Origin of the sequence: Rhizorhabdus histidinilytica (assembly GCF_900167915.1) — a bacterium.
Lineage (GTDB): Bacteria > Pseudomonadota > Alphaproteobacteria > Sphingomonadales > Sphingomonadaceae > Rhizorhabdus > Rhizorhabdus histidinilytica.
On record NZ_FUYM01000020.1, the window covers coordinates 1 to 47,722 of the forward strand.

At 63.6% G+C, this 47,722-nt stretch carries 41 protein-coding genes; 15 read left to right on the plus strand and 26 right to left on the minus strand.

Features of this window, described 5'->3' with window-relative positions; translation table 11 throughout:
* The first annotated feature begins 94 nt into the window (after window positions 1-94).
* The 3 genes from B5X82_RS24350 (at window position 95) to B5X82_RS24360 (ending at window position 2,546) form a co-directional block, all read left to right on the plus strand.
* The gene (locus tag B5X82_RS24350; RefSeq protein WP_079650909.1) at window positions 95-892 is read left to right on the plus strand and encodes an enoyl-CoA hydratase/isomerase family protein; all 798 of its coding nucleotides are present in this window, start codon (window positions 95-97) and stop codon (window positions 890-892) included.
* 191 nt (window positions 893-1,083) lie between these two features.
* On the plus strand, window positions 1,084-1,716 hold the full coding sequence (locus B5X82_RS24355) for a VOC family protein (RefSeq protein WP_217699587.1): 633 nt from the start codon (window positions 1,084-1,086) through the stop codon (window positions 1,714-1,716).
* A gap of 71 nt (window positions 1,717-1,787) precedes the next feature.
* The gene (locus tag B5X82_RS24360) at window positions 1,788-2,546 is read left to right on the plus strand and encodes an SDR family NAD(P)-dependent oxidoreductase (protein ID WP_079650910.1); all 759 of its coding nucleotides are present in this window, start codon (window positions 1,788-1,790) and stop codon (window positions 2,544-2,546) included.
* Between the two features lie 60 nt (window positions 2,547-2,606).
* Here the strand turns inward: B5X82_RS24360 and B5X82_RS24365 are convergent, their stop codons facing one another.
* From B5X82_RS24365 to B5X82_RS24420, 12 genes are all read right to left on the minus strand, one after another.
* Window positions 2,607-3,290, minus strand: coding sequence for an EthD domain-containing protein (locus B5X82_RS24365; protein WP_079650912.1), 684 nt, complete (start codon window positions 3,288-3,290; stop codon window positions 2,607-2,609).
* A gap of 76 nt (window positions 3,291-3,366) precedes the next feature.
* Window positions 3,367-5,673: a TonB-dependent receptor gene (locus B5X82_RS24370; RefSeq protein ID WP_235862794.1), complete on the minus strand. Its 2,307-nt coding sequence runs from the start codon at window positions 5,671-5,673 to the stop codon at window positions 3,367-3,369.
* A gap of 317 nt (window positions 5,674-5,990) precedes the next feature.
* A complete protein-coding gene (locus tag B5X82_RS24375) occupies window positions 5,991-6,719 on the minus strand; it encodes a glutathione binding-like protein (protein WP_079650915.1) in 729 nt (242 codons plus the stop codon).
* A gap of 11 nt (window positions 6,720-6,730) precedes the next feature.
* Window positions 6,731-7,048 (minus strand): 2Fe-2S iron-sulfur cluster-binding protein, encoded by a 318-nt coding sequence (locus tag B5X82_RS24380; protein WP_079650916.1) that lies wholly within the window; start codon window positions 7,046-7,048, stop codon window positions 6,731-6,733.
* A gap of 120 nt (window positions 7,049-7,168) precedes the next feature.
* Window positions 7,169-8,416 (minus strand): cytochrome P450, encoded by a 1,248-nt coding sequence (locus tag B5X82_RS24385; protein ID WP_079650918.1) that lies wholly within the window; start codon window positions 8,414-8,416, stop codon window positions 7,169-7,171.
* Window positions 8,417-8,564: 148 nt separating this feature from the next.
* Window positions 8,565-10,280: an FAD-dependent oxidoreductase gene (locus B5X82_RS24390; RefSeq protein ID WP_176152692.1), complete on the minus strand. Its 1,716-nt coding sequence runs from the start codon at window positions 10,278-10,280 to the stop codon at window positions 8,565-8,567.
* Window position 10,281: 1 nt separating this feature from the next.
* Window positions 10,282-11,079 carry an alpha/beta fold hydrolase gene (locus B5X82_RS24395; protein WP_079650922.1) on the minus strand — a complete coding sequence of 266 codons (798 nt, stop codon included), beginning with the start codon at window positions 11,077-11,079 and terminating at the stop codon, window positions 10,282-10,284.
* Window positions 11,080-11,110: 31 nt separating this feature from the next.
* Window positions 11,111-11,887, minus strand: coding sequence for an enoyl-CoA hydratase/isomerase family protein (locus tag B5X82_RS24400; protein ID WP_176152693.1), 777 nt, complete (start codon window positions 11,885-11,887; stop codon window positions 11,111-11,113).
* Window positions 11,884-13,437, minus strand: a complete 1,554-nt coding sequence (locus B5X82_RS24405) for a long-chain-fatty-acid--CoA ligase (RefSeq protein WP_176152694.1) — start codon at window positions 13,435-13,437, stop codon at window positions 11,884-11,886. Before B5X82_RS24405 ends, B5X82_RS24400 begins: the two co-directional genes overlap by 4 nt.
* Window positions 13,438-13,445: 8 nt before the next feature.
* Complete coding sequence (locus tag B5X82_RS24410) at window positions 13,446-14,204, minus strand: SDR family oxidoreductase (protein WP_139385160.1); 759 nt, start codon at window positions 14,202-14,204, stop codon at window positions 13,446-13,448.
* 51 nt (window positions 14,205-14,255) lie between these two features.
* Window positions 14,256-15,941, minus strand: coding sequence for an FAD-dependent oxidoreductase (locus B5X82_RS24415; RefSeq protein WP_176152695.1), 1,686 nt, complete (start codon window positions 15,939-15,941; stop codon window positions 14,256-14,258).
* Between the two features lie 95 nt (window positions 15,942-16,036).
* Window positions 16,037-16,570, minus strand: a complete 534-nt coding sequence (locus B5X82_RS24420) for a MarR family winged helix-turn-helix transcriptional regulator (RefSeq protein WP_079650932.1) — start codon at window positions 16,568-16,570, stop codon at window positions 16,037-16,039.
* 267 nt (window positions 16,571-16,837) lie between these two features.
* On the opposite strand from B5X82_RS24420, the gene B5X82_RS24425 reads away from it, so the two are divergent.
* Together B5X82_RS24425 and B5X82_RS24430 are read left to right on the plus strand one after the other, a co-directional pair.
* Complete coding sequence (locus tag B5X82_RS24425) at window positions 16,838-17,560, plus strand: helix-turn-helix transcriptional regulator (RefSeq protein ID WP_139385163.1); 723 nt, start codon at window positions 16,838-16,840, stop codon at window positions 17,558-17,560.
* 126 nt (window positions 17,561-17,686) lie between these two features.
* Complete coding sequence (locus tag B5X82_RS24430) at window positions 17,687-18,271, plus strand: VOC family protein (protein ID WP_217699588.1); 585 nt, start codon at window positions 17,687-17,689, stop codon at window positions 18,269-18,271.
* Window positions 18,272-18,287: 16 nt separating this feature from the next.
* Here B5X82_RS24430 and B5X82_RS24435 read toward each other — a convergent pair whose 3' ends face one another.
* The gene (locus tag B5X82_RS24435; protein ID WP_079650938.1) at window positions 18,288-19,514 is read right to left on the minus strand and encodes an MFS transporter; all 1,227 of its coding nucleotides are present in this window, start codon (window positions 19,512-19,514) and stop codon (window positions 18,288-18,290) included.
* Window positions 19,515-19,558: 44 nt separating this feature from the next.
* Window positions 19,559-21,649 carry a PQQ-dependent dehydrogenase, methanol/ethanol family gene (locus B5X82_RS24440; protein WP_079650976.1) on the minus strand — a complete coding sequence of 697 codons (2,091 nt, stop codon included), beginning with the start codon at window positions 21,647-21,649 and terminating at the stop codon, window positions 19,559-19,561.
* 206 nt (window positions 21,650-21,855) lie between these two features.
* On the opposite strand from B5X82_RS24440, the gene B5X82_RS24445 reads away from it, so the two are divergent.
* Window positions 21,856-23,127 (plus strand): cytochrome P450, encoded by a 1,272-nt coding sequence (locus B5X82_RS24445; RefSeq protein WP_079650940.1) that lies wholly within the window; start codon window positions 21,856-21,858, stop codon window positions 23,125-23,127.
* 39 nt (window positions 23,128-23,166) lie between these two features.
* On the opposite strand, the gene B5X82_RS24450 is transcribed toward B5X82_RS24445, so the two are convergent.
* The 5 genes from B5X82_RS24450 to B5X82_RS24470 all read right to left on the minus strand — a co-directional run bounded on the left by B5X82_RS24450 (window position 23,167) and on the right by B5X82_RS24470 (window position 28,655).
* Window positions 23,167-24,345 carry an alpha/beta hydrolase gene (locus tag B5X82_RS24450; protein WP_079650942.1) on the minus strand — a complete coding sequence of 393 codons (1,179 nt, stop codon included), beginning with the start codon at window positions 24,343-24,345 and terminating at the stop codon, window positions 23,167-23,169.
* A 122-nt stretch (window positions 24,346-24,467) separates the two neighbouring features.
* The gene (leuD, locus tag B5X82_RS24455; RefSeq protein ID WP_079650944.1) at window positions 24,468-25,094 is read right to left on the minus strand and encodes a 3-isopropylmalate dehydratase small subunit; all 627 of its coding nucleotides are present in this window, start codon (window positions 25,092-25,094) and stop codon (window positions 24,468-24,470) included.
* Window positions 25,094-26,503: a 3-isopropylmalate dehydratase large subunit gene (leuC, locus tag B5X82_RS24460; RefSeq protein WP_079650946.1), complete on the minus strand. Its 1,410-nt coding sequence runs from the start codon at window positions 26,501-26,503 to the stop codon at window positions 25,094-25,096. The genes leuD and leuC overlap by 1 nt, the downstream gene beginning before the upstream one ends.
* Entirely contained in the window at window positions 26,503-27,426 is a 924-nt protein-coding gene (locus tag B5X82_RS24465) for a hydroxymethylglutaryl-CoA lyase (RefSeq protein WP_079650948.1), read from the minus strand. The genes leuC and B5X82_RS24465 overlap by 1 nt, the downstream gene beginning before the upstream one ends.
* Window positions 27,423-28,655 (minus strand): CaiB/BaiF CoA transferase family protein, encoded by a 1,233-nt coding sequence (locus B5X82_RS24470; protein ID WP_079650949.1) that lies wholly within the window; start codon window positions 28,653-28,655, stop codon window positions 27,423-27,425. Before B5X82_RS24470 ends, B5X82_RS24465 begins: the two co-directional genes overlap by 4 nt.
* 153 nt (window positions 28,656-28,808) lie before the next feature.
* On the opposite strand from B5X82_RS24470, the gene B5X82_RS24475 reads away from it, so the two are divergent.
* The 6 genes from B5X82_RS24475 to B5X82_RS24500 are packed head-to-tail and all read left to right on the plus strand — an operon-like array spanning window position 28,809 to window position 36,207.
* Complete coding sequence (locus tag B5X82_RS24475) at window positions 28,809-30,542, plus strand: FAD-dependent oxidoreductase (RefSeq protein WP_176152696.1); 1,734 nt, start codon at window positions 28,809-28,811, stop codon at window positions 30,540-30,542.
* Window positions 30,539-32,152, plus strand: coding sequence for a GMC family oxidoreductase (locus tag B5X82_RS24480; protein ID WP_079650953.1), 1,614 nt, complete (start codon window positions 30,539-30,541; stop codon window positions 32,150-32,152). The genes B5X82_RS24475 and B5X82_RS24480 overlap by 4 nt, the downstream gene beginning before the upstream one ends.
* A 27-nt stretch (window positions 32,153-32,179) precedes the next feature.
* Complete coding sequence (locus B5X82_RS24485) at window positions 32,180-32,917, plus strand: DUF2889 domain-containing protein (RefSeq protein ID WP_176152697.1); 738 nt, start codon at window positions 32,180-32,182, stop codon at window positions 32,915-32,917.
* Entirely contained in the window at window positions 32,865-34,304 is a 1,440-nt protein-coding gene (locus B5X82_RS24490) for an NADH:flavin oxidoreductase/NADH oxidase family protein (protein ID WP_209047674.1), read from the plus strand. The genes B5X82_RS24485 and B5X82_RS24490 overlap by 53 nt, the downstream gene beginning before the upstream one ends.
* Window positions 34,305-34,338: 34 nt before the next feature.
* The gene (locus tag B5X82_RS24495) at window positions 34,339-34,719 is read left to right on the plus strand and encodes a nuclear transport factor 2 family protein (protein ID WP_079650958.1); all 381 of its coding nucleotides are present in this window, start codon (window positions 34,339-34,341) and stop codon (window positions 34,717-34,719) included.
* 30 nt (window positions 34,720-34,749) lie between these two features.
* The gene (locus B5X82_RS24500; RefSeq protein WP_079650960.1) at window positions 34,750-36,207 is read left to right on the plus strand and encodes an FAD-dependent oxidoreductase; all 1,458 of its coding nucleotides are present in this window, start codon (window positions 34,750-34,752) and stop codon (window positions 36,205-36,207) included.
* 4 nt (window positions 36,208-36,211) lie between these two features.
* On the opposite strand, the gene B5X82_RS24505 is transcribed toward B5X82_RS24500, so the two are convergent.
* The 3 genes from B5X82_RS24505 to B5X82_RS24515 all read right to left on the minus strand — a co-directional run bounded on the left by B5X82_RS24505 (window position 36,212) and on the right by B5X82_RS24515 (window position 40,606).
* The gene (locus B5X82_RS24505; RefSeq protein WP_079650962.1) at window positions 36,212-36,586 is read right to left on the minus strand and encodes an EthD domain-containing protein; all 375 of its coding nucleotides are present in this window, start codon (window positions 36,584-36,586) and stop codon (window positions 36,212-36,214) included.
* 85 nt (window positions 36,587-36,671) lie between these two features.
* Entirely contained in the window at window positions 36,672-38,168 is a 1,497-nt protein-coding gene (locus B5X82_RS24510) for an aldehyde dehydrogenase (protein WP_079650963.1), read from the minus strand.
* A 65-nt stretch (window positions 38,169-38,233) separates the two neighbouring features.
* The gene (locus B5X82_RS24515) at window positions 38,234-40,606 is read right to left on the minus strand and encodes a TonB-dependent receptor (RefSeq protein WP_079650965.1); all 2,373 of its coding nucleotides are present in this window, start codon (window positions 40,604-40,606) and stop codon (window positions 38,234-38,236) included.
* A 256-nt stretch (window positions 40,607-40,862) separates the two neighbouring features.
* Here B5X82_RS24515 and B5X82_RS24520 point away from each other — a divergent pair, with 256 nt between their 5' ends.
* Window positions 40,863-41,246, plus strand: a complete 384-nt coding sequence (locus tag B5X82_RS24520; protein WP_139385161.1) for a hypothetical protein — start codon at window positions 40,863-40,865, stop codon at window positions 41,244-41,246.
* Window positions 41,247-41,306: 60 nt separating this feature from the next.
* On the plus strand, window positions 41,307-43,391 hold the full coding sequence (locus B5X82_RS24525; protein ID WP_209047672.1) for a PQQ-dependent dehydrogenase, methanol/ethanol family: 2,085 nt from the start codon (window positions 41,307-41,309) through the stop codon (window positions 43,389-43,391).
* Window positions 43,392-43,427: 36 nt separating this feature from the next.
* Here the strand turns inward: B5X82_RS24525 and B5X82_RS24530 are convergent, their stop codons facing one another.
* Genes B5X82_RS24530 through B5X82_RS24540 form a run of 3 tightly spaced genes read right to left on the minus strand, consistent with a single transcriptional unit; the run spans window position 43,428 to window position 45,944 of the window.
* On the minus strand, window positions 43,428-44,063 hold the full coding sequence (locus B5X82_RS24530) for a CoA transferase subunit B (protein ID WP_079650970.1): 636 nt from the start codon (window positions 44,061-44,063) through the stop codon (window positions 43,428-43,430).
* A 2-nt stretch (window positions 44,064-44,065) separates the two neighbouring features.
* Entirely contained in the window at window positions 44,066-44,770 is a 705-nt protein-coding gene (locus tag B5X82_RS24535; RefSeq protein ID WP_079650971.1) for a CoA transferase subunit A, read from the minus strand.
* A gap of 7 nt (window positions 44,771-44,777) precedes the next feature.
* The gene (locus B5X82_RS24540) at window positions 44,778-45,944 is read right to left on the minus strand and encodes a thiolase domain-containing protein (RefSeq protein WP_139385162.1); all 1,167 of its coding nucleotides are present in this window, start codon (window positions 45,942-45,944) and stop codon (window positions 44,778-44,780) included.
* A gap of 145 nt (window positions 45,945-46,089) precedes the next feature.
* On the opposite strand from B5X82_RS24540, the gene B5X82_RS24545 reads away from it, so the two are divergent.
* Window positions 46,090-46,632, plus strand: coding sequence for a cupin domain-containing protein (locus B5X82_RS24545; protein ID WP_176152698.1), 543 nt, complete (start codon window positions 46,090-46,092; stop codon window positions 46,630-46,632).
* 184 nt (window positions 46,633-46,816) lie between these two features.
* On the opposite strand, the gene B5X82_RS24550 is transcribed toward B5X82_RS24545, so the two are convergent.
* Window positions 46,817-47,722: IS701 family transposase (locus B5X82_RS24550; protein ID WP_079650979.1), on the minus strand; the 906-nt coding region annotated here is incomplete at its 5' end.

Sequence of the window (47,722 nt, forward strand, 5' to 3'; positions counted from 1 at the left end):
ACCGCCCGTCGGCGCGACGAACGTAGCCGCTGACGACTCACCGACCGGTGTCCGGCCGGATCGGCGCGATTACCGGCGGCTCTGGAGATTATGCATGAAGAACGCCTATGATTATGCCGAGGTAAAGGTCGCGAAGGACGGCGCCATCCTTCGCGTCTCGCTCAATCGACCCGCGCAACTCAACTCCACGACGCACCGCATGAATGCAGAAGTGCTCGACATGCTGCGCACCGTGGACAGCGACGAAGAGATCAAGGTCGTCGTCCTGACCGGCGAAGGCCGGGCCTTCTGCGCCGGCGGCGACCTGTTCGAACATGACGAGTTCGTCGGCGACCAGTTCGAACGCGAAATGCGCGTACACACCGAAATCATTTTCGCGATGCTCAACAACGCCAAGCCGATCGTCTGCCAGTTGAACGGTGCGGCGGTAGGCTGGGGCGCAACCTTCGCACTGTTCTCGGACATCATCATCGCCAGCGAGACCGCGACCATCAGCGATCCGCATGTCCATCTGGGCCTGTCGACCGGCGACGGCGCGGCGATCATCTTTCCGCAGCTGATCGGCTATCCACGCGCGCGGCAGATGCTGATGACCGGCCAGCCGATCAATGGCCGCCAGGCAAGCGAGTTCGGCCTCGTCGGCGAGGCGGTTCCCCCGGCGGAACTCGCCGCCCGCGTCACCGAGATCGCGCGCACCATCGCGGCGATGCCGGCCCAGGCGATCCGCAACACCAAGGCTTCGATCAACATACCGCTGAAGAACCTGGTGCAGCAGATGATGGACACCTGCATCGCGCTCGAGGTCGTGACGCAAAAGAGCGACGACCACAAGGCGGCGCTCAAGGATTTCGTCGAAAGCCGGGTCGCGCGCAAAAAGATATCCGCGGCCTAGAGCGCACCACCGAACCAGACGTCTGTCAAAAGCGTACGTGATCGGCCGTCCCGCGCACCGTGGCGGCTCTGCGCGCCCGTGCGCGACGAAATCCGTAACCGCCAGTCCCCGGTCATAGGGACAGGTCATTCGCATTCGATCGCGGTAACCTGCCCGCATATCCTGCATGCTGAGAATTTGGGAGCTTTCCTATGATATCGACCACGCCGACCGAGGGCAAAACCGCGGCTGCGGCCAAGAGAAGCGCGAAGCTGACGCCGGTGATGCTCAACCACGCGGCCTGGGTCACCCACGACGTGGAGGCGACAGCCGACTTCTTCATGCGCATCATGGGCATGGAATTGGCCAGCACGGTCTATGACGACCGGGTGCCGTCGACCGGCGACGATTTTCCCTATTTCCACATCTTCTTCCGGATGCAGGACGGATCGACCATCGCCTTTTTCGAATGCATCGGCTTGCCCGAGCGGCCCGAGGCCAGCCACGCCGCCTACACCGTTTTCGACCATATAGCGCTCGAAGCGAAGGACCGTGACGAAGTCGATCAGTGGGCCGAGTGGCTGAAGGAGAACGGGATTGATATCGTTGGGCCGGTCGACCACAAGGGATTGATATATAGCATCTATTTCTTCGATCCCAACGGTATCCGGATGGAGATCACCACGCCGCTCGATGCCGACTGGAACCGGCATACCGAACAGGGCCTGGCCGATCTTCGCGCGTGGATCTCCACCAAGAACGAAGCTGCGGCGAATAATGCCGATGTCGGCGAGGCGCTGCTCAGGCTCATCCGTGGGCAGCGAAAGCGATACGACAAGGCCTAACGGACCGAGGGCCGCGCGCCATCCAGGCCCCGGCGGGACCGATCGGCACCAGGGATTTCAAGGAGAAGATGATGCGTGGACTGAGTGGCAAATCCTATATCGTGACCGGCGGCGGCAGCGGCGTCGGCAGGGCGACGGCGCGCCGGCTGGCGGAGTTCGGCTGCAAGGTTACCATCGCCGATCGTTCGGAGGACACCGCGCGGGAGGCGGTCGAGATGATCACCAAGGCGGGCGGCGTGGCGCACGCCATTCGCACCGACCTGTCGCTGGAGAACGAGGTCAAGGCGATGGTCGACAGCGCGGTGAACAGCTATGGGCGGCTCGATGGCGCGGTCAACGCGGCCGGCACGCCCCAGCGCGGCAAGGCCACCCACGAACTGTCGACCGAGGAATGGGATTTCTGCCACGGCGTGAACCTGCGGGGCCTGTTCTTCTGCAACAAATATGAAATTCTCGCGATGCTGCAGACCGGGGGCGGCGCCATCGTCAACATCGCCTCGACGCTGTCGTCGGTCGCGGTCGCCAACAGCGCGGAATATAGTGCGAGCAAAGCCGGCGTCATGGGCCTCGTGCGCGGCGCGGCGCTCGACTACGGCACCAAGGGCATTCGTGTGAACGCGGTTTTGCCGGGCCTGATCGACACGCCGATGCTGCAGACCGCGCTCAACGGCGATCCCAATCTCGAAGAGGCGCTGTACGCCGCCTGCCCGATGAAGCGGATGTCCCAGCCCGAGGAACAGGCGTCGGCCGCCTGCTTCCTTCTGTCCGACGAGGCCAGCTTCATCACGGGTGCGGGCCTGCCGGTAGACGGTGGAATGCTGGCCATTTGATCGACCGAAACCGGAGGTCGGGGCGGCGCATGCCACTGCCCCGGCCTTCACGGCGTCGCGTCAGATGAATCGCTCGGCTGTCGCGACGAGGGCGGTCGATCCCTCGCGGTCCACCAACGCATTCCAAGCGGCGCGATCGGCTTCTATGCCGCTCCGCATATCCGACAGCGTGGGCCACCAGAGCTCGCGCACCCCGGAGACGAATGCGCCGTCGGGATGAAGCGACGCGATCGGCCGACACTGAACCTGGCGCAAGGCACCGATGCGGCGTCCCAGCTCGTAATCCTCGGGCCGCCAGGGTTGTTCGACCCCTGCCCCGATGAGCTGGATCAATTTGACGCTGAGCGCGCGATCATCGGCGCACCAGGCGCCATCCATGCTACCGAGCAATTCGGCGTTGCGATCGCCGGTCGACAGCATCTCTTCCTGCGTGAAGACATATTCCAACCGCGGCATATCGATGAACAACAGTTCGTCGGGCTTGATGTTGGCCACATAGTAAGGCTCGTCGGCGAAATTGAGGGCGTCCTGGGCATTGTCGAACCAGACTTCGGCGCAGCCGTCGAAGCTGGCCTGGCTATCGTCGAGAAAATCCGAATGGATCCTGTGGCTCTGGATATACCGCCGCAGCGTCGGCACCAGCCGCCCCATCGTGCCGTGCGGATGCCGCCAGTGATCGTGAAAATAGTCCGTCGACACGCCGAGTTTACGGGGGATCGCGGCAAACATCTTTACCCGTGCCATGGTTCATCCTTGCTTGGTTGGGACCGGTGTCAGGAGGCTCGCCGGCCGCCCGGGGAGAGGGCGGCCGGCAAGTTCATCAATATCGAACGCTGACCGACGCGCCGTAGGTTGCCGGCCGGCCGGCATAGCGGCCGATCGTGTCGAACGACGCCACGACATTGCTCCAATAATATTGGTTGAGGACATTCTTGCCGAAGACCATGAAGCGCCACTGGCCGTCGGCCGATGCGACGCCCGCGCGCAGATCGACCAGCGCATAGCCGTGGATCAGCAGCGGATTGGCCAATGCCGATCGCGTGACCGGCGGCGGAATGTCGCCGCCGATCACGGCGACCGTTCCCGACCGATAGGTGACGGTCGTACCCACGAAGGCGTTCAGCCTCTCGGAGACCGGCAGCGTGTAATCGCCATTATAGGCGATCTGGTATTTCGGCGTGTACGGAACGCGCGCGCCGGCGAAATCGGCGCCCACACCTGCGGCGTTGATGCCCACGAAGCGATCGATCTTCGCGTCGATATAGGTGAACGCCGCCGAGATATTCAGCCCGGTGAGCGGTGTCGCCGAAGCATCCAGCTCGAAGCCTTTGACGGTCGACTTGGGGATATTCTGCAGAACGTCGAGAATGCCGAATGGCGGCGCGTTGAGCTTCGAACGGAGCTGCTTGTCCTTATAGTCGTAATAGAAGGCCGCGCCGTTGAGATGGGCCTTGCGATCGAACAAATCGACCTTGAAGCCGGCCTCGTAGGTGAGGACCGACTCCTGCCGGACGGGCAGGAACTGGGTGAAAGCCGAAGCTGAGACCGCCGGGAAGCTGCCCGCCTTATAGCCCCTGGCAACATTTGCGTAGAGCAGCAGTTCGGGCTGCGGTTTCCAGTCCGCGCCCACGCGCCACGAAATGTTGTTCTGGTGCAGCTTCCCAGCATATTCGCCGGGCGTTCCGGGGGCGACGCCATTGATGGTGACACCCTGATCGTTGTTCACATAGCATTGGCCGGACGGATAGGCGCCAAACGCGCCGCCATAGACGACCTCATAGAAGAAATCGCCGATACCGTCGGGAATGCCGGTCGCGTCGCGGCTGCACAGGCGGGCGTCACGGTTCGACTGGGTGTAGCGGATCCCCCCTTTCAGCGTGACATGATCGACCAGATCATATTCGACATTCCCGAAGAAGGCGTAATTCTCCATCTTCTGGTCGCTGTAATAATCGAGAGTCGCGAAATTCGGATAGCCGATGCCGCCGAACAGATAGCCGGTCGACGAGTCCTGCGTGCGAACGAAAATGTCCTGATAGACCTTGCTCTTCTCATAATTGGCGCCGGCAACCCAGCGGAGCGGATGATCGCCGCCGTTCGACAGGCGGAGCTCCTGGGCGAAGCTGTCGATCTTGCCGGTCGACGGCGTCAGATCCAGCGAGATGGCGGGCAAGCCTTCTCCGTCGTCGCCCTGATTCTGCTTGAAATGCACATAGGATGTCAGCGACGTCAGCGTGACCTCGTCGGTGATGCCGACATCGGTCCGCAAGGCGGCCTGGACCATGTGGTTGTTCTTGTAGGGCGTGCCCGGAGTCCAGTCCGCCGCGCGCGGCTTGAGCGGGGAAAAGGGCGAAGCATCGACCGGCGGCGATGGCGCATGCTGCGCGATCAGCGCGACATATTGCGGCGCCTGGGTTTCACCCTTCTCCTTCCAGCCATTGAGATTGAGCTGGAATCGAAGCCCATCGGCGGGCTGGAGATCGAACAGCATCCGGCCGGCGAACACCTCCTTCTTGCCATTATGGTCGCCCGGACGGGAATTGCTCGTCTGCCAACCGTCGGCGCGCTCGTAGCGCCCCGCAAAACGCGCCGTCAGATTCTGGGCCAGCGGGCCGCTGACGAAGCCCTCGGCCTCGACCGCATTGAAGCGTCCATAGCCGACATCGACGCCGGCCTTGAACGTGCTCGTAGGCTTGGCCGCGATATAGTTGATCGCGCCACCAGTGGCGTTCTGGCCGAACAGCGTGCCTTGCGGCCCTTTCAGCACCTCGACCTGCTCGAGATCGAACGCCGAATGGCTGGTCGTCCCCGGGAAGGACAGCGGAAATTCGTCAATATAGACCGGCACCGTTGGATAGGCGCCGAGCGACGTCTCGTAGAAGCCGATGCCCCGCAACGTATAGACTGGGGTGCTGTTGGGGGTCGGCGTGAACGACAGGCCCGGAACCGACTGGGCGATATCGGCCAGCGACGATATGCGCTGGTTCCGCAGGGCCTGCCCGCCGACCACCGCGACCGCCAGGCCGACATCGTTCAATTTCTGTTCGCGCTTGTTCGCCGTGACGACGATGTCGCCATCGCTGGCGGCCGACCCGCTCGCGTCTCCCGCGGAAGACGTCTGCGCCAAGGCCGACGATGCCAACAGCAGCGCTACCATCGAGCCGGCGCGGCCGACTATCTTCCCTGACGACGCACGCCTTACAGCGCCCCGCGAATTGCCCATCCTCTTCCTCCTGCTTGTCGTTATTTCGCTCCGGCATGGGTCGGTCGGACCGAAGTTCGGAGCGATCGGCAGAGCTTTAAGGACGGGTCCCCACGCCGCACTCCCCGCCGACGGGGACCAGGAATTCGCAGTGGGGGTGATTTACTTTTGGTTCGGGTTTCGGGCCGGCGCGCGCAGGATTCGCGGCGCTTCGACGCCGGGGACGGTCGCTTCCGGAACTTCTACGGATCCGGCGACGCGACGGCGTCCAGCAACTTGTCGCCGAACAGGTTCGACCACTGCGCCGGCGTAAGCGACATCCGCCGCTGGACATAGGCGGTGGGTACTTCGGTGGTCGACGAGCGTACGACACGCTGCACCGCCGGACGTGCGGCGATGCCGTCCCACCAGCGCTGGATGGCCGGAAATTCGGCCCGGTCGATGTCGAGATTGCCGACATTCTGAAGCCAGGGCCAGCAGGCGATGTCGGCGATGGAATATTCGCCGGCGAGGAAGGGCTGGTCCGATAGCCGGTAGTTCAGGACACCCAATAGGCGCCTTGCCTCGCGGGTGTAGCGGGCGATTCCGTAATCCTGCCCCTCGGGCGCATAGCGCGCGAAATGATAGCCCTGGCCGAGCATCGGTCCGAGACCCGAAATCTGCCAGGCGAGCCATTGCAGCGCCTCCATGCGCCGACGCGGCGCCGACGGGATCAGCCGGCCCGACTTCTCGGCCAGATAGAGCAGGATCGCGCCCGTCTCGAAGATCGGCATCGCGCCTTCGCCGTCTTCAGGCGCGTGATCGACGATCGCGGGGAGCTTGTGGTTGGGATTGATCGCCTTGAACTGAGGCTTCAGATGATCGCCCGCGAAGATGTCATATTCGATGATTCGATAATCGAGCTCGATCTCTTCGAGCATGATCGCGATCTTCAGCCCGTTGGAGGTGCGAACATAATGAAGATCGATCACCGCGCGTCCATTCAGTCAGAGGGGGCCACGGTGACCTTGATGCCGTCGAGCGCATCGACGCAGAAGATCTGGCACGAAAGCCGCGATTCCGGGGTGCGGTGATCCGAACTATCGAGCAGGTCGTCCTCCTCGGCCAGCATCGGCGGCAGGCGGTCCGCATAAGCGGGATCGACATAGACGTGGCAGGTCGCGCACGACAGCTGCCCGCCGCACAGCGCCCGGATTTCCTCGATATTCTTGTCGCGAAGGATTTCCATCACGGACTGGCTCTCGTCCGCTTCGGCGTAAAGGTCGTCCCCGTCCGTCGTGACGATATGGAGCTTGATCATGCGATGAATTTCCTGGCGTTAGATCGGGAAGAGGTCACCCGATCAGCAAAAGAGGTTATCTGCCCGTCCACAGAACGGACGGGCGGAGAAACAGAAGGATGTTGCGGTCCTATCGGCCGATCAGGCGACGTCCCACTCCAGAGGCACGTTCTCTACCATCGCAACCATGCCCGATGAGAAAATCGGGTTGGCATCCTTGGTGACCCGAAAGCTCGGGATCCGCGCGAGCCATTCCTGCAGCGTGATCGTGATTTCCATCCGCGCCAGATGCAGGCCGGCACAGCGGTGAGGGCCGCCCCCGAACGTCGAATGCTCGAGCTTTTTGCGATTGAAGATCACTTTCCAGGGATCTTCGTTCATCTCCTCGTCGAGGCCGGCAAGCGCTGTGGGCACCTGAACCATGTCCCCACGCTTGAGCATCACGCCGTCATATTCGAAATCGTCCGTCACCATTCGGGCGTCCGACACGATCGGGAATCGACGGAGCAGCTCTTCTACGCTTTGCGGAATCGACGCGGGATTGTCGGCCAGCTGCTTGAGATGTTCGGGGTTGCGGCCCAGGAACAGCATCATGAAGCTCAGGAAGCTGACGACCGTATCGAGGCCGGCGAGCAGCAGGTTGGCAATCAGGCTCAGCGCATCGGCCTGTGAGATCGGCGCGCCATCGATCTCGCTGTTAATAACGATAGAGACCATATCGGTGCCGTCATTGCCCCGGCGCTCGTTGATGACCGGCTCAAGATAAGCATAGAAGCCTTGGACCGCGTTTTCGACAGAGATGGCCATTTCGGCGCTGTTCGCGCCATCGGGCCGCAGAATCTGCGTCGCATAATGCTTGAGCAGCGGCGCGTCGGTCATCGGCAGGTCGACCATCTTCATAAAGACGCGGATGGGGAATTGCTGCGCGAAATCGAGCGAGAAGTCGCACCGGCCCTTGGCGACGAGTGGCTCTATCAGGTCGATGGCGATCTGGCGGACCGAAGATTCGATGCGGCGCATCTCGCGCGGGTTCAGCGTCTTGTTGATCACCGCGCGATGTCCGCCGTGCTGCGGCGGATCGAGGCGGGTGGGCAGGAGATCGTATTTCTCGCCGGCTTCCTTCGGCAGCACGATGACCTGCGAGGAAAAGCGGTCGGGGCTGTTCAGCACATCGCGGACCAGCTTACCGCGCGTTACGATCCAGTGACCGCCGTTGCGCGGCGTCCAGATCATGTTGGGCATGCCGGGTGCCTGCAAGCGCTTGCAAGCTTCCTGATAACCTTCTTCGATGCCCGCCAAGTTGAAGCAGTCGACGTCAAAGACACGATCGATGGGGACATTGTCCGGGATGTCGCCAGCCGGAACGGCGCCTGCAGTGTAAGAGTTCATGACCATCTCCCAGTCAAATGCACGTCAGCCGCCACATTATTGTAGCCGCCTAAAAGCCGTAAATTCCGCTCTTGCCGAAGCGACTATGCCGGCTGCGATAGCATCGCCGGGCCGTTGGCAAAGTCCCCATTCTCAGGGACACTTCTACTTAAACCTCCTTTGATCCGGGGCATTTTCCAGCCAGGTCGCAGGCGGCCAGATAACTGCTGGTGAGCGCGGGTCCGAGTGACGCGCCCGGTCCCGGATAGGCTCCCTGAAAAACCGCGTCGGCGTCGTTGCCTACTGCGTAGAGTCCGGCAACCGGTCGGCCGTCGCGATCGATCACGCGCGCATGTGCGTCGGTCCGCAGGCCGCGACTGGTGCCGAGGCTGCCCGCGAAGATTTGCACCGCATAGAAAGGGGGCTTCGACACGGGTGCAAGGCAGGGATTTGGTTGCCGAAGCGGATCACCCATGGAGCGATCATAGACCGTCGCTCCCTTGCCCTGTTCCCGATCCACTCCTCGCGCGGCATCCGCATTATAGCGCTCGACGGTCGTTCGCAGTGCCGCCGGTTCGATCGCCAGCCGCATCGCCAGCGCCTCGATCGATCGGCTGCGGATCAGATAGCCGTCGGCAAGCAACCGGTGCTTGGGAAAGGGCCAAGGGCGGGCATGGCCGAGACCATAGGCCCTGAGCGCGGTGGCGTCACAGATCAGCCAACATGGATTGCGCACCGATTGCCGAGCGGGATCGTGCATTGCGCGGACGAAATCATGATAGGTTGTGGCTTCATCGACAAAGCGATTGCCTTGCTGATCGACGGCGATTACGCCCGGCTTGGCCCGGTCGCTGACCAGATGGGGGAAGGTTCGTTGCGACCCATCGGCTTTCGTCCACCGCGATACCGGCGACCAATAGGCGCTGTCCCGGCCATCGGTCCTCGACAGCAACCCACGGACGGACAAGCCCAGTCGTATGCCGTCCCCGGTCGTCTCGGGCACGCCCACTGCAAGATGGTGCTCCGGGGAGGGAATCCATGTGTTGATCATGTCGCGATCATGCCCAAAACCGCCAGCCGCCAGGACGATGCCCCGAGTTGCCGCAATCCGCACCGATTTCCCTCCGCGACGGATCTCCACGCCGCGAATGCTCTCCGCCTCTTCGATCAGTCGCTCTGCGGGCGCGTCGACGATGATCCGCACGCCCAGGGTGCGGAGTGATTTCAGCATCCGGCCGATCATGGCCTGGCCCAGCACCAGTCTCGTATCGCGGCCGTAGCGCAGCCGCCGGACACCATAAGCGAGCAGCTTGCCCGCGGTAAGGAGGAAGTCGGTCGGCGACCGAAAACTATTGCGCAATTGTGCGACGTCGGCGCCGCTGACCGCCATTCCGCCAAACAGGAGGGACTCTGGCCGCGGCGGGCGGATCAAGGCAAGGTCTTCGCCGAGCAGGCGCCCGTCATATTCTACGGTGTCGAGCGCACGGCTGCTGCGCGTGGCTTCGGGTTCTTCCGAATAATAATCGGGCGAGAAGGTGCGGGTCGAAAAGGCCAGGTCCGAATGGTCGCGGAGATAATCGATCGCTTCGGGTGCATGCGCCAGGAAGTTGGCGATCGCGGCCCGATCGCACTGCGGACCGATGATGGCGCACAGATAAGCCATGGCGCTGTCGACGGAATCGTCGAAACCCGCCGCCCGCATCAAGCTGTTTGCGGGAACCCATATTCCGCCGCCAGAGAGGGCCGTCGTTCCGCCGAGCAGAGGCGCCTTTTCGACCAATATGACCCGAAGGCCCTTCGAGGCCGCCACGATCGCCGCCGCCATGCCCGCCGCACCGGATCCGACGACCGCAACGTCGCAGTCGATTAGGGTCGGCGCGCCCATGTCAGGCCGACGGCTTCGCCGCCGAGCGATGCGCGTCGGAGAAGAGGCGCCAGACATCTGCTGGCGCTTCGACGGGAACCTGATGACCGGCGCCGCCGATAATCGTCACTGGCACGCCGAGCTCCGCGAAATCCGCTGATGGGGCCAGAGGATCGGCTTCTCCGGTCGCGAAAGCCACTGGGCAGCGCGCGGCATCGACGATCGTCCTGACGCCGAGCGATGCCGTCCCGAAGACCCTGCCGTCCATCGCTAGACGGTAACTGCCGTCCCGCTCGACGATCCCGGCGTCGGCCGACCGACGTATCCTCGCGGCGGAGGCGTCAAGCCCCGATACGCGCAGGTAGCGACCGAGCGCCTCATCGCGGCTGGGCAGCCACTTGACCGGATTGCGCGCCACGGCCCGACCCTTTTCGATCTCCTCGGGGCTCCACTTCATCTTGACTGACAAGGCGAGCACGTCATCGACCTCTACGCCAAACCATCCGGAGCCGAGAAACGCGCCTAGCAGCCCCCCAAGCGAATGGCCGATGATGCTGACCCGCGCGCCGGGCGCGATCAGTCCTGCAAGATCCGCCGCCATTGTGCCGAACGAATAATTGTCGCGATGATCGGAGCGCCCATGTCCGCGCAGGTCGGGAACGACGATCTTGCCGGGCCAGCTTTGGATGGCCAGTTCGAGCAATGGATCCCAGACGGCACCATTGGCGCCAAGCCCGTGGACGAGCAGCAACACCGCGTCGCCGCCGCCATGCTGCTCCGACCAGATGCCATCCGCCGATTTGCTGCCGTCCATCTTCATGTCTCTCCCGTGAATCTGGCGTGCACGTCGTTTATTTTCTGCGGCTGTTCAGGAACGCGTCGACCGCTTTCAGATGATCCGGGTGCTGCTGCGTCGCGAGTTCATAGGCGATATAGGTGTCCATGCTCGACTGGACGAGCTTCTTCAGCGCTATGTTGACCGAGGCTTTGGTCATCGCGACCGCAAGCTGCGGCTTGGACGCGATCTTCCCCGCGAGCTGGCCGATCCGCTCGTCGAGCGTGGCAGCGGCGACAACTTCGTTGACCAGCCCGTAGCGTTCGGCCTGGACCGCTCCCATCAATTCGCCGCTAAGCAGGAACTGCTTTGCACGGGCATAGCCCGCCAGTTGCGGCCAGATCACCGACGCGCCATCGCCGGTCGACAGCCCCACAGTGACATGTGGATCGCCGATCCGCGCCGGTTCGCTGGCGATCACCATGTCGCAATATAAGGCGATGGTGGCGCCCCAGCCCACCGCGTCGCCATGCAGCCGGCAGATGATGGGCTTGGGGCAGGACAGGATGGCGAGGACGGTTTCCGCGAACAGTTCGAGTTCACGTTGGAAGGTCAGCGCGGTGAAGGATTCCTCAAGGGACAAGTCGCCGCCGACGCAGAAGGCCCGGCCTTGCCCGGCCAATATCGCGACGCGGCTGTCGGCATCATCGGAAAGCGCGCGCAACAGCCGCAGGAATTCGCGCGACATCTCGGCGGTAAGCGCATTGAGCTTGTCGGGCCGATTGAACGCTATAGTGACGATCGGGCCGTCCGTCCGGACGAGAATATCCTCGCAGGCCGATTCGATGGTCACGCAATCCTCCGCTGCATGGCCTGCCAATAGGGCTCACGCAGGACCGCCTTTAGCAGCTTGCCGGTCGGATTGCGTGGCAGTGCCGGCAGAAAGTCGACCGAGGTCGGCCGCTTGTAACCCGCCAGCAGCGTCGCCGAGTATCCAATCAGTTCCTCGGCGGTCGCCTGCTGGCCCGGCTTCAACGCGACGATCGCCTTGACCGTCTCGCCCCAGCGCTCGCTCGGCACGCCGATCACCGCGACTTCGGCCACGGCGGGATGCGATGCGAGGACATTCTCCACCTCGGTCGGATAGACATTCTCCCCGCCCGAGATGATCACGTCCTTGAGCCGGTCGGTGAGGAAGATATAGCCCTCGGCATCGATATACCCGCCGTCGCCGGTTTTCAGCCAGCCGTCCGCGGTGATCGTCCGCGCGGTTGCCTCGGGCATATTGTAATAGCCGAGCATATTCTGGCCCGATCGGGTCCAGAGTTCACCGAACGCGCCGGGCGCCTGCTCCTCGCCGGTTTCCGGATCGACCACCTTGAGCTCGATGCCGGGATAGGCCTTGCCCACCGAGCGCAGCAGCGCCGCGCGCGGACCATTGGGGTCGTGGTCCTCGGGATCGAGCTGAGCAAAGCCGCCGGTCGTCTCGGCCAGGCCGTAATTCTGGATGAAGGCCGCATCGAATACCGCCATCGAGTCCAGCAGATTCTTCTCGGTGATCGGCGAGCCGGTATAGTTGATCTGGCGGACGCTGGCCGTCTTGTCTCGCGCGCCAGGCACCGCGCAGATTGCCGCCAGCATCGCCGGCACGAACATGCTGACCGTCACCCCCTCGCGCGCGATCGTGTCGAGCACCGACCGTGCCTCGAACTGCCGCACCGTGACCGACTTACAGCCGTTAATCATGCCGCAGAGCGACCAGCCCGTGCCGCCGCTGTGGAACAGCGGCATCGTGAGCAGGCTCACATCGTCGCGAACGATCCCATAATAGCGGCTGGTGTCGCGCAGCAGGAATTCGGCGTTGGCCGCACTCCACAAAATGCCCTTGGGCCGGCCGGTGGTGCCGCTGGAATAGAAATGGATAGCAACATCGTCAGGCTTAGGATGGACCATCGGATCGGCCGGATCACCTGTGCCGCACCAGTCGAGATAGCCCCGCCACCGCCCATGGTCGCCGATGGCGATCATCTCGACTGCAGGAAGGTCCGCCTCGATCGAGGCGATCGTCGGGTGGAACTCCTCGCCCACGATCAGCAACCGCGAACCAGCGTCGCGCAGCGTTTCCAGGATTTCGGCGGCCGACAGGCGCCAGTTGATTGGCACGGGAATGACGTTCAGCAGCGCGCAGCCGAAAATGAACTCGAAATATTCGATGCAGTTGCGATCGATGAAGGATACCCGCTCCTGGGGCCGGATCCCGCTGCGCTGCAGCCCGTCGGCCACGCGGCGTGCATTGCGATACAGCTCGGTCCAGTCGAGCGCCTTGTCCTCCGACGACACGGCCAGCCGCTGAGGATCCTCGGCGGCGCGGACGCGGACGACATCCGCCACGGTATATTGCATCGTCATTCTCAACCAATTTGACCGGTCGGCCTGATCAACATCTCGTTGATCTGGACGTGGCTCGGCGTTGACAGAAGATAGGCCACCGCATCGGCGACATCATCGGGGGTCAGCCGCTGGAACGGCAGCGCTTCGGTCGGATCTTCGCCCGTACGGACGAACAATTTGTGGAATTCGGTGGCGACGGTGCCTGGCGATATGTTGGCCACCTTTGTTGGGCTGCGGATTTCCGCAAGTTCGAGGCGCAGCGCTTCCATGATCGCGCGAACCGCATGCTTGGACGCGGCGTACATGCCATAACCGCCGGCCGGTATGCGGTGCGCGGCCATCGACGAGATGGTGACGATCGCCGTATCCAGCCGATTGTCGAAAAATGGCAACGCCTCGCGAATGCACAGCGCGGTACCCAGCACGTTGATGTCGAGCACCTGTCGCAGCTCGGTGGTGTCGAACGTCCCAATCGCGCTCTGATAGCCGACCCCGGCGTTGTTTATCAGCACGTCCAGGCCGCCTACGCGGTTTCGCACTTCGTCGAACAGAGCCGAGATCGCAGCGGGATCGCCGATGTCGCAGTTGATCGGCGTGGCCTTGCCCCCGCGCGCGCGGACATTCTCGGCGACGGCTTCGAGTCGGTCCGCGCGGCGGCCAACCAGAACGACCGACAGACCCATCTCGGCGACCTGATAGGCGACGGCCTCGCCGATACCGGTCGTGGCCCCCGTCACCATCGCAACCTTGCCCTTCCAGCGGGATTTATCGTTCGTCACAGCCTGTCGGATCGCTTTCTATCGGCATGGGCCTCACCCATATTGAGCATGCTATACCCGTATGTCCCGCGCCATGGGGACAGGTTCCCGGCGGGCTTCGACGAACCTGATCGACACCGCGTCGCGGGCGGCGAGATAGCCGAAGACCAGGCTTCGGCCGATCGCCATGCCGCTGTTATAGCCGCAACCCATCTCGATCCGCGCGGCGGCGTTACCGATCGCGTAGAGCCCCGGAACGGCTCGATCGGCCATGTCGATCACCTGTCCCGCCGCGCCGGTCTTCAACCCCGCCGACGCCAGCCCCGTTCCAACCCGACCGAGCCGGATAGCGTAGTAAGGCGGCGCCGTGAGCGGCCCCAGATTGGGATTGGGCAACCGGCTGTCGCCCCATCCGTTGCTCCACGGTTTCGATCCTCGCGCGAAGTCCGGATCGACGCCCTCGGCCGCATTCGCGTTGAAACGCCCGATCGTCGCCGCCAATCCCGCGGCATCGATGCCGGCCAGCGCAGCCAGTTCCTCGATCGAATCGGCGACCATTGCCATGCCCTCGGGCAGCGGATCCTCGGGTGCGATGGTGCCGATCGAATATTTGCTCTTGTAGGTCTGGTCGAAGACGAACCAGGCTGGCCAGTTCGGAAAGCGCTGACGATGGCCGTCGAACGCATAGGCGGTGCTGCTGTAGGTGTGGAAAAAGGACTCGTCGCCGAAACGCCGCCCCTCGGCATTGACCATAACGCAATGCGGCAGCCCCATGATCATCATGCGGTACAGCGGACGACCGCCCCAGCTTTCCCCGGGAATGTGGATACCGACATGCCGCGAGCAGCCCTGCGGCAAGGTCGTCGCGGTCTTGGCGCGAAACTGCGACGCCAGCCGGAAATGATCGCCGGTAATCGTGGGCGGGGTGAGGCTGTACATGTCCCTGATGAACTCGTGCGCCTCGACGAGTTCGGGCGACCAGTCATAGGCCCCGGTCGCGAGGATCACGGCGTCGGCGCGAACCCGCCGCTCGCGATCGGGGCCGCCGACGATCAGGCCCTCGACCCGATCTTCGCCGATCAGGCGCAGCGCGGGCGAGGCGGTCCACATATCGACGCCGCGTTCGGCCGCCATGTGGACGAGATTGGCGATCAGCCCCGATCCCATGCACCGTTCGCCACGCCCGGCCCTGTCCGCTTTCCGACGCGCGATCCCGTCGGGATCGACCGCCGCGCGGGTCAATTCGGCATTGGTCAGCAGGCTGCCGCCATGCTGGGTCGTCATCGTGCCCTGGCCGACCGTCGTCCGCTCGGCCCAGGCCCCGAGCAGCGTCGCCGGGAACGGCAAGGGTTCGAGATATCGCCCATCGGCTTTCGAGCCGGGCGCGTCGGGGAAATAATAATCGGCGAAGCCGTCGATCGGGCTCAGCCCGAGACCGAGACCGATCAGATACGCGATCGCCTCGCTGCCGCGCTCGACATAGGCGCGGCGATTCTCGACGCTGCCCATCCCCGCTGAAAGAAAATCCATATAGGCCAGGGCGTCCGCGACCGAATCGGCGGCGTCGCCCTGCGGCTGAAGCGGATTGGGCGCGACCCAGATCTGGCCCCCGGTGAGCGCCGTGACGCCGCCGAGCTTGTCGTCCTTTTCAACAACCAGGACGCGCGCGCCACGCTCCGCGGCGACCACCGCTGCGGCAAGTCCCCCAGCGCCCGATCCGACGCAGACGATGTCGTAGCTATCGTCCCAATCCGGCATCATCCGCTCCCATTGCGCATCACTTTGGACGCACGTGCCGTTCTAGAGATGTCGACGGCTGCCAATGTCCCCTGAAGGCGGGACCCGCCTGAAGGTTACGCCTCGTCGGCGATCGAGCGCCAGTCCTTGTCGGATCCGAACAGCTCGTTCGATCGGTCCACGAGCAGGTCCATGATCCTGCGCAAAGCCGCGCCGTCCTCGGGCGAAAGCTCCGACAACAGCATCCGCTCGCTCGCATATAGCAGCGGCACGACCTGATTATAGATATCATGTCCGCGCTTGCTGAGGCTGAGCGCCACGCGTCGGCGGTCCGCGGTGTCGATCCGCCGGAGGACGAGCTTCTTGTTGCTCAGCTGATCGATCGCGCGACTGACGCTGACCTGATCCATCGCGGTCAGCTCCGCCAGCGCCTTGGCCGACAGCGGATAATGGGTTCCGAGGATCGCGACGATTCGCCAGTCAGCGACCGACAGGCCGAACAGTTCGCCATACATGCGCTCGAGCATGCGGCTGATCCGGTTCGCCACGACGCTGAACGCGTGCGGCAGCGAATGCTCTGGCGCGAAGCACGCTGGCGGGCGCGGATCGTGCGGCGCGTCGTCGCTTTCCTTGGCGCCCAGTCGGCTCATCGAAGAATTAGCTCGCTCCACAGGTGATTCACCCGCCCTTTGTCTCAGTCGCAACGCAAGAGTCGTGATGCGCAGAAGCGCACCGATCCCCTTAGCGTATCAGGCTTCGCACATCTCGCAACCGTCCCGACAAATTAATTACATATTGCAATAGATACGTTTTGTAATCATATTGCCGACTAACAAGACAACAAGCGAGGAGGGTGTGGAATGGCTACCGTGCTGGCTTACAGGGCTGCGGAGGCTGACGATTATGCGGAGGCATGGATGCCCGGCCTGTCCGATCTCGTCGAAGTCATAGGCCTCGAAGAATTCGGCAATCAGATGCTCGCTTTTCTCGATCGCGTCGTGGGCGCCGATCACTGCACCATCTATCAGCTCAGCAATTATGATCTGGTCGAAGTCGGCTCGGCGGGCATCGCCACGATTCCCGAAGCCTATTTGAGCTCCTATGAGGTCAAGCGCCGCTTTCGTCAGCTCGGGACGTCCGGATCGCGAGTCGACACCTACCGGCTTTCGAGCGCGCTCGATTGCAGCATCCTGCCGGCCGTCCAGCACCAGGGCATCATGGTTCTCGGCAGCAAGCTCGGCTCGCCTTACTGCATCCGCATATTGCGCACGTCGCAGCGCCACGAAGCGACCGAGGCCCAGTTGGGCCGCCTGCGCGAAGCCGCCGACGTCCTCATCTCGCTGGCGGCGCGGCATCAGAATCTCTTCCTGTCGAAGCCGACCTCGTCTTCGGCGCTGACGTCGCTCGTCCAGATCCAGGAGCGCATTCTCAGCACCAAGAGCCTGTCGCGCCGCGAAGGCGAGGTCTGTGCGCGCATCCTGTACGGCTATTCGTCCTGCGGCATCGCGCTCGATCTCGGGATCGGCAAGGAAAGCGTGATGACCTACCGCAAGCGCGCTTACCAGCATCTCGGGATCGGCAGCCAGCGCGAACTGCTGCTCTGGTATCTCGAGCAGGTGCCCGAGACGTTGAATAGCTGACCGCCTCCAGATTTCGAACCGGTTCGAACGGTAAATATCGAAGTCCCGTTGTTCGGGGACATTAACGACCGGCTGCCGCGCCTACACCGCGATCTAGATCGAGAATCTGAATCTCCGGAGTTGTAAATGTCCGAGTTTGCCGACACGAAATTGACGCCCCTGATGCTCAATCATGCGGCATGGGTAACACACGATGTCGAAAAGACCGCGGATTTCTATACGCGGATCATGGGCATGGATCTGGCGAGCACCGTCTACGACGACAGCGTTCCGTCGACCGGGGATCAGTTCCCTTATTTCCATATCTTCTTCAAGATGCAGGACGGCTCGACCCTGGCCTTCTTCGAGGCGCCAGGCCTGCCCCCTCGCTCCGAAGTCGCGCATCCGGCCTATGACATCTTCGACCATATCGCGCTTCAGGCGAAAGACCGTGAAGAGGTCGATCGCTGGGCGGCCTGGCTTCGTTCCAACGGTGTCGATATCGTCGGCCCGACCGATCATGACGGCCTGATCTACAGCATCTATTTTCACGACCCCAACGAGATCCGGCTCGAAATCACGACGCCGCTCGATCTCGAGTGGAACCAGCATGCCAAGCGGGCCGAAAACGACCTGAAGATGTGGTGCGATACCAAGAAGAGCGCGGAAGCCGAAGGCCGGGATGTCGGAACCGCGCTGGTGGAGTTCATCCGGAGCCAGCGGCAAGCCTGATCCGGTGACCCGCGCGTCAGTCGGTCGCGTGGGCGAATCCCTTGGGATAGCGGCCCAAGGTCAGCACCAGCAGCGAACCCACGGCATATAGCCCTGCGGCCACGTGGAATGCGGGCGTATAGCTCCCGAAATGATCGTAGAATTTCGCGAAGGCGAGGGGAGCGATTCCGCCGGCGATCGCCAGTGCTGCGTATATAACCGCATAGATCGTCGCATAGTCGCGTGATCCGAAATAGCGGGCGGTCAGGAACGCCAGGAAATCGAGCTCGGCACCGGTTGCGAGGCCCAGCAGGATGGTTGACAGCAGGATCGGCAGATAGCCAGTGCTTCCGGGAATCATCAGGCAGGCGACAACCGGCAGCGACGTCACTACGGCGGCGACTGCCGGCGCCCAGATCCTGTCGAGCAGCAGGCCAATGCCGATCCGCCCGACGATGATCGAAATGCCCAGCACGCCCTGGAAGTTGGCGGCATCCTGTGGCGAGAAACCGCGATCGCCAATCGCGGGAATGAGGTTGGTGATAATGCCTGCCTGGGCCAGATAGATGCAAGCGACCGAGGTGAATAACGCCCAGAAGCGATAAGTGCCCCGTGCTTCGGCCAAGCTCAGGCCGCTCCGCACAACGATCGGCTCGTCCGGTCGCTCCGCACCCGGCTGGACCGGATGGAAGAACAGCAAGACAAGCGGCAGCGCGATAATCAAAGGGATGAGGCCGAGCCCGGCAATAGCTGCCTGGACGCCGAAGCGGGCGATCATCCACGTGGTGAACTGCGGCGCGAGGATCGCGCAGATGCCGGTGCCGGTAAGCGTAAGGCCCAGCGCAAGTCCGAGTTCGCGCTGGAAGCTTGTGGCGATGCCGCGCGTCCAACTGACCGGACTCGATCCAGCGCCGAGGATCGCCATCATGACGAAAGCGGCGTGGAAGATCAGTATCGACGATCCGGCAGCCGCCGCAACCAGGAAGGAGGCGGACACACCGATCAGCCCGCCGATCGCGATCCGGCGCGGCCCGTAGCGTTCGACGAGCCGGCCGACCAGGGGCGCAACCGCGGCACCAATTCCGACGCTCAGCAGGATCGCTGTCTGTACATCGGAACGGCTCCAGCCGTTGACTTCGGTCAGCGGCTTGGTGAGCGAACCTACGGCGTAGAAGGGCAGCGCCATGGCGCTGCACGCGAGGCCTACGCCCGCCGCCAGGATGAGAGGCGCGCGGCGGACAACCTCCAACTGTTTCAACCCCATATTATCCGGTCCTTACTCTTTATGCCCGGTCCTAGCATGCCGGATCAAAACCGTCCCGCGCCCTGCAGCTTCTCGGTCGGCTTGCGCAGTCCAAGTGCCTCGCGAGCACCAGCCCGGATATACATGTGCAGCCCGCGTATCTGCTCTGGCGAAAATTCTTCAAAGCGCGGCATGCCGCTCGGCGAAGCCGCGCCCGATGGTAAGAACACCGCCAGGTCTTCGCGCTTCAGTGCGATCGCCGATTCGCGAAGATCGGGCGCCGGCGCACCGGAACTCTGCAAGGCCATGCCGTGGCACATGGCGCAGTTCGAACCGTAGAGCGCCGCGCCCTCGGCAACCTCCGCTTCATTGAGCTTCAGCGCCGGATCGTCAAGCGCGGCGACCTTGAGGTCCCGGGGAGCCGTCCCGGGCAGCCTGGCCTTGCCGCCGAGCTTGAAGGTCAGCAAGCGGCGCGGCTGCTGTCCATATTTCCACCCGCGATTGACGAACTTGCTGTTCAAGCCGGCGGCGCCGCCATAGCCTACTAGGATCGAGACGAATTGCACGCCGCGCACCGTATAGGTGATCGGGGCGGCGATGATGCCGAGCTTGGCATCGTAGTGCCACGCCTCGGCACCGGTCGACGCGTCATAGCCATGAAAAATCCCATCCGCATCGCCTTGGAAGACGAGGCCACCCGCGGTTGCTAGCACGCCGCCATTCCACATTGAGGGATAGGCCACCTTCCAGCGAATCTTCTGAGCGACGGGATCCCAAGCGACCAGCGCCCCTTTGCCGTCGTCGCCATCGACGACGAGTGTCTCGAACTGGGCGCCGCCCCCGAAGGCCGTCTCCCGTGCCCCGCCTTTTTTCAGGCGCGCCATATATTCGGCGTCCTCCGAATAGCGGGCGGCGAGTTGCATATAGGGAATATAGGCAAGACCAGTGCGCGGACTGAATGCCATGGGCTGCCAATTGTGCGCGCCATAAGGGCTCGGCCAGAAGGTCACCGGCCCTTTTTCGTACCGGATGCCGGGCTCCTCGATCGGCCGTCCCGTCTTTAGGTCGACGCCCTTGGCCCAGGTCACCTTGCCATATTTCTCGGCACCCAGCAGCTTTCCGTTCTCGCGGTCGACCACATAGAAGAAGCCGTTGGTCGGCGCCTGCATCAACACCTTATGCTGCTGTCCACCGATCTCCATATCGGCGAGCGAGATGTTTGCGGTGGCCTTGTAATCCCAGGCTTCCTGCGGATTGACCTGATAGTGCCAGATATAGCGGCCGGTATCGGCGTCGAGCGCGACGATCGAGGCCAGGAACAGATTGTCGCCGACGCCCTCAGTCCGCACCCGCGGGTTATAGGGTCCCGAATTGCCGGTCCCGATATACAGGCGGTTGAGCTCGGGATCGTAGGTCATGCTATCCCAGACGGTTCCACCGGTGCCGGTCTTCCACCATTGGCCACGCCAGGTGTCGGCGGCCATCTTCATCGCCGGCTGCTCGAAACCATCGGCCGGGTTTCCTGGCACCGTGTAGAAGCGCCAGACCTCGTGACCCGTCTCAGTATCATAAGCGGTGACATAGCCGCGCGCGCCGAAATCGCCACCGCCATTGCCAATCACGACCTTGTCGTTGAACACGCGCGGTGCGCCGGTGATCGTCTGGCGCGAATCCTCGGCCAAGGTCTGGACGCTCCAGGCGGGCTTGCCCGTCCGCGCATCGAGGGCGATCAGCCGCCCGTCTAAGGTGCCGACGAAGACCTTGCCGTTCCAATAAGCGACACCGCGGTTGACCGGCATGACATAGCGTTGGTGCAGCGGCCGCCGCAGATAGGTCTCGGGATCGTAGTGCCACAGCAGCTTGCCCGAGACGGCATCGACCGCATAGACCGCCGACATCTGTCCCGTGAAATAGAGGACGCCGTCAACCGCCAGCGGCACAGCTTCGAGCGAATGCTCGCCCGGCAGGTCGAGCGACCAGGCCAGCCCGAGCTTCGCGACATTTCCGCTGTTGATCGCGGAGAGCTGGCTGAAATGGGTTTCCCCGGCTGGACCGCCAGTGCCGGCCCAGTTGGCATCTCCGACGGGGGTGGCCTGTGTCGCACCCAGACTGGCCAGCATGGCGAGAGCGAGAACCGCGCCTTCGCCCAATCGCATCGTCCGAACATGAAGCATTGAGCTCTCCCGAGCGTTATCTATGCTTCCGCGATAGCGGGCTCACTCCCCCGCCTCGTCCCTCCACCGGGGGACGCCGGCCGCGCGGAGCCGATGTCCCCGCTCGTTGGGACCGACATTGGACGTGGTGTCTCTAAGGCTGAGGAGACAAGGCTTGCGCACAGCGTGCGAGACAAGGAAGGATCGCCATGCGTCTTCTAGCATCCGAACAGGTCGGTTCTCCCCCGCCCGAGGTTACCGAAGCCGGCCGGCGGTTCGATCCCTTCCACCCCGATTTCGTGGTCGATCCCTATCCGACACTGGCGGAGTTTCAACGGTCCGAGCCGATCTTCTACTCGCCCGTCCTCGATAGCTGGATAGTGACCCGCTATGCGACGGTGCGGGCCGTGCTGCGCGATACCGACCGGTTCTCGCCGCGCATCGTATCGGACCCGCTGACGCCCTTATGCCCGCACGCACGTGACATCATCGTCAATTCGGAATTCGACGTTCCGGGCTTGCTGGTGAACAACGACAGCCCGAGCCATCCGCATTGCCGCAAGTTCTTCGGCGAGCCGCTCAAGCCGCAGCGCCTCGCCAGCCTTCGCCCGTTCATCGAGAAGACGGTGTCGGCGCAGATTGACCGGATGATCGAAACCGGTTCGCCGGCCGATCTCGCGATGGGGCTGACCTGGGACGTCCCCGCGCTGGTGCTGTTCCGCCTGCTGGGCATTCCGGACGAGGACGTGCCCCAAGTGAAGGAATATGCCGACAGCCGCGTGGTCCTGCTGTGGGGCCGTCCGACCGAGGAAGAGCAGATCCGCCTGACCAGCGGCGCGCTCGCCTTCTTCCGATATACCACCAAGCTGGTGCATTCGCGGCTGGAAAATCCCGGCGACGACTATCCCAGCGACGTGATCCGGCAGCGTGCCGGCGATGATTCGCAGGCGACGATCCGCGATATCATTGCCGTCACCTTCAACCTGCTGTTCGCTGGCCATGAGACGACATCGAGCGCGTCGGCGAACATCCTGTCGGCAGTGCTGTCCCGGCCGGAGATCTGGGCGGGCGTCGTCGACGGCTCGATCAACATCTCCAAGCTGGTCGAGGAAGGGCTGCGGTTCGATCCGCCGGTGCAGGCCTGGCGACGACTCGTCAAGGAAGACGCTGTCCTCGATGGCGTGGAGATCCCCGCTGGCAGCCGCCTTTTGCTGCACTTTGCTGCAGCCAACCGAGACCCGGAGCGGTTCGAGGAGCCGGAGCTGTTCAATCCCGAACGCGGCAACGCAGGGCAGCACACCAGTTTCGGAATCGGCGCGCATTTCTGCCTCGGCGCGACGCTGGCGCGCATCGAGATCGAGACGATGATCCGGCAGCTTGCCGAGCGGCTTCCCGGCATCAAGCTGGTGCCCGGACAGCAGCCCGACTATCTCCCCAACACCTCGTTCCGCGGGCTGCGCCGACTGCAGGTCAGCTGGTAATCGGGCTCGGCCATCCGGATCATGAACCGGGCTTCCCGTTCACACCTCGATCAGGCCGCGCTCGACCAGCCATGCCTGGGTGAGCGCACTCACCTCACGCAGATGCTCGGGCTGCCCGGCATAATAATGGGTGGCGCCCTTCATGATCTTGAAAGTCTTGTCAGCGCTGGCCGCCGCGTCGAAGATCCGGCGGGCATGGGGTTGGGGTACCGCGTCGTCGGCTGTATTCTCGATCGCGAGCAGCGGGACACTGATCCGCGCAGCGCATTTGATGCCGTCGGCATTGCTGTCCTCGACCGACCATTGTGACAGCCAGGCGCGCAGCGTCGAAAAGCGCCCAAGCCCGACCGGACCGCTGTTCACGGTTTCGGGATTGCCGAGATAGCACCAACCGATTTTGCGATCGTTGGGATCCAGCGCGCCGTCCAGGAAGCGCGGATCGGCGAGCGTGCGGTGCGTAATGAAGCCGCGCTCCACCTCGCCCGTGCCCTTTGCTCGCAGCATGGCCAGAGTCTCCTTCGCGGTCGCGGTGATCTTGCGCATCCGCGCCAGTTGGGCCGCACGATAGCGCGTGATGAACTCCGCCGAATATGGCGGCTTATTGGGATTTGCAGGGTCGTAGATGTCGAGTTCAGGATCGCGATCGTCGGGATTGAGCTCGTCGCGCACCGAGGGATCGATGATGTCGAGCAACAGCTGCGCGCGCGAAATATGCGCCGCCTGGAAGATCACCGCATCCGCCGGGATCAGCCCGGCTCCTACGATGTCGACCGGGTCGCCCGCGGGGGTCTGCGTGATGGTCGGCCGTTCGGCCTGCGATTGGTAGAACAACGAGAGCGAGCCGCCGCCCGACCAGCCGACGAGGACGATCTTCTCATATCCCCAGATCTCCTTGGCGTGGCGGATATAGGCGCCGAGATCCAGCAGGACATTTTCCAGGATCCCGGCGGTGTCGTTGCGGGCGTAGCGGCTGCCGGCGCACAGCACATGCGCGCCCAATCGCGCCGCTTCGCGCGGCACGGGCAGCAGCTGCAAGGTCGACGCCGGGTGCATGAACACCAGCAGCGTCTTGGACGGCCGGCCCCGCGGACGGATCAGTACGCCCTCGAGATTGATGACGCCCTGATTTCCCGAAAAGCCATAGGTCTCGACGAATTTAGTCGTCTCGCGATAGCCGATATGCACCCATTCGAAGTCGAGATCCGGATCATATTGCATGGCGAGACTCGGCCTTTCATGTGCTTCGAAACGGTGCGCCGGGTGGCGCGTCAGCAGCCTTTTCGGGAAGGCGAAGGTGGTTGCCTGTCCCCACCGGCTGGGACGGTGCGGCCGAACCCCGCCTAGGAAGACGGAACATCGAGCGGGATATCTGGCGCTATGAGCTGGCTTGCCCGTTCCCAACGCTCGATCTGCGGGAGGAAGGCGAGGCTGCCGCCGATCTCGTCAATGCCGTTAAGCAATGCATCCTTCTGCTGGGCGTCGATCTCGAAATCGACGATCTCGCCATTCGCGCGAGCGATGGTCTGCGTCGGCAGGTCGACCCGCATCCGGCACCGCGACGGGTCAGCCGCATCGTCGAGCAGTTGATCGACGAGCGCGCGGTCTAGCACGATCGGCAGGATGAAATTCTTGAAGCAATTATTGTGGAAGATATCGGCGAAGCTCGGCGCGATCACGCAGGTGATGCCGAAATCGCGCAACGCCCATGGCGCATGCTCCCGGCTGGAGCCGCTGCCGAAATTGTCGAGCGCGATGAGGATGCCGGCGCGGCGCCACGGGTCGCGATTGAGAATGAAGTCCGGCCGCTCGGCCCCCTGCTCGTCATAGCGCAATCCGGAGAACAGCTTCGCTCCAAGACCGCTGCGGCTGATCGTCTTGAGATGCTCGCCCGCCAGAATTTTGTCAGTGTCGACATTCGCCAGCGGCAGCGGCGCGGCCGGCGCAGTTATCGATGTGAAGCCGGCCATCAGCCGAAACGCCTGACATCGACGATGTGCCCGGCCACGGCGGCGGCGGCGGCCATTGCCGGCGACATAAGATGCGTCCGACCGCCCGGCCCCTGCCGGCTCTCGAAATTACGGTTCGAGGTGGAGGCGCAGCGTTCGCCCGGCTTCAGCCGATCGGGGTTCATCCCCAAGCACATCGAGCAACCGGCGTCCCGCCATTCGAAGCCGGCCGCCTTGAATATCAGGTCCAATCCTTCGGCTTCCGCCTGCGCCTTGATCGCGCCCGAGCCCGGCACGACCAGCGCGCGCACACCGCTTGCCACATGCCCATCGCCTATGGTCGCCGCCGCCGCGCGGAGATCCTCGATGCGGCTGTTGGTGCAGCTGCCGATGAACACCACATCGATCGGCAGACCCGCGAGGGGGGTTCCGGGTTCCAGCGCCATGTATTTCAACATCTGGCGCGCCTGGCCCGCCGCGGCGGAATCCGGCATCGCTTCGGGATCGGGCACCCGATCGGCGATGGTCACGACCGCTTCGGGGTTTGTGCCCCAGGTTACCATCGGCGCGATCCCGGTCGCATCGATATCGATGACCTTGTCGTAGCTGGCGCCCGGATCGGACCGCAATGCGCGCCAGCTCGCCTTCGCGGTCTCGAACGCCTCTCCAGCGGGAACCAGCGGGCGCCCCTGCAGGTAGGCGAACGTGGTGTCGTCCGGCGCTATCAGTCCGGCGCGCGCGCCCGCCTCGATCGACATATTACACACCGTCATGCGCCCGGCCATGTCGAGCGCCTCAATACCCTCGCCGGCATATTCGATGACATATCCGGTCGCGCCCGCAGTCCCGATCCGGCCGATGATTGCAAGGATCAGATCCTTGGCGGTTATTCCGGCGGGCAACCTGCCATTGACGCGCACCAGCATGTTCCGCGCCTGCTTCTGGATCAGCGTCTGAGTCGCCAGCACATGCTCGACCTCCGACGTACCGATCCCGAAGGCCAGCGCGCCGAACGCGCCATGGGTCGAGGTATGGCTATCGCCGCAGACGATCGTCAGGCCGGGAAGGGTTAACCCCAGATCGGGTCCGATGACATGGACGATGCCCTGCGCACGGCCTCGCAGCGGCACATAGGGTATGCCGAATTCCGCGACGTTACGCTCCAGGGTCTCAACCTGGATGCGGCTGTCGGCATCGGCGATCGGCAGGTGTCTGTTTTCGGTCGGCACATTGTGATCGGCGACCGCGATCGTGCCGCCCGGACGGTGGACACGTCGCCCGGCAAGGCGCAACCCTTCGAATGCCTGCGGGCTCGTGACCTCGTTCAGCAGGTGCCGATCGATATAGAGCAGCGCGTTGCCGCCGGCGAGCGTAGCGACGACATGGGCGTCCCAGATCTTCTGGAAGATGGTGCGCGGCGCATCGGCCATCAGCAGTGACCGGCCCGCTGCTCGGCTGCCGTGATCGCATCGCGAACGCGCCCACCCGACAATGCACCCGGCAAAGCCGCACCGTCGCGCGCGATCGGGATCAGCGCATCGACATCGACGCCGGTGGAGATCCCCATCGCCTCGAACATCCAGACCACGTCCTCGGTCGAAACGTTGCCGGTCGCGCCGGGCGCGAACGGGCAGCCGCCCAGGCCCGCGAAGGAGGCATCGATCGTGGCGACGCCAGCCTGCCAGGCCGCCATTACGTTGGCAAGACCCAGGCCATAGGTATCGTGCCCGTGATAGGCCCATGCGCCGGTCTGCGGATAGCGCTGCTGCGCGGTCTGCAGAAGCGCGAACACCCGGTCGGGCGTCACCCGGCCAGTCGTGTCGCAGGGGCAGATCTCGGCGTCGGGCTTGATGTCGACCAGCGCGTCGAGCAGCGCGAAGGTCGCCGCGGAATCTACCGGACCATCGAACGGGCAATCGAATGCCGTGGCAAGGTTGAGGCGTATCTTCGTGCCGGTGGGCAGCGACGATATGATACGGCCATATTCCGCGACTGACTCCATCGGCGTCCGGCGCACATTGTTGAAATTATGCTTTTCCGACACCGACAGCACGAACGCCAGATGGCGCGCGCCAGCCGCGAGCGCGCGTTCGGCATGCTTCAGATTGGGCACCAGCACCTGCGCATCCATGCCCGGCAGAGCCTGCGCGGCCGCGAGCACGGTGCCGGCGTCGGCAAGCTGCGGGACGGCGATATCGCTGACGAACGCGGTGACTTCCATCCGTCGCAGCCCGGCGGCGTAGAGTCGCTCGACGAAGGCGATCTTGGTGGCGGTCGGGATGTCGGGCCCGATCGGCTGGAAGCCGTCGCGCGGCCCGACCTCCACGATCGATGCGCGGCGCCGTTCGCTCACTTTACCACTCCATGTTGCTTCAAGGCTGCAATGTCCTCGGGAGCGAAGCCGGCCATGGCCAGAAGCTCCTCGCTATGCTGGCCGATGTCCGGCCCGGTCCAACGGATTGTGCCTGGCGCCTCGGGCATATGCGGTACAACACCGGTATGCAGCACGGTCCCCAAGGCCGGATCCTCGACCTCACGGACCATGCCGCGAAAACGATATTGCGCGTCGTCGGCAGCATCGGCGGCAGTATAGGCCTTGGAGCTCGGAATGTCCGCCTGCTCCAGCTTCTCCTGCAACTCTGCCGCGCTATATTGCCGCGTCCAGCGAGCGATCAGCTCGTCGAGCTCGGCGCTGTTGGCGACCCGCTGCCGGTTGCCGATATATTTGGGATCGCGGGCGAGTTCAGGCTGGCCGAGCAATTCGGCCAGCCTGGCGAACAACGGCTCGGAATTGGCCGCGATCAGCATGAAACCGCCATCGGCGGTGGGATAGGCATTCGAGGGGGCCGCGGTGGCAATCCCGCCCCCGGTGGGCTGCTTGATCTTGCCGAGCTTGCCGTATTCAGGGAGCATCGCCTCCATCATGCTGAAGACGCTCTCGGTCAGCGCGACATCTATGCTCCGCCCCTTGCGGTCGCCCGCCACACGGTCGCGCTGCCACAAAGCGCTCATGATGCCGAAGGCTGCATAGAGCCCGGCGATCGAATCCCCGATGCTGACGCCAACCCGGACGGGCGGCAGATCATAGGTGCCCGGCGGATGATTGGTGAGGTGGCGCAGGCCGCCGATCGCCTCGCCGATCACGCCGAAAGCTGCCTTGTCCTTCCAGGGGCCGGTCTGGCCGTAACCCGAGACGTGGGCGATGACGAGATCCGGTTTTGCTTCGCGCAGTACGGCATCGCCCAGGCCCATTTTTTCAAGCTGGCCCGGGCGGAAGTTCTCGACCAGGACGTCGCACTGCGCAATCAGGCGCAACACGATGTCGCGCGCTTCCTTCGCCTTGAGATCGAGCGCCAGGCTACGCTTGTTGCGGCCATGAATCGACCACCACAGCGACCGGCCATCGATCTGCTCCCCCCATTGCCGTACCGGATCTCCGGCCAGCGGCTCGATCTTGATGATGTCTGCGCCTAAATCGCCCAAAATCCGGGTACAGAAGGGCGCTGCAACGAAATGGCCGATTTCCATCACCCGGAGCCCGTCAAGCGTGGCGCAAAATAACTGACTTTCAGGTATCGACATATATTCGCCAAGGCCGCGCGATAAGGATGAGGAGCCGGTACATACCGGAGGCTAACCCCGGCCTTGGTCCCCTGGACCGGGGACATAAATGCTGCCTGAAAAATGGTTGCGGTTCTACTGCTGCATATAATTGAAAAGGCGAGGTTGCGGAGAGTGGCGGAAGCTATCCCTGTCAGGGACTATGATGTCGTTGTCGTCGGCTCCGGCGCGGGCGGGCTGACGGCCGCTATCGTCGCCGCGCAGCAGGGCCTCGCTACGCTGGTGGCCGAAAAAACCGAATATTTCGGCGGTACTTCGGCGATCTCCGGTGGCGGCCTGTGGATTCCTGGCAACGACCATATGGCCGGGCTGGGCCTGTCCGACAGCCGCGAGGACGCGATCCGCTATCTCAGCGCCATCACCGGGAATTATTTCGATCAGCCCAAGGCCGAGGCGTTTGTGAGAGCCGGGCCAGAAATGGTCCGATATTTGGAAGACCGCACCGAGGTGCGTTTCATGGGCGGGCTGATCCCCGATTACGAGGCCGCCCTGCCCGGCGCGTCGACTGGACGGACGCTGCTGACGCAGAGTTTCGACGGCAAGGCGCTCGGGCCCGACTTCGAGCATCTCCGGCCCGCGCTCGACCAGCTTGGCGTCTTCGGGGGGATGCAGATCGGCTTCGAGGATGCCGGTCACTTCATGGCGGTACTGCGATCGCCGAAATCCTTCTTCTATTCCGCTGGCAAATTCCTTCGCTACGCGTGGGATCGGATCCGGTATGGGCGCGCGACGCGGTTGGTGAACGGCAATGCGCTCGTCGCGCGCCTGCTGCTATCGGCACGCCGCGCTGGCGTCGAACTGTGGCGCGAAACCGGCGTTGCCGGACTGATCAACGAGAGCGGCCGGATCGCCGGCGTCCGGTTGACAAGGGGCGGCGAGACGATCGAAGTCCGGGCCCGGCGTGCCGTCATCCTGGCCAGCGGCGGCTATGGCGCGAACCAGCACATGCGCCGGGAAAATATGCCGATGGCCGATGCCGGCTGGTCGCTTCAGCCGACGGGCAATTGCGGCGACGGCATCCGGCTCGGCGAGCGGGAAGGCGGCGTCTTCATCCGCGAGAATATCGACAATGGCATATGGGCGCCGATGTCGTCGATGCTGGACGCAGACGGCCGGCGGGTCATCTTCTCGCATATCATGCTCGATCGTCATCGCCCCGGCTTCATCGTGGTCGACGGTACAGGCAAGCGCTTCGTCAACGAGGGTGCCTCCTACCAGGCGTTCTGCAAGGCAATGCATGCGCGCGGTATCGAGCGCGCCTGGCTTATCGGCACCCATGCCGCGATCCGTAAACATTCGATGGGCCTAGCGAAGGCTGCGCCCCTTCCCATCGGTCGCTATCTCGCCAACGGCTATCTGAAGAAAGCCGACACGATCACGGCATTGGCGGATGTGCTCGGCCTTCCGGCCGCGACGCTGACCGCGACCGTCGGGACCTTCAACCACTATGCCGACAGCGGCGTCGATGCCGATTTCCATCGCGGCGAGGATGTATATTCGTCGGTCCAAGGCGATCCCGCCAATAAGCCGAACCCGTCCCTCGGGCCTTTGCGAGACGGTCCGTTCTACGCGATCGAATTGCGGCCCGGTGAATTGAGCAGCCTCAACGGCCTCGAAACCGATGCCCGGGCGCAGGTCATCCGACAGGACGGTTCGGTCATCGACGGGCTTTACGCCGTCGGCGTCGATGCCAACCCGGCGTTTCGCGGCGCCTATCCGGGCGGTGGCGCCAGCCTCGGCCCGACCATGACTTTCGCCTATCTTGCGGCGCGCCACATCGCCGCCCAGCACCCCGTCGACGCCGCAGCAGGCGCGGCGGCTCCCTTACGTGAAAGGCCCGCAGCATGACCGACTATATCATCGTAGGCGCCGGATCGGCCGGATGTATCCTGGCCAACCGGCTTAGCGCGGATCCGTCCGCGCAGGTCACCCTGCTCGAAGCAGGCGGATCGGACCGGCATATCTTTTACCGCATGCCGGCCGGCTTCCTCGGCCTCATGAAGACCGGCATGGGCGACTGGGGCTATGAATGCGTTCCCCAGCCCGGTCTCAACGGCCGGACCATGCACTTTCCACGCGGCAAGGTGCTGGGCGGATCGAGCTCGATCAACGGGCAAGTGATCGTGCGCGGCAATGCCGGCGACTTTGACGGATGGGCGCAATCCGGGGCGACCGGTTGGTCCTACGAGGATTGCCTGCCCTATTTCCGCAAGTTCGAACGCCATCCCGGCGGCGACACCGATCTGCGCGGTGGCTCAGGCCCGATCGGCATTACCGTTGCTCCGCCCGCCGAACAGATGACCCCGATGGGCCAGGCTTGGTTCAAGGCCGCCGAGCAGGCCGGTTATCCGATCAACCCCGATCTCAACGGCAGCACGCAGGAAGGCTTCGGCCGCGCCGACGCCAATTTCTCGGGCACCCGCCGCCAGAGCACGTCGGCCACCTATCTGGCCGAAGCGATCGGACGCCCCAACCTGCGCGTGATCAGCCAAGCGCAGGCCACCCGAATCCTGTTCCGCAACAGCCGCGCGATCGGGGTCGAATATGCCAGCAACGGCAAGCGCCGCACCATCGAGACCGATGGCGAGGTGATCCTCGCCGGCGGCACCGTCAATTCGCCGCAGCTGCTCCAGCTGTCGGGCGTAGGCCCGGCCGAGCTCCTGCGCAGGCACGGCATTGCGGTCGTGCAGGAGCTGGCGGGCGTCGGCGAGAACCTACAGGACCATATCTGCCAGATGGTCAAGCAGGAGATGACCAAGCCCTATTCGGCGCTGGCCTATACCCGGCCGCTCAAGGCGGCGATCTCGCTCGCTCAATATGCGCTGTTCAAGTCGGGGCCGACGCTCTCCAACGGGCTGGAGGTGCTGGCCTTCGTGAAGACCCGCGCGGGTCTCGAATATCCCGACATCCAGTACCACTTCCTCAACCTGCTCTACGAGGACCATGGTCGGAAGATCATCCAGCGCGAGGGCTTCATGGCGTCGGCCAATGTGTCCCGCCCGCAGAGCCGCGGCAACGTCGTCATCGCGTCGAGCGATCCGCTGCAGGCGCCGCTGATCGATCCGCGCTATTTCAGCGATCCCGAGGACATGCGGACGGCGCGCGCATCGCTGCGGATCGCACGCGAACTGATCGCCCAGCCGGCGTTCGACGAGTTCCGCGGCGTCGAATATGCGCCGGGCACCAACGTTCAGTCGGATGCCGACCTCGACGACTATATCCGCAGCACCGCGAACAGCATCTATCACCCGGTAGGAACCTGCCGGATCGGCACCGATCCAATGGCGGTCGTCGATCCGCAGCTCCGGGTTCACGGCATAGACAATCTGCGCATCGTCGATGCGTCGGTCATGCCGACCATCGTGAGCGGCAATACCAATGCCGCTGTGATGATGATCGCGGAAAAGGCGTCTGACATCATCGTCCGCAAGGCGATGGGCCGGGCGATCGCGGCCTAGCACGGCATGCGCTTGTCCGGCCCCAGCATGCCGTTCGTCCCCAATCCCGACTACGGAAAGGGAGAGGCACGGCGGACGATCAGCCTGGCAAAGCGCGGACCAAGCCGGGTTGACGCCTACCTCGTGGACAATTACCACGAGATGCGCTGCACGATCGATCATGACGGATCGGTCGTCACCTCGGTTAAAGGCGAAATGATTCGCTATCCGACCACGGCCTGCCCGGGCGCACCCGACGCGCTGCAGGAGGTGGTCGGGCTACCGCTCGATATTGCCACGACCGGCTTCTACGATCCCGCAAGGTTGCGCCGGAACTGCACCCATCTGTTCGATAGCGCCCTTCTTGCGATGCGCCATGCACGTCGGACCGAGCAAAGGAGGATCTATGAGGCGGTGGTGCCCGACGCCGCCGACGGCCCGATCTGGATCGAAGCGCGCTGTGACGGCCATCTGGTCCATCGCTGGCGGATCGACGGCGACGTCATCGTCGCGCCCGCGGCACTAGCCGGGCGGCCCATGCTTAAGGGATTCGGGCACTGGTCGGCCGAAACCTTCGACAGCGACGCGCTGGAAGCCGCGTCCGTCCTCGGCAAGACTTGTTTCATCGCGACCATCCGCCCCTATTCGCCGGCCGCCAGCGTCGGCCAGCCGATCGTGGAAAACCGGCTGCTCCTCGGCGCTTGCTACGCATATGCACCCGAACGGATCGAGGGTGCGGTCCTTCGCGCCGAAGCGGCCGGAATACACAAGTCGGTGGGCCGTTAGCGCGTCACCCCTTCGCTCGTCCCTCCCGAGCGGGACATACTCAGCATCGCACCAACGCGCATCCTGGCGGTTCGAACGCAGATGGGCCATCGCAGCCCCCCGGAGAGCGCGCATGTCCAAGGAACTGGGGAAGTCTCTCGCCCTACCCTGCGGCGCCATCCTTCGGAACCGCCTGGCGAAATCGGCGACGCAGGAGGGGCTAGCGGACAACGAATACCGCGTCTCGGATGCGCTGTGCCGGCTCTATCGCCGCTGGTCGCACGGCGGCGCCGGCCTCCTCGTCACCGGCGACGTCATGGTCGATGGCGCGCACATGGAGCGGTTCGGCAATGTCGTGCTGGAGACGCCGGACGATCTGCCCGCGCTAAGGAGATGGGCAGCGGCCGGCCAGGCCGCGGACAATCATTTCTGGATGCAGATCAACCACCCCGGTCGGCAGACTCCCATCAGGTTCAATCCGCACCCTTTCGCGCCGTCGGCTTCGACCGCCGGACTGCCACCGCGCGAATTCGGCATGCCTCGCGCGATGTCGGAGGACGATATCACCGACGTTATTACGCGCTTCGCGCGCACCGCCGCGATCTCGCGCGAAGCGGGCTTCACCGGCGTCCAATTGCACGGCGCACACGGCTTCCTGATCTCGCAATTTCTCAGCCCGCTCGCCAATCATCGCAACGACGCCTGGGGCGGATCGCTCGAAAACCGCGCGCGACTCCTGCTCGAATCGGTCAAGGCGATCCGCGCAGCGGTCGGCAGCGATTATCCGATCTCGGTGAAGCTCAACTCCGCTGACTTCCAGCGTGGCGGTTTCGACATCGAGGACAGCGTCGCGGTCGTCGGCATGCTGAACGGCAGCGGGATCGATCTGCTTGAGATTTCGGGCGGCAACATCTCCAGCCTCGCGATGATGGGGTCCGCTTCCGATGAACCTGCCGCGCCCAAGGCACACAGCACGGTGAAGCGTGAAGCCTATTTTGCGGGCTATGCGGAACGTATCCGGCCGGTGGCAGGCATGCCGCTGATGATAACCGGCGGCTTCCGACACGCCGCCGACATGACCGCAATGCTCGTCGAGGATCGGGTCGACATGATCGGCATGGCGCGCCCGCTTTGCGTCGATCCCGAGATCTGCGCCAAGCTGCTCGACGGGCGAGCGACGAGCGCGCCAACGCTGCAAGAAGATCTTATCCTCGATCGCGGGACTTTGCCGGCCGATCTCGACGACAGCGCATTCGCCTACGCCGTCTCGGTTGCCCAGCTTTGCTGGCTCTACCTCCAGCTTGCCCGGATCGCCCAAGGCGACGATCCGGATTTCGGGCTACCGCTGGCCACCGCGATCGCCGAATTGGGCCGGATCGAGGAGCAACGCGCTTCGGTCTCCGTCTGAGCACACCACTCCCCCAGCATGAAAGACTGTCGTCATGTCGATCGAAGAAAATAGCAGCATCGCGCGCCGGTTCATCGAGACGATGCACGAGGGCCATTTCGACCTGCTGGCGGAAGATGGGACCTTCTGGGTGTCGGGCTCGACGCCCTTCTCCGGCACCAAGACCAAGCCCGAGATGGTCGCCCTGTTCGAAGCGCTCAAGACAATATCGGACGACCGGCTCGTCATGCGCATCACTTCGATGACCGCCCAGGACGACCGCGTTGCTCTGGAGGCCGAAGCCGGCATGACTCTGCACAATGGCCGCCGCTACGCCAACCAGTACAATACTCTGCTCGTGATCCGCGACGGCCTCGTTCGCTCGGTCAAAGAGTATAGCGATACGGCGCATATGCTTGAGATCTTCGGCGCCTAACCCTTCCCTTCGCATTCCGGGATCGAGATCATGAACACACCTTTGCCACTGAACCAGATCGGCCAGTTCGACGACGAAGCCGATGTCGTCATCCTCGGCTACGGTATCGCGGGTGCCTGCGCCGCGCTGGAAGCACGTGGCGCCGGCGGGGACGTGCTGGTGGTCGAGCGGGCGAGCGGCGGCGGCGGCGCCAGCGCGTTGTCGTCTGGCATCTTCTATATCGGCGCCGGCACCGAAGTGCAGAAGGCGGCGGGCTATGACGACACGCCCGACAATATGTACCGCTCGATGATCGCCAGCATGGGACCCGATCAGGCCGAGCTGATCCGCCCCTATTGCGACGGCAATGTCGAGCATTTCCGGTGGCTGGAGGCGCAGGGCATACCGTTCGAGCGCAGCTATTATCCCGAAAAGACGGTGTTCCTGATGACGACCCATGGCCTGATGTGGTCGGGCAACGAGAAGGTCTGGCCCTTCCGCGATGCCGCAACACCGGCGCCACGCGGCCATCAGGTGGCGATGGAAGGCGATACGTCGGGCGCTGCCGCGATGTTCGCGCTGCTGGCGCGCTGCGACGAGGCCGGGGTGCGCGCCAGTTTCGATTCGATCGCGCAATCGCTGATCGTCGACGGGGAAGGCCGCGTGTGCGGCGTGACGGTGCGTCAGTTCGGCCAGGAACGCCATTATCGCGCCCGCCGTGGCGTGATCGTCGCCACCGGCGGCTTCGGTCGCAACGAGCAGATGCTCGCGCGCTATTTCCCCGGACTGCCGGACACGGCCGAGCCGATGGGCATCCCCCACACCGACGGCTCGGGCATCACCATGGCGGTCGCCGCCGGCGGAGACGTCCGGGGCATGGATGGGCTGATCGCGACCGCCTCCATCTATCCGCCTCCGCAGCTGGTGAAGGGCATTATCGTCAACCGCCTTGGCAAGCGCTTCGTGGCGGAAGACGCCTATCACGGCAGGACGGCCTCCTTCATTATGGAACAGCCCGACCAGCGCGCGTTCCTGATCGTCGATTCCGAAATTTTCGCCTATCCCGAGATCATCGGCGCGAACCACTCGCTCGTCGACGGCTATGAATCGATCGAGGCGATGGAGAGCGGGCTGGAGCTGCCGCCCGGGTCTCTGGCCGACACGCTGGCGGTCTACAACCAACAGGCCGCGCAAGGCCGCGATCCGCTGTTCGAGAAGCACACCGACTGGCTCAAGCCGCTGACCGACGGCCCATGGGCGGCGTTCGACATCTCGTTCAACCGATCGACCTATTATTATATCACCCTCGGGGGCCTGCGGATCGGACCCGATGCGCGCGTGCGTCGCGCCGATGGCGGCGTCGTGGCGGGTCTCTATGCTGCGGGCGCCTGCACCGCGCATCTGTCGCCGGACGGCAAGAGCTATGCGAGCGGCATGAGCCTCGGGCCGGGCTCCTTCTTCGGCCGTGTCGCCGGACGCGAGGCGATGCGCGGATCGGCCGCTAGCTGATCGATCAGGACGATGTCGGGATGAGCGTATCGGTCATGATATGCTCATCGCCGATAAACGACAGACAGCGCGACGCATCGAAGAATTTCTTCTCGTCGGGCCGGATTACCTCCAGATAGCGCGGCTCCTCGAACGCAGCCTTCATCGCCTCGCGGCTGTCGAACCAGATTTCTCCGACGCCGTCATAGTCGGGAGAGTCGCCGAAGGGTGCTACGGCCTCGCCGCCGGGCGCGCGATGATGCTGCACATATTTGCGCACATGCCTCATAAACTCAGGAACGCTTTTGACCAGCGGCGCGTGGCGGTTCAGCCAATAGTCGCTGAACTCGTCATAAGACAGATCGGTCTTGCGCGTGACGAACACGATCATGGTGATCATCCTGGCTCTCCATGCCTTCTGCGATCGACAATCGGGATTGCACGCCGCCGGAAAGTCCGGCGGCGCCACGATCCGCTGGCGCCGTTCAGTCCGCCAGGTGATCCGGCGTCCCTTCAAGAACGACGGTTTTGGTCTCGAGATAAGGATGCAGGCCTTCGACGCCGCCTTCGCGGCCGATGCCCGACTGCTTGAAGCCGCCGAAGGCGATGCTGAAGTCGGTGCGGAAGGCGTTATGGCCGACCGTTCCCGAGCGCAGGCTGCGCGCGACCTCATAGGCGCGCTGGACGTCGTTGGTGAACACCGAGTTGTTCAGGCCGTAGATCGTATCGTTGGCGATATCGATCGCCTGTTCTTCATTGTCCGCGGGGATCACGCTGACGACCGGGCCGAAAAGCTCCTCGCGCGCCAGCGTCGAATCATTGTGGACGTTACCGAAGACGGTCGGCTCGATGTAGAAGCCGCGATTGAGATGCGCGGGCCGGCGTCCGCCGACGGCGAGGGTCGCGCCCTCGCTCTCGCCCTTGGCGATCAGCTGCTCGATCCGATCGCGCTGGCGCCGCATGGCGATCGGCCCAATCTCGGTTGCGGGATCGAACGGATCGCCGACCTTGATCGCGCCGAACTTCGCACTCAACGCATCGACCAGCGCATCATGCCGATGCCGGCTGACGATGATCCGGGTCAGTGAAGAGCAGACCTGACCGGACATCAGGCAGGTCGATCCGGCCAGCGAGGTCGCCGCGGTTTCCAGATCGAAGTCGTCGAGGATGACGGCCGCCGATTTGCCGCCGAGCTCGAGCGTGTAGCGCGCGATGCGATCGCCGCAGATCGCCGCGATCTTGCGGCCCGCGGCGGTCGATCCGGTGAAGGCAACCTTGTCGACGCCAGGATGCCGCACCAGCATCTCGGAGGCGGCGCGCTCGGCGGTGATGACGTTGATGACGCCCGGCGGGATGCCGATGGCCTGCGCGATTTCCGCGACGATATAGGCCGACGACGGCGCTTCGGGAGACGCCTTGACGATCACGGTGCAGCCCGCGAGCAGCGCCGGCGCGAGCTTGTTGGACAGCAAGTTGATCGGGGCGTTCCAGGGGATGATCGCCGCGACCACGCCCACCGGTTCGCGCACCAACAGGCCGACCTGTCCGCCGCCATAGGGATGGTGGCGTTCCTCGAACTGGAAGGTGTCGGCGAGGCCGGCGTAATATTCGAAAATCCCGCCCATCGCCCCGGAGAACATCTGGGCGGTCGAATGCAGGATGCCCATTTCATTGGGCCAGGTCAGCGCGACGTCCTCGGCCCGATCGTTGAGGCCCTTGGCGAGCGCGCGGAGATAACCCGCACGTTCCGCATGGCTCATCCGCGGCCAGGGACCACGATCGAAGGCCTCGCGCGCGGCGGCGACGGCGCGGTCGACGTCCGGCTCGAAGGCTTCGGCGACGCTGACGTAGATTTCCTCGGTCGCGGGCGCGATCACGTCAAACTTGCTGTCCGACGAAGGCTTAATCCAATTCCCGCCGATGAACAGCCGATCCTGATGTCCGAATGGAACCTCGCTGTGCTGTTTCGTCTGGCTGGTCATGGCTGCTCCTTTGGTTCCGCGAAAATCGACAGGCCGGCGCCGTCGCACCGGCCTGTCAGGCTCGATCAGTAGCGGATGCTGAACGACGCCCCGTAGGTGGCGGGCATGCCCGCATAGCGACCGATCGTGTCGAAAGCCGCGACGACGTTGGTCCAGTAATATTTGTTAAAGACGTTCTTGCCGTACAGCTGCAAACGCCACTTGTTGTCGGGCGCCGCGATGCCGGCACGCAGGTCGACGATCGTGTAGGGATCAATGAGCAGTGGGTTGCCGACAGCGGATGCCGTCGTCGGCGGGGCGAAGTCGCCGCCGACAACGGCGACGGTGCCCGACCGGTAGGTCATAGTACCGCCCAAGAAGGCATCGAACGACTCGTTCACCGGGATCCGGTAGTCGCCGTTCAGCGAGACCTGATATTTCGGCGTGAAGGGAACGCGGGTGCCGTCGAACACCGCCGCGACGCCGGCCGCGTTGATGCCGGAGAACTTCTTGATCTGCGCATCGGTGTAGACGAACGATCCCGACATCGTCAGGCCGCCCAGCGACCGCGTCCCGACCTCCAATTCGAAGCCCTTGATGTCGGACTTGGGGATGTTCTGGAGGATGTCGAGGATGCCGAACGGCAGCGCCAGGGTCTTCGACCGAAGCTGCTTCGCCTTATAGTCGTAATAATAACCGGCCGCGGTGATGTTGATCAGGCGATCGAACAGCGACGTCTTGATGCCGGTTTCGAAGGCGAGCACCGACTCCTGCTTGACCGGCAGGAACTGGGTGAAGGCGGAGGCCGAAACCGCCGGAAAGCTGCCTGCCTTGTAGCCCTTGGCAACGTTGCCGTATATCAGCAGGCCGGGTTGCGGCTTCCAGTCGACACCGACGCGCCAGGACAGGTTGTCTTCCTTGAGGGTCGACTTGAACCGGCCCGGAGCACCCGGCGACACGCCGTTGATCGTGGTGCCTTGATCATTGATCACATAGCAGGCGCCCTGAACATAGGGACCGAACGCCCCGCCGAGCAGGAGGTTATAAAAGAAATCGCCAACGTCGGGAGTTGCCGCGATATCGCGGGTGCAGAGGTCAGCATCACGCTTCGAGTTGGTATAGCGCGTACCGGCTTTCAACGTGACGGTGTCGGCGATGTCATGCTCGATATTGGCGAAGAAGGCGTAGTTGGTCATCTTCTGCTTCGCCGTATAATTCGGCTCGCAGGTCGGGAAGAAGATCGCCGCAGTCGACGAGTCAGGACAGCTAGCCTGCACTTCCTGGAAAACCTTGCTGCGCTCGAAGTTCGATCCAACGACCCAGCGCGTCCCCGAAGAATCGCTGTTGGCGAGGCGGAGTTCCTGAGCGAAGCTCTTGATCGTACCGCGGTTGATGGTGAGATCCAGCGATACTGCCGGCAGGCCGTCGCCCTCGTTGCGCTGCTTCTGCTTGAAGTCGACATAGGAGGTCAGCGAGGTCAGAGTGATCGAGTCGGTGACATCGAGATCGCCGCGGAGCGCGGCTTGGAACATGTCGTTATTCTTGTACGGCAGGCCCGGCGTCCAGTCCGAGGCACGCGGCTTGCGGGGGGAGAAGCTCGCCCCGGCAACGTCGGGATCGAGCACTGCTTGCTGAGGCAGAGTCGCAACATATTGCGGCGACTGGGTCTCGCCTTTTTCATGCCAGCCATTGAGGTTGAGGTTGAAGCGGAGCCTTTCGACCGGCTCGAAGTCGAGCAGCACGCGTCCCGCGATGACCTCCTTCTTGCCGTTGCGGTCACCCGGCCGGGTGTTGCTGACCTGCCATCCGTCGGCGCGCTCATAGCGGCTGGAGACGCGCACGCCGACCTTGTCGCTTAACGGGCCACTCACATAGCCCTCAGCGTCGATCGCATTGAAGCGGCCATAGGAAAGGCTGAGGCCGGCCGAGAGATTCTTGGTCGGCTTGGCGGCGATATAGTTGATCGCGCCTCCGGTCGCATTCTGGCCGAACAGCGTGCCCTGCGGGCCCTTGAGCACTTCGATCCGCTCGAGATCGAAAGCGGAATGGCTGGTGGTCGCCGGGAAGGAGAGCGGGAATTCGTCGATATAGACGGGAACCGTCGGATAGGCGCCGAGCGAGGTCTCGTAGAAGCCGACGCCGCGCAGCGTGAACACCGGAGTCTCGTTCGCGGTGGGCGTGAAGGACAGGCCCGGAACCGTCTGCGCGATGTCGGCCAGCGAGGAAATCTTTTGCGTCTTCAGCGCATCGCCGCCGAGCACGGCCACGGCGAGACCCACGTCGGTAAGCTTCTGCTCGCGCTTGTTGGCGGTGACGACGATATCGGCATCGGCCGACTCCTCGGCCGGAGTCGACTGCGCACTGACGGCCGATGCCCAGACAAGCGCGAGAAGGGATCCGCCGATCGTCAGGGCAAGAGCCCGGTGTGCGTGCCGCTTACCGACAAACCCGTAGGCCATTTCTTCTCTCCCACATTCTACGATTATCATGAAACCAGACGCCGCCCCTCGGCGTCGGATGGAGGAACAACCGAATGCCGCGCTAACTCCAACGCTGCAATGCTAGGAAGATGTCGATGCTGGAGATGTCCCATTTATAAGGGACATTGCGAATTGCGACGCGCGCCGAGGCGCCGACCGACGATTTTGAGATTATTTCGGCACGGCGCGGTAGGCCCAACAATGTCCCGCGTCCCATTCGGTAGGGACATGATCCGTGATCGCGCTCGCTAACTATCTCGGGCAAAATGGAGGATGCAGAATTGCCATGCCCGCTCATTTGCTTGTTCGTTCGATCGTGCCCGACGTGCAGCATCGCGCCGCGTTCGATCGCTGGTACGGCGAGGACCATATGGCAGAGGCGATCCGCGTCTTCTCCCCATCGCGCTGCTGGCGCTCCTGGAGCGAGATCGACGCATCGGTTCATTACGCATTTTACGAGTTCGATACGGTCGAAGCGCTGAAGGCCATGACGAGCACCGAGGCTTTTGCCGAAATGATCGCCGACTTTACACGCACCTGGGACGGCAAGGTCACCCGCGAACGCGATTTCATCCAGTCGGTACAACTGGTTGAGGCGCGACCCGCCCCATTGGATTGAGTGATCGCAATATCGCATGACAGCCGTGCAAAGACGCGGAACGGGAGGATCAAAATGCCAATGTCAAAACGCACGCGCATCCTCATCGGCTTCGTCACATTCGCCACCGTTCCGGCAATGACGCTGCTCGCCGGCGGAGCATCGCCTCCGTCGGGCGTATCGGCCCTGGTCGATCAGTCGGACGGCCGAAACTGGGCGGCCTTCGGACGTACGTTCGGCGAGCAGCATTTCAGTCCGCTGGCCGATATCAATGACAAGACGATCGGGCGGCTCCATCTTGCCTGGTATGTCGATCTGCCGCCTGAAGCATCGATCAGCGCGCCGCTCGCAATCGACGGCGTGCTCTACACCGCAACCGGGCACAGCGTCGTTCGCGCCTGGGACGCGGGCTCGGGCCGCCGGTTGTGGGAGTTCGATCCAAAGGCCCCGGAAGCGTCGGGGATGAAGCTGCGCCAGGGCTGGGGCAGCCGCGGTCTCGCCTGGTGGAATGGAAAGCTCTATGTCGGCACCCAGGATGGCCGGCTGATCGCCATCGACGCCAGGACGGGACGCGAGATCTGGTCGCAACTCACCGTATCGAAGGACGATCTGCGTTTCATATCGGGCGCGCCACGCGTCTTCGATGGCAAGGTCATCATCGGTCATGGCGGCGCCGATGCCGGCGATACGCGTGGCTATGTCACCACCTATGACGCCGAAACCGGCAAGCAATTGTGGCGCTTCTACACCGTGCCGGGCAATCCGGCGGACGGTTTCGAGAACGACGCCATGGAGATGGCAGCCAAGACCTGGTCTGGCCAATGGTGGAAGTTCGGCGGCGGCGGCACGGTCTGGAACGCGATGACCTATGACGCGCGAACCGACACCGTCTATATCGGCACCGGCAATGGTTCGCCCTGGAACCACCGCGTTCGCAGCCAGGGCGAGGGCGACAACTTATTCCTCTGCTCGATCGTCGCGCTCGATGCGAAGACCGGCCGGTATAAGTGGCACTATCAGATCAATCCCGGCGAGAGCTGGGACTATAACGCCGCCATGGACATGGAGCTTGCCGACCTCGATATCTCCGGCCAGCGCCGCCAAGTGCTGATGACGGCGCCGAAAAACGGCTTCTTCTACGTCATCGACCGCATCACCGGGAAACTGATCTCGGCCGAGCCGATCGCCAAGGTCAGTTGGGCGTCCAAGATCGACCTCGCCACCGGTCGTCCCGTGGAGATGCCCGGCATCCGCTATGCAGACAGCCAGAAATCGGTGATGTGGCCCGGGACGGCAGGTGCGCATAACTGGCTGCCGATGTCGTTCGATCCCCGCACGGGCATCGCCTATATTCCGAAGATCGAGATGGCCACCATCTATGACGACAAGGGTATCGATACCGGCAAGTGGCGGCGTCCGAGCGGCAACTTCATAGACGGCGCGAACCACGCGGACATGATCACGCCTCTTCCGGGCGCGGGGACCAGCGCGTTGCTCGCCTGGGACGTGCGCCGGCAAAAGCCGCTTTGGAGCGTCCCGACCCCCGGCTTCTGGAACGGCGGCACCATGGCGACCGCGGGCAATCTTGTCTTCCAGGGCCACGCCGACGGCAGCTTCAATGCTTTCGCATCCGACAGCGGCAAGAAGCTCTGGCGGTTCGACGCGCAGGTCGGCGTGCTTGCGCCGCCGATCACCTATCGGGCGCGCGGCCGCCAATATGTGACGGTGCTTACCGGCTTCGGCGGCGCGGGGGCGATCCTGGGCGAGATAGCCAATAGATATGGCTGGGATTATCGCAGCCAGAAGCGGCGCATCCTGACCTTCGCGCTCGACGGAAAGGCAAGTTTACCGCCGGCATCGCCCACCGCCGCTCCGGTCGAGCCCGACACCGATTTCGCACCAGACGCCGCGCTCGTCGCCGAAGGGCAAGCGGTTTACGGTGCGCGCTGCACCTATTGCCACGGCGTGTTCGCGGTCGCCGCTGGCCTGGCGCCCGATCTGCGCCGATCGCCGATCGTACGCGACAAGGATGCTTTCGCCGCGATCGTCCATGGCGGCGCGCTCGTCCCGAACGGCATGCCGCAATTCGCGGAGCTCAGCGATCGCGAACTCGAATCGATCCGGCAATATGTGCGCAGCGAGAACCGGAAATCCTTGCGCAAATAGCACACCGCCCGCGCCATGCGGACGGTGCGCTTGCGATCAGACGGCGTAGCGCGCGCCGGTCTTTGCGGCGATCTCGTCGAGGGTCACGCCGGGCGCCAGTTCGACCAGCCGGAAATCGCTGGCATGATCGGGGCGCTCGAATACGCCGAGATCGGTGATGATCATATCGACCACGCCCTTGCCGGTCAGCGGCAGGCTACAACTCTGCACGAACTTGGATTCGCCGTCCTTGCTGCAATGATCCATGGCAACGATCACGCGCTTCACCCCGGCGACCAGGTCCATGGCGCCGCCCATGCCCTTGATCATCTTGCCGGGGATCATCCAGTTGGCGATGTCACCGCCTTCGGAGACCTCCATTGCGCCCAGGATGGTCAGGTCGATATGGCCGCCGCGGATCATCGCAAAACTCTCGGCGGAGCCGAAATAGACGGTGGACGGCAGTTCCGAGATGGTCTGCTTGCCGGCGTTGATGAGATCGGCATCCTCCTCGCCCTCCAGCGGGAACGGCCCGATGCCGAGCATCCCGTTTTCGGACTGAAGCGTCACCGTCATCCCGTCGGGGATATTGTTCGCGACCAGTGTCGGGATGCCGATGCCGAGATTGACATAGAAGCCGTCGCGCAGTTCGCGCGCGGCCCGCGCTGCGATATCATTTCGTGTCCATGCCATGGTCAGGCCTCCACCGTCCTAACGGTCCTGAATTCGATTTTCTTGTCATAGGGCGCGCCGCAGATGAGGCGCTTGACGTAGATTCCGGGCAGATGGATCGCGTCGGGATCGAGCGTGCCGACCGGCACGATTTCCTCGACCTCAGCGACACACAAGGGCGCTGCCGTCGCCATCACCTGGTTGAAGTTGCGCGCGGTCTTCCGGAAGATCAGATTGCCGGCTTCGTCGGCCTTCCAGCCCTTGATGAGCGCCAGGTCGGCGCGGATGCCGCGCTCCATGATGAAGACGTCGCCATCGAACTCGCGATGCTCCTTGCCGTCCGCGACCAGCGTGCCCACCCCGGTGCGCGTGAAGAAGGCGGGAATGCCGGCGCCACCCGCACGGCACCGCTCGGCGAGGGTACCCTGCGGACAGAACTCGACCTCCAGCGAACCGTCGAGATATTGCCGGGCGAACTCCTTGTTCTCCCCGACATAGGAGGAAATCATCTTGCGGACCTGGCCGCTGCGGAGCAGCTTGCCGAGCCCGACACCGTCGATCCCGGCGTTGTTGGACACGCAGGTCAGCTGCGTTACGCCGGAGGCGAGCACCGCGTCGATCAGCCGCTCGGGAATACCGCAGAGGCCGAAGCCGCCGACGCTGAGCATCATGCCGTCGTGCAGGAGCCCGTCCAGGGCTTCCTCGGCGCTTGCAAAAATTCGATTCATGACAACCTCATGCTTTGACGGGTTCGAGGATCGAGACGGCGCTGTTGACCGCACCGCCGCCGAGATTGAGGCAGAGGCCGAGCTCGGGCGCTTCGTCGAGCTGCATGTCCCCGGTCTCGCCCAGCAACTGGCGCGCGACCATCACGTGCATCGAGACCCCGGTGGCACCGACCGGATGACCCTTGGCCTTGAGTCCGCCCGACAAATTGATCGGCAACCGCCCCTGCCGCGTGGTCTGGCCTTCGCGGACGACCGCGGTCCCCTGCCCCGGCTCCGCCAGACCCAACGCCTCGACCGACAGCAGTTCGGCAATCGTGAAGCAATCGTGGACTTCCGCCAGGTCGAGATCGTCGACTGTGATGCCCGCCGTCTTATAGGCCTGCTGGATCGCCCGGCTGGGGCCCTCGAAATGCTCGAGACGCTTGGCCGACAGCGGCAGATAGTCGCTGACCATCTCGGCCGCGCGGAAGCCGACGGCGCGGCTGAACCGATCGAGAACCGAACGGTGCGCGATTACCAAGGCGGCAGCGCCGTCCGAGATCAACGAGCAATCGCTGAGCTTCAGCGGCGCGGCGATCATCGGGTTGCGCTCCGATACCGTCATGCAGAAGTCGAAGTCGACCGGCTTGTGCATATGCGCCAGAGGATTGCGCATCGCATTATCGTGGTTCTTGACCGCGATGTGCGCGAGCGCCTCAGCCGGATCGCCATAGGCGGCGTCATAAGCCTGCGCGAAGCGCGCGAAGATCTGCGGGAAGGACATGCCCTGTTCTTCGGCCTGGTAGCTTGCGCCGCCGAGCGCGCTGGTCACCCCGGCGGTGTCGAGCGCCGTCATCTTCTCGGCGCCGACGACCAACGCGATGCGGCACCGCCCGCTGTTGATCGCGTCGAGCGCCGAGTAGATCGCGGCGCTGCCCGACGCGCAGGCATTTTCGCAGCGTATCGCGGGCTTGAACCGCAGGCCGGGATCGGCATGGAGGATCATCGACGAGCAGAAGCCGTCGGGCACGAGGCCCGAATTGAAGTTGCCGAGCCAGACTCCATCGATATCGTCGCCGGTCACGCCGGCATTCACCATGGCGTCGACCGCGGCTTCGCGGATCAGGGCTTCGAGATCGAGGTCTCCGAGTTTTCCAAAGCGCGTGTGCCCCCACCCGACGATATGCGCGTCCATCATTTTCTCCAAAGAGATGAATTCCCGCCAATGCGATCGGCAGAACGATTATCATTGCCGTGGACGGGCCATGCTTGAATGCCCCTTTGGTGGGGACACGGCTCTGAAGAAAAGCACGATATCGTCGCGCAAAAGAGGATACCGGATGAGCAGCTTTCGACCCGAATTCATCGATACCGTGCCCGAGCAGGCGGCGCGATGGCGTCGCGTGGTGGTCGGCGAACGGGACGGCAAATCCGTCGTGGTCATCGACGAAGCCGAGTGCCCGTTCCAGATGGGCGTTGCTGGCGCCCTAGGCGTCGCCGTGACAGATTTATGGAAGACGTTTGCAAATCCCGAATGTGATCCCACAGGCCCCGACAGCTGCAGCATGCCGCTCAGCTTCGGCCCACCGCCGGGCGGCACAGTCGTTCAAATGCTCGAATGGCCGCCGGACAAGGAGCTATTCGGCGTCTCCGATCCAGCCATCGCCAAGGCGGCGACAAACCATCGCACGGCGAGCATCGATGTCGTCTATATCATTTCCGGCGAAATCTACGCGATGCTGGACGAGGAAGAAGTCTGCCTCAAAGCTGGTGATACGCTCGTTCAACGCGGGACCAGTCACGCCTGGAGCAACCGCCGGAATGAACCATGCCGCATGCTGGCTGTGATGGTTTCCGCCACCGCGTTCAAAACCCGCCGTTGACTTCCGGCTTCAGATCACCGCTTCAATTTATGATAGCGGTCGAGTCACTCGAAATTCACTTCGCCGATCGCAACAAAGATCGGCTCGAAGAACCTAGCACTACTTTGGCAGAAGTATGGAATGCAGCGTTGATAGCGCCGTTCCGCAATGCGGACAGTGGCGTGACGGCGGGCGTAACAAGCGATCAAGGATGGCCTGACGGACAGCGGGGAGGCTCGGCTGAGGAGGCGGACCGGAGACTCTTTTTTTTCCGCCCCGCCTGAGCGAGCCTTCGTGTTTGAAGGAAGGCATAGGCGATCATTGTCATAAGCGCATGGCGATGCAGCCCGGTCCACGAGCGGCCTTCGAAATGGTCGAGACCGAGTTCCTCCTTGAGTTGCTGATGCGCCTGCTCGCAGATCCAGCGCGCCTTGATGGCGCCGGCGACGTCCTTGATCGGCGTGTCGGCAGGAAGGTTCGAGAGATAGTATTTCCGCTCGCCACTGGAGCGATGCTCGCCCACCAGCCAGGCCTCTTCGCCCGGCATATGCTGTGCGCCTGCGGCGCCGATCCGCTGTGGTGGGCCATCGGCGATCCGCACGCGCATGACCGCGAAACGGGCCGTCAAGCGACCCTTTGTTCCTCGACGCCAACTGACCTGCCGCCACCTTGCCTCTTCGATCATGGCATGGGCGGCCCGGGATTTGGCGTCGGGCACATGCCGAACCCGCGGTCGTCCACGCCCCGCCACCGGGAAGATCAGTTGCACGTCTGCGGGATAGACCTTCTGATGGCGGGGGACGCCGACAGCCCAGCACAATCCTCGATCGCTGAGCGCCTGCCGGAAGGGCGCTGACAGGCCGTAACCGGCATCCGCGAGGACGCAGCCAAAGCGCACACCGGCAGCTAGGACGCGGTCGATCTCCTCAATGGCGATGTCAGGCTTTGTGCGATAGGCTTGGAACGCTTCGGGCACGCCCGCCCTTGCCATGCGGGGCGTATCGCTGGTCCAGCTTTCCGGGAGGAACAGTCGCAGGCCCAGCATGAGCGGAACTTCCCCCGAAGCCAGCGTCATCGACACCAACGTCTGGCAGTTCGCGTTCTTGCCCAG

Coding starts and splice junctions, on each gene's coding strand:
- B5X82_RS24350 (WP_079650909.1), top strand. CDS start 95: ATGAAGAACGCCTATGATTATGCCGAGGTAAAGGTCGCGAAGGACGGC.
- B5X82_RS24355 (WP_217699587.1), top strand. CDS start 1,084: ATGATATCGACCACGCCGACCGAGGGCAAAACCGCGGCTGCGGCCAAG.
- B5X82_RS24360 (WP_079650910.1), top strand. CDS start 1,788: ATGCGTGGACTGAGTGGCAAATCCTATATCGTGACCGGCGGCGGCAGC.
- B5X82_RS24365 (WP_079650912.1), bottom strand. CDS start 3,290: ATGGCACGGGTAAAGATGTTTGCCGCGATCCCCCGTAAACTCGGCGTG.
- B5X82_RS24380 (WP_079650916.1), bottom strand. CDS start 7,048: ATGATCAAGCTCCATATCGTCACGACGGACGGGGACGACCTTTACGCC.
- B5X82_RS24385 (WP_079650918.1), bottom strand. CDS start 8,416: ATGAACTCTTACACTGCAGGCGCCGTTCCGGCTGGCGACATCCCGGAC.
- B5X82_RS24390 (WP_176152692.1), bottom strand. CDS start 10,280: ATGGGCGCGCCGACCCTAATCGACTGCGACGTTGCGGTCGTCGGATCC.
- B5X82_RS24395 (WP_079650922.1), bottom strand. CDS start 11,079: ATGAAGATGGACGGCAGCAAATCGGCGGATGGCATCTGGTCGGAGCAG.
- B5X82_RS24405 (WP_176152694.1), bottom strand. CDS start 13,437: ATGCAATATACCGTGGCGGATGTCGTCCGCGTCCGCGCCGCCGAGGAT.
- B5X82_RS24415 (WP_176152695.1), bottom strand. CDS start 15,941: ATGCCGGATTGGGACGATAGCTACGACATCGTCTGCGTCGGATCGGGC.
- B5X82_RS24420 (WP_079650932.1), bottom strand. CDS start 16,570: ATGAGCCGACTGGGCGCCAAGGAAAGCGACGACGCGCCGCACGATCCG.
- B5X82_RS24425 (WP_139385163.1), top strand. CDS start 16,838: ATGCCCGGCCTGTCCGATCTCGTCGAAGTCATAGGCCTCGAAGAATTC.
- B5X82_RS24430 (WP_217699588.1), top strand. CDS start 17,687: ATGTCCGAGTTTGCCGACACGAAATTGACGCCCCTGATGCTCAATCAT.
- B5X82_RS24435 (WP_079650938.1), bottom strand. CDS start 19,514: ATGGGGTTGAAACAGTTGGAGGTTGTCCGCCGCGCGCCTCTCATCCTG.
- B5X82_RS24440 (WP_079650976.1), bottom strand. CDS start 21,649: ATGCGATTGGGCGAAGGCGCGGTTCTCGCTCTCGCCATGCTGGCCAGT.
- B5X82_RS24445 (WP_079650940.1), top strand. CDS start 21,856: ATGCGTCTTCTAGCATCCGAACAGGTCGGTTCTCCCCCGCCCGAGGTT.
- B5X82_RS24450 (WP_079650942.1), bottom strand. CDS start 24,345: ATGCAATATGATCCGGATCTCGACTTCGAATGGGTGCATATCGGCTAT.
- leuD (WP_079650944.1), bottom strand. CDS start 25,094: ATGGCCGGCTTCACATCGATAACTGCGCCGGCCGCGCCGCTGCCGCTG.
- leuC (WP_079650946.1), bottom strand. CDS start 26,503: ATGGCCGATGCGCCGCGCACCATCTTCCAGAAGATCTGGGACGCCCAT.
- B5X82_RS24470 (WP_079650949.1), bottom strand. CDS start 28,655: ATGTCGATACCTGAAAGTCAGTTATTTTGCGCCACGCTTGACGGGCTC.
- B5X82_RS24480 (WP_079650953.1), top strand. CDS start 30,539: ATGACCGACTATATCATCGTAGGCGCCGGATCGGCCGGATGTATCCTG.
- B5X82_RS24485 (WP_176152697.1), top strand. CDS start 32,180: ATGCCGTTCGTCCCCAATCCCGACTACGGAAAGGGAGAGGCACGGCGG.
- B5X82_RS24495 (WP_079650958.1), top strand. CDS start 34,339: ATGTCGATCGAAGAAAATAGCAGCATCGCGCGCCGGTTCATCGAGACG.
- B5X82_RS24500 (WP_079650960.1), top strand. CDS start 34,750: ATGAACACACCTTTGCCACTGAACCAGATCGGCCAGTTCGACGACGAA.
- B5X82_RS24505 (WP_079650962.1), bottom strand. CDS start 36,586: ATGATCACCATGATCGTGTTCGTCACGCGCAAGACCGATCTGTCTTAT.
- B5X82_RS24510 (WP_079650963.1), bottom strand. CDS start 38,168: ATGACCAGCCAGACGAAACAGCACAGCGAGGTTCCATTCGGACATCAG.
- B5X82_RS24515 (WP_079650965.1), bottom strand. CDS start 40,606: ATGGCCTACGGGTTTGTCGGTAAGCGGCACGCACACCGGGCTCTTGCC.
- B5X82_RS24525 (WP_209047672.1), top strand. CDS start 41,307: ATGTCAAAACGCACGCGCATCCTCATCGGCTTCGTCACATTCGCCACC.
- B5X82_RS24530 (WP_079650970.1), bottom strand. CDS start 44,063: ATGGCATGGACACGAAATGATATCGCAGCGCGGGCCGCGCGCGAACTG.
- B5X82_RS24535 (WP_079650971.1), bottom strand. CDS start 44,770: ATGAATCGAATTTTTGCAAGCGCCGAGGAAGCCCTGGACGGGCTCCTG.
- B5X82_RS24540 (WP_139385162.1), bottom strand. CDS start 45,944: ATGGACGCGCATATCGTCGGGTGGGGGCACACGCGCTTTGGAAAACTC.
- B5X82_RS24545 (WP_176152698.1), top strand. CDS start 46,090: ATGAGCAGCTTTCGACCCGAATTCATCGATACCGTGCCCGAGCAGGCG.